Raw genomic sequence first — 57671 nt, 5'->3', positions numbered from 1 at the left:
GACAATCTGACATTTGATAGAAAATTTAGCAATATCTCGAGATATTTATGAAGGAAAAGATAAAAATTGTGGTTGTAGGGAACTGCCAAGCAAGACCTCTTGCGAAAATTCTTGAATCCCTGAATCCGAGAATAGATGTCACAACGACTGCAATTGTTCATTTGCTAAAAAACGAAAATTTCGAAGAGTATCAGCCAGCCTTTGACGAAGCTGACCTGATTGTTTCTCAGTTGGTTTTCGACTCATATCCGTGTGAATTCGTGCGTACGAGTGTCCTGAAAGAGCGTTATGGTAAAAAAGTTCTTTCCATCGTAAACTTGTATTTCACTGGTTATACGCCCGACTGGTTTTATATCCGAATACCAGGTAAAGGGCCATTAAAAGGCCCTATGGGGGATTATCACAATCGTACTATTTTTGATGCGTGGCAATCTGGTAAATCGATATCGGAAGCGAGCTCAAGGATTTTGAGTGAAGAGTACAATCAAAAATATGTTTCCGAACCGAGTCACTCTCTAGATTTACTTCGTGAACGTGAGGAAATAGTGGACGTTAAAATTACCGACGTTATTGATAAGTACCAAACGAAGAAGCGTTTGTTCTTTACATTTAACCACCCTTCAATGTTTCTTATAAGGCGTTACGCCAAAAGAATATTAGCTGCCGCCAATATTAGTGAGAAATGGAAATTCTTTCCGGCGAGGGATCGTGAAGCACTAGACCAATTTGTACCACTGGCGAATCCCGCTACAGGACTGCCCGACGGAGACTTTACAACCTTTAAGGGAGTGGAATATTTCTTTAAAGATGATTTCGTGGCTATTAGAAATAAAAGAAAAGAATACAATGCCTCCGAGCTGGTATCCTGCTTTTACGACATATACGAAACACTCGATTCCACGCTCAACCTAAGTGGTAAAGGTAATTAGGCTTGCTAAGTTCGCTTCAAACCCTATGAATTTTTTTGGAAATAGAAGATGCGTCCAGTTTGTCAGAAGCTGTGTCGTCGATAGTGAATAAGTTGTCGACCTCTTCGAAAGTCCAACCCAACTCCTTCATTAGTTTTTTCTTATAGGATCTTTCGAATTTTGGAATGAAGCTTGTGTCTTCGATGAAACTTTCGTTTAATTTTTCAATAGATTTACCAAAGACAGTCTCCACTCTTCGCGTAGCCTCGGAAAAATCCGTATTGATATCTCGTGAGTTTACCAGTCGGAAAATTTCAGCTTCGGCGGGACCGATTCCCTTATTATAACGTTCTCTGAGAGTTCCGTTCAGCTTTATTCCTATCCTGTTCACGAAGTCAACAGTTACGTCGTTAAGCGAGTCAACGTTTAAAAAGCTAACATTGTTTTTCAAAACTGAGTTTAGGCTAGAAGCTACTCTATAGTAGTTGAACAAGCCCATTTTGTAGGCGTCATAGAATGATCTAAAATCTTTTTCATTTCCGCGCCGTAGGCAAAACTCTCGATAATAACTTCGAATAAATTTATAATAATTTTTTAAATAAATAACTCCCGCCACTTTAATGTCGTTGGACCGTAAAGCTGCGACAAGGAAATCAAGTTTAGGTTTTGTTGTTGGGCGGGACCAAGCTTCCTCAGAAAGGACATATGTAGTGAATTCAGTATTACGAATATACTGAGCCAGAGAAAGACAATTTTTCTGCCATTGCTCTCCGTATACTAACTTATGATGTCTGATTCCCACGTCTGGCTCTGTCAGAAGCAAGCCTTCAAGTGGGAATTCGATACTCTTTGAATGAAGTTGTTGCCTATTATTGTATAGCCAATTCTGGATGCTGCTTGTTCCAGTTTTGTAAGAGCCTAGGTGAATGACAACCGTCTTTTTCATTTTTAGAGCTTCCTGACCACTTTGTCCAGCCTTTGAACTAGATTTAAAGCTTCTTTAAGCCTCTCTTGATTCGTAATCCCAATCAGTTGCTTGATATCGGTAGAGGATATGTCTGGGGTCCTCGGCAGATAGATGACTTGAACAACCTCGGAAAGGTCGTCGAAATAACCTGCCCAGTCGTCTCCCATGGCAAAAATATCTGCGCCCTCTCTCAAGATATCCTCACGTTTTTGCTCCCAGGTGTTCTCAGGAAAGACCTTGTCTACATATCGGCATGCCTCAAGAATCTCTTTACGCTGCTCATAAGGGTACACCGTGCGCTTGTCTTTGATTCTGTTGAATGAATCTGTTGAACAACCAACAATCAGCCTGTCGCCCAGATCGCGTAAGCGGTTCAAAAGCTTAACGTGCCCTGAATGGAAAAGGTCAAATGTGCCATACGTGATAACTGTTTTCATTTCTTAAGCTCGTTTCACTCGTTTTGCCTAAAGAAGATATCGGGCGTTTTCCAAGTCTTCCCATACCGGTATTCTAGAAAAGCTTCGATATCGTTCGGTACGTTAAGTGATCTGTCTTGGTAGGTCCATCGGAGAATCGGAAGAATCGCGTCTTTAGGCACGGCCTCGTATTTGACGTTCTGCATAGGCAAGTCGACGTTTTGACCGTCGTTGTAGCCGAGAAAAAGATCGACATGGACTGCATGGTCCTTATCGAAAATCTGGAGGAACGGGTAATAATTTTGCTCATTTACCCCTGCGATTTTCACGCGAAAACCTTTTTCTTGGATGGCCCTGACCAAGGTCTTCAAATGAGTTTCCAGGAGATGGTCTTTGTTTTGACAGATCTCATTTTTAAAAATAAATAAAAGATCAATGTCGTCATCGTGCTCAATGAAATCGCCATCTCTGTAGAGTCCAAGGAGTGTACCATAGCAAACAATTGTTTCTCCAAGTCCTGTTTGAGCAGTACTAGATACGAGTCTTTCAATGGTATCGAGTAATAATCGTTTGGGCCACGATCTCAATGATCGGGAGACCATGTGAGGTCCGATAACTAGAGGGTAACCGAAATGGATGTTACCAAATTTTTTCAGCTTGGTTTTTGCAATATTCCGATCACTTTCGCTGCTAGCTTGAATTACTTTAAAGGCAGCCCGGCTTGCCTCTTTGGAGCGAGGGTCTATCGCGGCTATATAGAGGTTAAGTATCGCGAAGTTCAGAGTGTTATGTTCTGATGAAAAATAACAGAAAGCAGATAGCTCCCTAAATAAATAAAGTAAGAGGGTAATATTGAATTCTGTTTTGAATGACAACTTATCAACGACATAGGTAATGTACTTATTAATTTCCCTGGCTGAGGGGTTGCAGAAGAATTCATCACCAAAATCACCTAAGAAAAGCTTTTTCTGTTCGTTGGTGACTTCTAAGGATTCGCCGAGTGCGACATCTCGTATGTTTTTAAGCAAATGATTGCGGGCTTTATCTTTAATCTCGGTATCCGAAAAATCCAACGAAAAGCGCGTTTCATCTGTTTTACTAGAGAACTCGATCGCAAGATTTTGTGCTCTTTCCCAGAGTCCATCGCGGCGATTTTCAACTTTAATTCCATCGATTTTTATTGAGGTTCGAAAGCTGATTTTCAGGCGAGGGTTAGTCTCAAATTTTGTGGAGAAAAATGCAGTTCTTTTATCAAGCCAGGCATCAATGCCAAAGTTCGTTCGGTCTTGATTCGTGGAGCTCAAGAAAGCCTCCTTAATCGGTAAATCAGATACATTTACCCATTCTCCCCCCGTCTTTACTGAAATCTTGGACAGGTGAAGGTAGTTTGGCTTTGTGAGTGAAATAGCTAATTCATCGAAATTAGCATTAAGGGGCAATTCTAATCGAAAGATTCCATAGCCAAATGGCGGGTCGGCCGGCCTATGTTTCCGTGTGGAACAATTTAGAAGCCTTATGCGGTGTAGTGCCTTAAGAATTATATTCATCAATCTAGTGCGCGTAAGTGTGTTTGGAACGGATCTTTTCGTTATCCAGGCATTCGAGAATGGAGGGTATTAAATTCAAAGCGCTTCTGTATTGTTGCTGAGCGAAGTGCTTCTCCAATTGAGACACTAAGGATATTAACAATAATAGACTGTCCTCTGATGGCTTTTCACCCAACGAAGAGGCAGGCTGATTCAATTCTTCTCCAGTCTCTCCCGATTCGGCAAGGGAGAGTCCGGTCCCATAAGGTTCAATACTCCAGTCAGCCCAGTGAAAGCTGAGGATATCTCCGTCATTTGAGCAGATTAATTGTTCCTTTTTCGGCTCGCTAACAATTGACATTCTTTGTTGCGATATTAAATTTTTCAGTTTTGTTAATTGCGACGACAGTAGCTTAACTTTTAATTTCTCATGGTCTTCTGCGACCAATTCTAGTCGATCGAAAAGTTCTGAGTTCAGGCGTAAAGGAAGTAGCGGAAGTGATTTCCTGTAGCGACGCTCCAAAGTCAGAGGCGGCTTGACAGTAGCGAGCTTCTTTTTGAATTGTGCCTGCCAGTAACGAGGGTTAGTTTGCGAACCTTGATCTGTGTCCGTGATATCAAACACATGGCAATGAAATCCTCTTACCATAGTAGCGGCCAACAGTGGGACTGAGGGCAATTCACATGGCTTGTCTACTAGTAGTGTCGCCTCGTGCAGAGCTTTTCTGGCCAGTTTTTTGTTGAAGATTTTGATCAGAAATGCTTTACGGGAATCTTTAAGGTTCACTTTCATGCAGATGATATTTTTTAAACCGGACTGTATCCATTTGTAAGACCCTATCTGCACTTTGTCAGATCCGGATGAAAGGGATATAACTTCAGGTAACCAAATCGCTGAATTTTCAGGTTTTAGCAATCCCCAGAAAGGTGTTTCGTTTACATTGGGCGGAGGCGCAATCGGTTCGTGTTCAAGAAAAATTGAACTGATTTTATGCTTCTGATCATAGAGTTGGTCGATAAAGCGGAATGAGTTGATCAACTTAGCAAAGGACTGGCGAGTGATGATTAAAGAAAGCAGCGCGAACAATAGATTTGGGGGGCTAAAAAAAAGGTAATCTGAGACGATAAATGCAAACGAAATCAGAAATCCTAACCCTGGAAGTTTGTTAAGAGCATTGAGCTTTGAACGCTTTTTTTCAATGTCGTCCGCTCTTTTAAATTGGGCAGAAATAAAAAAGGCTGTGATGCCCATAGAAACGGAGAGGTTCACGAATGCGAGCTCTGGATAGATGTAAAAAACTGCCATCAAAGCAAGGGTGAAAAAACTGAGTTGCGATGCTATCTCGAGTGATTTTTGGTACGCAGTCTCCGCAATTCCGTTTTGATTCTCGAATAGGGGAACTTTGTCGATACTCGAGAGAATTTTGAGCGTAGCAGCCTTGAGCGCCGATCTGGATGTTTTTTGAGCGACGATATTCACGCCGTAAAAAGATACAGCGAGTAGGCTCAGCGCCATAATGAGATTTTGTTTATTGAATTGCGAAAAGTAGTCGGGTAAAAATCCGGGAAGACCAGCAGTGCCCATGAGCATAACGATCTTTAGGGGCAACAAAAAGGACGCAAGCAACGTGAATTGTGTCACGAGATTTAACAGGTACACGGACGTCGTAAGGATTGGCGTTTTCGCCAAGAATCTGCCGCCCAGTCGTGCGAGCCATAACTGATCTGTAGTGTTGGCAGGGGTCATGGTTAGGACTGAGAACCGTTGGTCGCCAGGAGGGGGTGAGGGAGATGTTTTCTCATAGGTTTCTGGTAGTTGAATAATTGACATTGAGCTGAAGAAAAACAAGAAATCGATAAGCTTCCGATTGATTTCCTGGAGAATGCGCTTTGCAATATTTACGGCGACGGTCCCGTAGATGCTAATCTAAAGCGTTTTACACGGCGACTGAGTCTATCACTGTTGTGGACTTTGACGAAGAGGTCTTTCGCTCAGGTTGCGGACTTTCCGTCGTTCGGCTTGGCAGTTTCACTATCTAACAGGCTCTGGAAGCGTCTGTGGGTAAGTGTCAGATACGTCGAGGGTTTGAAGGTCCAGCTTAGCGTCCTCAAACTTTTGGATTTGGTCATTCTTGGTATCTTCAGGCCGAGAACACACATTTTGAGTTGTAGCACGGTGATGCAAGAGATGCACGTCAACGCAGCGTGAACGGGTAATGGGCCTCGCAAAAAAGCGGGCCGAGCTAATGTGCCTGATGAAATAATGACTCTCTCGCTTTTAGCTAATGTAGCCAAGCGTTCGCTTTAGTTACGATGCAGTGCCCGGGGCTCAGGGAGGGGCTTGGGTGGAAAAAATCTGTCAGGGTCAGATTGCTCTCCAATTTGTGCAGTCCCAATCTAGCAAACGTTCAATCTCAGCGATTTCATTTTGAAAAATGCTGAAAAGCAGTTCTCTCTCTTCTTGAGACATTACGCTCTGATAGTCGATTCTATGAACTTCTTTTGGGTGGACGGTTGGAAGAGGGGCCAAGCCTAAGAAATCCGTTACTTTTCTGAGTGTGTGATTCGGACTGGTTTTAAGTTCCTCGTGGCGGAGGATCAACGTGTTTTCCTTTGAGAAGTAATGCCATAGTCGTTTTAACTGATAAGAATAGAAGCCTCTGTCAGTATATGAGTAAACGCGATGCTGGTTTGGCAAGACCTCTCTGGAGCGCTCATTCTCGTGGATAATTGCGGACTTGAAAGAAACACACTCTTTACCGCGTGCTGTTTCCATATTCCAATGTGAGTATGCTCTATCTATTGGATTCCGCAGGGTCAGTATGATCTTCATATCCGGGTTGTACTCCCAGATCCTTCTTGGTGCCGGCTCCCAATACATGTATATGGGCGTGGATTCTCCAATGGTGGTGTGATCTTTCGTGGGGCTGAAAGCTGCATGGTAGGTTTTATAGTTTGCTGCGCCGTTAGCGAAAGCGGCCTCATTGTCGAAAAAATGTACCTCTTTTCGGTTTGCCATGCAGATTTGCGGATGCTCCCTTAGATAGGCATCAAGAGCAGACGTTCCGCCTTTCTGTGTACCGGCCACGAGGAAATTAACTAACATGCAAACAACTCTCCCGTACTCTGAGCATTTGGGGATTCTTTTCTGATATATTGCTGCCCGAACTAATCTTATGCATTTTCAAGGGACTTCGTTTTGAGCAACAACATCGTCTGGCACAACCACAAAGTAACCCGCGCCGAGCGATCAGACCCCAAAAATCAACGGCCATGCCTTCTTTGGTTCACAGGGCTGAGCGGTTCGGGGAAGTCTACCATCGCCAATGCACTTGATGTAGCGCTCTATCGGCGGGGGTATCATACCTTCCTGCTGGATGGTGACAATGTTCGTCATGGCCTGAATCGGGATCTGGGGTTCTCCGATGCGGATCGCGTCGAGAATATTCGTCGGATCGGTGAGGTGAGCAAGCTATTTGCCGATGCGGGCCTGATTGTTTTGAGTGCGTTTATTTCTCCGTTCACAAGCGATCGGCGATTGGTCAGAAATCTTTTTCCGGCCGGTGAGTTCGTTGAGGTATTCATGGATACCCCGATCGAGACCTGCGAAGAGCGGGACCCGAAAGGGCTTTACCGGAAAGCGCGCGCAGGGGAGATTCGGCACTTCACGGGGATCGACTCGCCCTACGAGGCCCCCCAAAGCCCTGAGGTTGTCCTCGATACCTCGTCACAAAGCGTGGATGAGTGCGTGGAACAACTTATCCAGTACCTTCAGGATCGAAATCTGATTCTCGAACGTCCAAGGTAAGGAGCTCCAGGTGGAGTGGGATGCTATTTTCACCCTCGGCACTTTGGGGGCAGTGCTTTGCACCCTGGTATTTACGCGTGTATCTGCGGATTTGACCTTGATGGCCGCACTCGCCGTGCTGGTGATCTCCGGGGTTCTGTCGCCCGGCTCGGCACTGTCGGGCTTTGGAAACCCGGGCGTCATTACCATTGCCACGTTGTACATCGTTGCTGCCGGTCTGAAAGAAACCGGTGCCGTACAATGGATTGCTCGCAAATTATTGGGTCACCCGGCCTCCGTGAGAGGCGCTCAGTTACGCATGGTAGCGCCCACCGGAGTGCTGAGTGCGTTCATGAACAACACCGCTGTCGTAGCGATGTTTATCCCAGCCATTCAGGACTGGGCCCGACGGTTACAGATTCCTGCCTCGAAGCTTCTCCTTCCTTTAAGTTATGCGGCAATCCTTGGCGGTACCTGCACATTGATTGGCACCAGTACCAACTTGGTAGTGGATGGCATGCTGCAGAGCCGCCTCGGTATCAGTCTTGGATTGTTTGAACTGGCATGGGTCGGCGTGCCTTTATTGTTGACCGGTGGCCTTTTCCTCGTGCTGTTTGGGGCCAGGTTACTGCCAGATAGAGGCGGGCTCAAAGAAGAGTTGGAAGCAGTCCGCGAATATGGCGTTGAAGTTGAGGTAGTAAGCCCCGGTCCGCTCGTTGGTAAAACCATTGCTGAGGCGGGCCTGAGGGCTCTCACCTACGGCTATCTGACCGAAATCGACAGGAAGGGGCGGTTAATCACTGCCGTGGAACCGGACCGTACTTTGCAGCCAGGCGACAAACTCTACTTTGTGGGTGCTCCGGAGTGCGCCAGTGAGCTCCGCCGCATTCATGGTTTGCGGCCGGCCAATGCCAGTGTCCATAAGCTGGATATTGCTAATCACCAGCGCTGTCTGGTGGAAGTGGTATTGGGGCCAGAGTTCCCGGCACTTGGGAAGACGGTGCGGGATAGTCGTTTCCGTTCCCGTTTCAGTGCCGTGATTCTTTCGGTGTCCCGTGAGGGCCGACGGGTGGCTGGCAAGCTTGGTGATATCCAGTTCAAGATGGGCGATACGCTCCTGCTGGAGGCAAGTCATGAGTTTGCGGAACAGTACAGGTTCCGTCGGGATTTTTTGCTGGTCAGTGCGCTGAATGACTCCACGCCTCCCGATTTTCACAAGGCACCATTGGCGCTTTGCATACTGCTGGGTATGGTGCTGGTTAGTGCCAGCGGATTGCTGAGCATTATGGAAGCTGCTTTCATTGCCGCCGGCGCGATGATTGTTTTCCGGTGTATCACTGCCAGTCGTGCCAGGCGAAGTGTTGATTTGCCAGTGCTTGTTGTGATCGGAGCGTCGTTTGCGCTGGGTAATGCCATGTCAGAGACCGGCGCTGCATCAGTAATAGCGGGTGCGCTTCTGGGTGATGGCGACGGTTACTCTCCCTGGATGGCGCTGGTCGTCGTGTATGTACTGACAGCGGTGTTTACCGAGGTAATCACCAACAATGCTGCTGCAGTCTTGATGTTCCCGATAGCGCTGGCCTTGTCCGAGCATCTGGGGGTCAGCTTCTTGCCCTTCGCGGTGGCAGTCATGTTTGCTGCCTCTGCAAGTTTTATTACACCGCTTGGCTATCAGACAAACTTGATGGTCTATGGCCCAGGGCGCTACCGCTTCTCGGATTACATGCGAGTCGGTTTACCGCTTAGTCTTCTCGTCGGCCTGATCGCCGTATTCCTTATTCCGGTTTTCTGGCCACTTTGAATATTTCCGGTTCTTGAGCGAGCGGGGCGGCTCGGGAAGATCTCGCCCCTTTTTTCTTTTATCATCGGCCAGAGGTAATGCTTCTACGCGGGTGCCTGATCCAAAACAACTGAACTGAGGCGATTCATTATCCATGTTTAACAACAGCTCTATCCTTGTCACTGGCGGCACTGGCTCGTTCGGCCACACCTTTGTGCCCATGCTCCTTGAGAAATTCAATCCGAGGCGCGTTATCATTTTTTCCAGGGACGAGATGAAGCAGTGGGAGATGGCAAAGAAATTCACCGGCGATCATCGCGTTCGTTTTTTTATTGGCGACGTTCGCGACAAGGACCGGCTATACCGCGCTCTCGATGGCGTTGATTATGTGGTGCACGCCGCCGCGACAAAGATTGTCCCGACGGCAGAATACAACCCGTTCGAGTGCATCAAGACCAACATCAATGGTGCGATGAACCTCATTGATGCCTGTATCGATAAGGGCGTTAAGCGCGTTGTGGCACTCTCCACCGACAAGGCAAGCAGCCCCATCAATCTATACGGTGCGACCAAACTCGCCTCGGATAAGCTGTTTGTTTCCGGTAATTCTTACGCGGGCAGCCATGAGACCCGCTTTTCCGTGGTGCGGTACGGGAATGTGATGGGCTCCCGGGGTTCGGTCATTCCTTTCTTCATGTCGCTCAGGGATAAAGGTGTTCTGCCTGTTACCGATGAGCGAATGACGCGCTTCATGATTTCGCTCGAAGACGGCGTTGAGCTGGTCTGGCATGCGTTTGAGGACATGGAAGGCGGCGAGATCTACGTGAAGAAAATCCCCTCGATGAAAGTAACGGACCTGGCCCGGGTGGTCGCACCCGATGCGGAGCAGGAGATTGTTGGCATCCGCCCCGGCGAAAAACTCCACGAACAGATGATTGGTGCCGAAGACGCCTACTATACCTACGAGTATCCGGAACATTTCAAGATCTTACCGGCGATCCACGATTGGAGTTCGGATGCGAACCGGATCAAGGACGGCAAAAGAGTCCCGGAAGGGTTTATCTACTCCAGTGACAATAATTCTGAGTGGATGTCCGAAGGGGAGTTGCAGGCCTGGATCGATTCGAACCGAGAAAAGATCGGGAGCCTGTGATCCATGATTCCCTACGGTCGGCAGGAGATTACCCAGCAGGATGTCGATGCCGTTGTTGAGGTGTTGCAATCTGACTTCCTGACTCAGGGGCCGAAAGTCCCGGCCTTTGAGAAGAAAGTAGCGGAACACGTCGGCGCCCGCTTCGGTGTGGCGGTGAACAGCGCTACGTCCGCACTGCATATCGCGTGTGCTGCGCTGGGGTTGTCGGAAGGGGACTGGCTTTGGACGTCGCCCGTGACGTTTGTGGCATCCGCCAATTGCGGTCTTTACTGCGGAGCCAGGGTGGATTTTGTCGATATTGACCCCGCAACATACAACCTCTGCCCCCAGGCACTGGAGAAAAAGCTCAAGCGCGCGGAGGCGGAAGGTAAATTACCGAAGATAGTTGTAGCAGTTCATCTCTGTGGACAGCCGTGTGACATGGCGGCGATCAAGACGCTGGCCGATCGCTACGGTTTTAGAGTGATTGAAGACGCGTCCCACGCCATTGGCGGGAAATATAGGGGCGAGTTCGTCGGGAACGGTCGCTACAGCGATATCACAGTTTTCAGCTTCCATCCGGTCAAGATAGTGACAACCGCAGAAGGCGGCATGGCCGTGACCAACGACCCGGAGCTTGCCGCTGATATGGAGCTGTTGCGAAGCCATGGGATCACCCGGGATCCGAGCCGAATGACGCACGAACCGGATGGGCCGTGGTACTACCAGCAGGTCGATCTGGGGTTCAATTACCGGATGACCGAGCTCCAGGCAGCGCTTGGAGTGAGCCAGATGGATCGGCTCGACAGTTTTGTTGCGCAACGTCACGAGTTGGCAAAACGCTATGACAACCTTCTTGCCGATCTTCCGCTGACGGTACCTTTTCAGCATCCAGACAGCTATTCGGGGCTCCACCTGTACGTTGTGCGCCTGCATCTCACTGGCGCCGGTCCTTCTCATCGGCAAGTCTTTGAATCCATGAGAGAGCAGGGGATCGGTGTCAATTTGCACTACATTCCAGTGCATACGCAGCCCTATTATGCAGCCATGGGATTTTCGCCGGAGGACTTTCCAGAAGCCATGCGTTACTACCGGGAAGCAATCAGTCTTCCCATGTTCCACGGCCTGACGTTTGAACAGCAGGACACCGTGGTTGCTGCATTAACGAAGGCGATCACTGCATGAAGGTCGCGATAATACCAGCGCGCGGAGGTAGTAAGCGCATACCTCGAAAGAACATCCGCCAGTTTTGCGGAAAGCCCATGATTGCCTGGTCCATTGACGCCGCAAGGCGAAGTGGTTGTTTCGATCGGATCATCGTTTCAACAGACGACGATGAAATCGCAGACGTCGCACGAGAGTATGGTGCGGAAGTTCCGTTTCAGAGGCCGGAGCGACTGTCTGACGATCATGCCGGCACGATTCCCGTGATTCGACACGCAGTTTCCTGGTTGCTGGACAGCGGTTTCCCCGTGGATTATGCGTGCTGCATCTATGCCACCGCGCCGTTCCTGGCATCGGAAGACCTTCAGCAGGGTGAACGGAGATTACGTGAATCCCGGTGCAGCTTTGCCTTTTCGGTGACAAGTTATGCCTTCCCCATCCAGCGGGCGTTGCGATTGAAGCAAGGCGGCCGGGTGGAAATGTTCTACCCCGAGCAGTTTGCAACGCGCTCCCAGGATCTGGAGGAGGCGTGGCACGATGCTGGTCAGTTCTACTGGGGAACGGCGGATGCGTGGATTGAGGAACGCGTTATCTTCAATGCGGACTCCGTAGCCGTGCCGGTTCCTCGATATCGGGTTCAGGATGTGGATACCCCGGAGGATTGGGCGTCCGCGGAGTATATGTTTGAAGCGTTGAAAGCCCGAAATAACCATGGTTGATAACTTGCGGGTCGTTTTCAGAGTTGATGCTTCCCTGGAAATCGGTTCCGGCCATGTGATGAGGTGTCTGACGTTGGCCGCCGCTCTTGCTGAGAAGGGCGCTCAATGTACCTTTGTGATGCGCGAGTTGCCCGGCAGTCTGGCAGTCATGGTGGGTGGCAGAGGTCACGAGGTAAGGATGCTGCCGGAACGCGAAGCCCCGAATAGCGAATCGCTTCCCGGCCATGCAGGCTGGCTTCGGACGGACTGGGAAACCGATGCTGCCGACACCATCGCCGAAATCCGGGATGCTCGGCCCGACTGGTTGGTCGTCGACCACTACGCCCTTGATGCCAGGTGGGAGCAGGCTCTTGCCGACAGTGCAGAGTCGTTGTTGGTGATTGATGATCTCGCCGATCGACCCCACGTGTGCGATGTTTTACTGGATCAGAATCTCGGGCGAAGTCAGAGCGATTACGACGGTTTGCTGCCCACGGACGCGGGGCAACTGATAGGGCCCAGATACGCCTTGTTGCGACCTGAATTTGCCCAGAAGCGCGCCCGCAGTCTTGCGCGACGGCGGTCCGGGGACGTTAAAACTATCCTGGTGAGCATGGGCGGCGTAGATAGCGAGAATGTAACCGGCGATGTACTGCGGGCACTGGATTCAGTTGAGGAGCTGGCATCCTGTCACGTTACCGTGGTGATGGGTGGCGGCTCTCCCCATGCTGAGGAAATTTCGGGGCTGGTACAGAGGATGCGCCTGCGCGCCCGGGTGATGGTAAATGTGGGCGATATGGCATCACTGATGTCTGACGCGGATCTGGCCATTGGTGCCGCCGGGGGGACCGCCTGGGAGCGATGCTGCCTTGGTTTGCCGTCCCTGTTGATCGTGATGGCGGCCAACCAGAAACCCGGAACTGACGCGCTGGATAGAGCGGGAGCAGCCCTTGCTATTGGGGAACGGCGGCATGTATCGAAAACCTTGGCCGGTGCTGTAGGGTCGTTGCTTGATCCGGTTGAGTTACGGGCCATGAGCGATCGAGCCGCCTCTCTGTGTGACGGTGAGGGCGTCAGGCGGGTTGTTGCGCAAATGCTTGGAGAGTCCTAGTGAAGACAGGTGAATTGAGGCCGATGGTTTCCGGGGATCTCGATCGCGTTCTTGCCTGGCGTAATCATCCGGATGTGCGAAGGTATATGTACAGCAGTCATGAGATTGCCCCGGACGAGCACAAGCGCTGGTTTGAGGGCGTTCAGAAGGAGCAAGGAGTCTCGCTGCTGATATACGAGCTCGACGGCATTCCGTGTGGCTTCGTCAATATTTCCGAAACGCGATGGCCGGCAATCGCCGACTGGGGCTTTTATCTGGCACCGGATGCAAGGAGTGGGACAGGGCGCGGACTGGGTCAGGCTGCGCTTGGGCATGCTTTCGGAACCATGAAGTTACACAAGCTCTGTGGCCAGGCCATTGGATTTAACGAGCGCTCGATCAGGTTCCACCGCGCGCTGGGGTTTACACTTGAAGGCACGCTCCGGGACCAGTTCTTCGACGGTGAGCAATACCATGACATTGTCTGTTTCGGGATTCTTGCTTCAGAGTGGCAGAATTCGAATTCGTAACCAGTAGGCATATTTATGACTGAGGCGATGATTACTATCGATGGGCGGGAGATCTCCCGAAATCAGCCCCCGTATATTATTGCGGAACTGTCGGCCAATCATAACGGCAAGCTTGAAACGGCAATGAGGATCATCGAGGAAGCGGTTAAAGCGGGAGCGGACGCCGTTAAGCTGCAAACCTATCGCCCGGACACGATTACACTCGATTCCCAGGCAGAGGGGTTCTGTATCAAAGGTGGCTTATGGGATGGCCGCACGCTTTATGAATTGTATGAAGAAGCGCATATGCCGTGGGAATGGCACAAGCCACTTTTTGATCACGCCCGTAAGCTGGGTATTACTATTTTCAGCTCACCGTTTGATACCACTGCGGTCGATTTACTCGAAGAGCTCGGTGCCCCGGCCTATAAGATTGCTTCATTCGAGGCGGTAGATTTGCCCCTTATTGAATACGTTGCCCGCACCGGGAAGCCGATGATTATTTCCACCGGGATGGCCGATGAGGAGGAAATTCGGGAAGCGGTCGATGCCGCCCGAAATGCTGGCTGCACCCAACTCGCTATCCTTCACTGTGTGAGTGGTTACCCGGCTCCGGCTGAGGACTATAATTTGCGTACCATTGTCGATATGCAGGATCGTTTTGGGTCGGTTACCGGGTTGTCCGACCACACCCTGGATAACACCACAGCTATTGCCAGTGTCGTCCTCGGCGCATCGATTGTAGAAAAGCATTTTACGCTCGACCGGCAGGGAGGGGGCCCGGACGACAGCTTTTCATTGGAGCCTGAAGATCTCGCCGCGTTATGCCGGGATAGTAAAACCGCGTGGAAAGCGTTGGGCCAGATAGATTACGGAAGGAAGTCCAGTGAGCAGGGTAACGCCCAGTTCCGCCGTTCGCTGTATTTTGTTCAGGATATCAAGGCGGGCCAGGTGATCCAGGAGAGTGACATTCGTAGTGTCCGCCCTGGGTATGGTTTAGCCCCCAAGTATCTAAAAGAGGTTGTCGGTAAGGTAGCAACACGAGATATTGAACGAAACTCACCAGTCGCGGAAACGGATTACCAGTAGGAATTGTAATGGCTCCGGTTCTTAGGGTAAGGACGGAAAGCATTGTTCAGGTGTAATCATGGCAAAGGGACTTAAAATGAAGAATATTGCTGTTATTGGTCTGGGTTATGTCGGCCTGCCGCTTGCCGCAGCATTTGGGGAGCAGCGCCCGGTTAAAGGGTTCGACATTAACCGCAAGCGGATTGCTGAGCTCAAGGATGGGGTGGATTTAACTCGCGAAGTTTCACCGGAAGAGCTGCGAGGCGCCTCCAAACTCTCCTTCACCGACTCTCTTGAAGAAATTCGTGAATGCGAGATTTTTATCGTTACGGTTCCTACCCCGATTGATGAATACAAATCCCCGGACTTGAATCCGTTGATTCAGGCAAGTGAGAGCGTCGGCAAAGTTCTCAAGAAAGGCGACATCGTTATTTATGAATCCACGGTATTTCCGGGGGCAACCGAGGAAGTATGTGTACCGATTCTGGAGCGTGAATCCGGACTGATCTTCAATCAGGATTTCTTTGCCGGTTACAGTCCCGAACGTATCAATCCGGGTGATCGGGAACATCGTGTCACAACCATCAAGAAGGTGACGTCCGGCTCCACTCCAGAAATCGCCGAGGAAGTGGATGCACTCTATGCCGGCATTATCACCGCCGGCACCCACAAAGCCAGTTCCATCAAAGTTGCCGAAGCCGCCAAGGTAATTGAAAACACCCAGCGTGATCTGAACATAGCGCTTATGAACGAACTATCGATGATCTTCTCTCGGTTGAAAATCGACACGCACGAGGTGCTTGCCGCTGCGGGAACCAAATGGAATTTTCTGCCTTTCAAGCCGGGGCTTGTCGGCGGGCATTGTATCGGTGTAGATCCCTATTACCTGACCCATAAAGCCCAGGCGATCGGATATCACCCGGAGATAATCCTGGCAGGCCGTCGGGTGAACGATAATATGGGGCCTTACGCTGCCGCCGAGTTAGTTAAGGCAATGATCAAGAAGGGGCATACGGTTGCCAATTCTCGTGTGCTGATCATAGGGTTTGCATTTAAAGAAAACTGTCCTGACTTGCGCAACACCCGGGTTATTGACGTAGTGAAGGAGTTGCAGGATTTCGGTTGTTCTGTGGACATAATGGATTGCTGGGCAGACGCCGGCGAAGCTTTCAACGAATACGGGGTTTCGCTTGTGGATTCTCCGCCCTTCGGCGGTTACGACGCACTGTTACTGGCCGTTCCTCATCGAGAGTATGCTGACAAGACCTCAAGTGACTTGCGTGCTTATTTAAAGAAAACGGGCGTTCTTTTCGATTTGAAGGGCGTGCTACCACTTGGGGAGGCAGATCTGAGGCTCTGACCTTGCCAGGACAAGTCCCAGGTGAAGTTTGGAACCCGGGACTTGTCGAAAGCAGTGTCAGGCTTGGCTAAAGTTCAACCTCCTCAAACAATTCCGGCACTTCAACATCCCACCCAAACCGCTCACAAATCCGTTTCCGCATCACATCACTCGCCAACATCTCCCCATGCGTAACAAATACCTTCTCCGGCTTTAGTTCCCCCTGGCCCAGCCATTCAAGAATCTCGTTGTAATCCCCATGGGCGGAAAGCGAATCCAGATTGAAAACATCCGCTCTAACCGGCCAATACTCACCATGAATCTTCACCGACTCCGCGCCGTTCACCAGTGCGTCCCCGCGCGTACCCGGTGCCTGGAACCCGGCGAACACAATGCTGTTACGCTCGTTGGGCAATAGCGTCTTCAGGTGGTGCAGCACACGTCCTCCACTGGCCATGCCGCTGGCGGAAATAATCACGCAGGGGTAGCGCACCGCATCCAGTGCAATGGATTCCTCGACCGTCCGAACAAACTTGGTGCTGTTATCAATCAGTTCGCACTGCGCCGTGCTGAGCTTGTGCTCTTTGTTGTGTTTGCAGAAAATCTCGGTGGCCTTGATTGCCATCGGGCTATTTAGGAAAACCGGCAACTTTGGAATCTGGCCTTCACCCATAATCTTGTGAATCACGTAGAGCAACATCTGCGCCCGGCCAACCGCAAATGCCGGTATCAGCACGATGCCACCCCGGCCCGCGGTTCGGGTGATAATCTCTGCCAATTCTTTCTCGGGATCGGTCTCTGCGTGCCGACGGTCGCCATAGGTCGACTCGCAGATCAGTACGTCTGCCTCTTTCAGAGGTTCCGGAGCCCGCATGATGACGTCGTTCTGACGGCCTACATCGCCGCTGAATACCACCGTGCGATCACTCTCCTTGTGATGCACATGCACACAGGACGAGCCGAGAATGTGCCCGGCCGGGGTAAAGGTCACCTCCATACCCTTCACTGGCTCAAATGGTTCGTGGTAATGCAGGGATTCGAAATGTTTAAGCGCCTCCCACGCATCCTTTTCCGTAAAGAGAGGCTCTGGTTTCTCGTGTTTCGAAAACTTTTTCCGATAGGCATACTTGGCGTCCTCTTCCTGGAGAAAGCCAGCATCAGGCAGTAACACCTTGCACAAGTCGTGGGTTGCCTTGGTGCAGTAAATTTTTCCTTTAAACCCGTTCTTGACCAGCGCGGGCAGGTAGCCTGAGTGATCGATGTGCGCGTGGGTGAGCACCACGGCATTGATTGTTGAAGGCTTTACCGGAAACTCAGCCCAGTTACGCCGCCGGAGGGTCTTAACGCCCTGGTACATGCCGCAGTCCACGAGTAGGCGGTGTTTCTCGTCGGAAAGCAGGTAGCGGGAGCCGGTGACGGTTCCTGTGGCGCCAAGGAAGCGAAGTTTCATGGTGGCATCCTTCTGATTCAGCATTGAGGGAATGTTACTATCGCTCAGAATAGTTCATATCATTTTGATCTGAAGCAGGAAGCGAAAAGCATGCATTACAGCTCGATCCTTGAGGATGTTATACAAGTGGCTGACAAGGCCAGTGAGCGTGTTCTTCATATTTACCAGTCGGATTTCAAGGTGAACTATAAGAGGGATGACTCGCCCATCACCGCGGCCGACATTGCCAGCCACGATGAGATTGTAAAAGGCCTGCGTGGAATCAGCCGGGACATCCCCATACTCTCGGAAGAGGGCGTCGACATTCCGTGGGAAGAACGCAAGCATTGGCGTCGGTTCTGGTTGATTGATCCGGTTGATGGCACCAAGGAATTCACTCAGCGCACGGGCGAGTTCACGGTAAACATTGCGTTGATTGAGGATGGGGAGCCAGTGCTTGGGGTTGTGACCGTCCCGGCGCTTAAGCAAGCCTATTGGGGCGTGAAAGGGCAGGGCGCCCACCGCCGAGATCGGACGGGCCGTATCCAAGAGATTCGCGTCGTGAAACCCAAGTCGGCCAGGCGTGTCGTTGCCAGCAAAAATCACCTGAATTCAGAAACTCGCTCGTTCATTGACCGCCTGGGTGACCATGAGCTCGTGCAGGCTGGCAGTTCCCTGAAGTTTTGTCTTATCGCGGAAGGTCGTGCTGACCTTTACCCCCGGCTGGGCCCGACCAGCGAGTGGGATACCGCAGCGGCTCATGCAGTGCTGACCGCTGCTGGCGGCAGGATCCACACGCTGGATGGCAAGCCGCTTCACTATGGCAAAGAGAATCTACTGAATCCCCATTTCGTTGCAGAGGGTGGCTGATGCATATGAGTTGGTACGCGCTTCAGCACAAACCAGCCCAGGGTGACCGAGCCCTGACGCACCTGGAGAACCAGGGCATTACCTGCTTTTACCCTAAGGTCAGTGTCGAAAAGATTCGGGCAGGTAAACGCGCGAAGAGCCGTGAGCCGCTGTTCCCGGGTTATCTGTTTGTCTCGCTTGAGCAGACGGATCCCATGTGGGCTAAGCTTCGGTCAACCCGTGGCGTTATCCGGGTAGTAGGCTTCGGCAACAGGCCGGCCGCCATTGAGGATGAGATCCTCGAGCACATCAAAACCGGTCTGGATACCGTTGAGGAAAAAGGAGGGATTCGCCCAGGAGAGTCCGTAGAACTGCAGGACGGGCCCTTTGAGGGGCTGAATGCAATTTTCCAGGCCTACGACGGCGAAGAACGGGCCATTGTTCTTATCAGCTTCATGCAACAACGGCAGCGCATCAAGGTTCCGGTCTCTGCCTTAAAGCGCTAAACCGTTAGCTTTGCGATCTTGTTAGTTGTAATCCTGAGCCTTTTACAAATGTTTACGTTCCTAACTATCTGAAACTGCGTCGGGCCGCTATTTGGCTCTTGTGTGGTCCAAGGGAAGCCGTAGAATCCCTCCCTGTCTAGAACAGCATATTCAGGGATCGACTGGAACCAGCAAGGAGGGTGGTGCTGCCCTCCCGTGCCCCTCCGGTTATCCGTCTGTAAAAGCCACAATGAATTATATGACCTCAAAACACTGGACCCTGGTCGGTGGGGCGGTAGCGTGCCTGAAGGCCTTTTTCATCGCCGGTTTGCTCGGCGGCGTCACCCTCAGCTGCCGGGTATCGGCGGGCGAGCTGGCCTTTCCGGGATACAGCGGCTACCTGAACGTTCCCTCCGCCACCGTGCTTGATCACGGCGGGGCGGCGGTGCAGTACTCCGACCAGGCGTGGGAAACACGAAATTCTGGCCAGCAAAATCCTTACGGTTACTACAACAACGTCGCCGGTCTTTTTGGGATTTTCCCTAATGTCGAAGTAGGCGGGCGGCTTACGTGGGATAAAACGCAGTGTAATGGATATACGGAGAAGAACTGTGGCATCCGCGATCTCTCCGCCAATGTGAAAATCCAGGCACCGTTTATCCCGGAAGAGTGGTTCACGCTGGCGGCTGGTGTTCAGGATCTCGGGGGCGAAACCGACGACTTTGAGGCCGTGTACGTGGTGGCCGGTCGGCAGTTTGGCCCAGTCGAAATCTCTGCGGGTTACGGGGACCCGACGATCGAGAACCGTTATCTGGATGGGCCCTTTGGTGGTGTTTCCTACCGCCCGGCGCCCTGGCTAAACCTAATGGCTGAGTACGACAGCCAGGACGTTCGCCTGGGGCTGGGAGCCAGCACACCAGAAGGCCTGCTGCCGCTGGGCATGCAGGTGAATGGCAAAGTGTTGGCTTACGATGAAGGCAACACGGAGAATGACCGCACTTTCTTTTCGGTCGGCCTGTCCATCCCCTTCGGCAATCAGCCTTCAAAGAAGAGGCTTGAGTTGCCCAACAAAACAACTCGCACAAACGCCAGCCCCGTATCAGTGAGCGCCGCCCCAGGTACCAGCCAAGGTGACGATCGGAGTCAGCCCTCGTTAACTAGCGGCAAGTCAAATGAAGGCAAAACCACAGCGCGCCGTATCGGTCAGCAGCTTGTTGAAGAAGGCTATGACCGGGTCAGGGTGGCCAGTGAAGGGGATGTCCTCCACCTTCAGTGGGAAAACAACCTCTACACCCGCGACGAACGGGACTCCATCCTGGATGTGGCTAAGAAGGTTCAGGCGGCCGACGAGCACCACCGTATCGCGACGCTCACGCTCCTCAACCAGAATATTCCGGTTAGCGAGCGAACGATTGAGCTGAAGCAGGCCACTACCGAGCAACCCTACGCGATTGCCGTCAGGTTTGCGCCAGGTAGCCTGCTCAATGCTCAAGAGCCGGAGTGGGACTTCCAGGGCAGCTATGGCCCAACCTGGAAACCACGCATCACGTTAAGCCCAACCATCAGTTCGGGCGTGGCCACCGAATACGGGGTGTGGGATGCCTCTGTCGGCATCAGTGCCGAGATGTCGGTTTCCCTGTGGACCGGTGCCCTGGCCTCCGCCACCTACAATGCCGAGGTCTACGCCACCGAGGATTTCGAAAAGGGCGGGGTGTTCTACGACGACCGACAGCGCACGGACCTGACCGAAGTGGAGGTTCAGCAGACCTTCAAGCTGCATTCCCAGCTCTATACAAGCCTCCACGCCGGCCGCTACGTCTCGGACTGGAATGGGTTGCTGAATGAAACACTGTTGCTCAGCTCCAACGGCCGCCACAGCCTGGCCTATCTGGGCGGTGCCTTCGAGCATGCAGAGTTTGATCAGGCTGAACGCAACCAGATACTGGCCCGGTACAGCTACTACCACCCCGGGTTGAATACCCAGTTTGATGTGTATGGCGGGCAATTCTTCGAGGAAGATACCGGCGTTCGCATTGACAGCCGCTTCTGGTTCGGCGATTACGCCCTGACGCTGTCCTATAAGAACACCGACGCCGAGTTCGTGAGCCTTGGCTGGGTGATCCCCCTGACGCCAGAGAAAACGGGCCAATTCAAGTACGCCCAGATCCGCGGCGATGCCGACTGGAATTACAAGGTGCAAACCCGAATTAATGAAGACGCCAATTTCATCTCGTTTGGTGGCGCCCGAGTCATTCGCTCATCTAACCCGATTCGATCTGTTTATCTGAATCGGGGGCGTCTCCCCAATCGGTGATGTTGGCGTAAATCACAAGGTTCTGAATTTAAACAGAGAACATTGCGTTTTAATACTTGTTCTCTATAGTGAGGCTACGTAGCTTCCTATTAGCCAGCACCGACGAATAATCAAGAAGCAATAACCAAAACCAAGAAAACGTGCAAAAGCTCACTCAGCAGATGTAGAGGCTAGTTATGACTCAGTTGAAAAATGGAAATTTCCAGCGCAACCTCTTTGCTTCAGCCATCCTGGCACCCATGATGATTTTGGCAGGTTGCTCAGGTAGCGATTACCCGACGCAGGAATCGCCAGCCGGCACCGGCGCTGTGAGCGGTTTTGCCTACGATGGTTACTTAAGAGGTGCCAAGGTATGTGTGGACGAAAACCTGAACAAGCAGTGCGACGATGGCGAGCCCAGTTCCGAGACTGTTAATGGTGGCCAGTTCAGCATCGAAGGCCTGACCGACGCCCAGCTGCTCACACCGATGGTTGTGGAAGCGGACGCCAACACCATTGATGAAGATTCCGGGCAACTGGTCGATGTGAATCTGAAACTGCTTGCCCCTGCAGGCACAAAAGCGATCAGTGGCTTTAGTACCATCGTTCAGATGCAAACCGAAAATGCTCTGGCGGCGGGCTCAGTAGCTTCTATCAGCGAAATAATCGCCGAACAGGAAGCTCAGTTGCGCGCTGCAATGGGACTCGCGGACAACATCGACCTCTTGTCCTACGATCCGGTGGCGCTGAAAAATGATGATGCCGCCAACGACAGCGCTCGCCGCGCCGCGGCTACAGCACACTTGGTTAATCAGGTAATATCCCAGAACATTGCTACCCTGCTCCCGCAGGCTGAAGCAAATGCAAATGGCGAAAACGCTGCCGCTTTTGGTGCTTTGGTCAACAATATCGATGCGGTGGCAATCAATGCAGCGGTTCAAAACGATGTCTCTGGCCTCGCGTTGCCTGAGCTGGTAAACGCTGACCGCAGCTACGTACCTGAAGCGATCGCGGTCGAGGTGAAAGTTCCTACCACTCAAGAAATTGGTGCACAGGCCCTTCAGGATGAGATCGCAAATGCCGCAATCCAGTTGTCTATCGAGAATGAAGAAACTCCGACAGGCGGAACCGGCGGCACTGGCTCTTAACCGCTAACCCCGCGTAAGAAAAAGGGGCTGGCTTATCCAGCCCCTTTTGTATTCCTCAGAACCTGCAGTAAACCACGGAAACCCAAGATCGGATGAAAGCCTTACTATCCCTGTTCGCTATCCTCTCCCTTGCCGGCTGTTCAGTCATTCCCGGTGCCCATATACCCTATGATCAGGAAGAGGGCGAAAGTGTTGACCTGGAAAAGATGGTCGATATCTATGCGATCACACCGAAGTTGCTCGAGGAAAGGATGGTAAAGCCGGATCGGAATCCGGTGCTGAACGAACAGCTTGAGGCCGAAATCAAGGATTACGACTATGTCGTTAACCGTGGCGATATCCTGAGCATCACCGTTTGGGACCACCCCGAACTAACCATTCCGGCCGGTTCCGACCGTAGCCCTTCCGAGGCCGGTAACTGGGTGCACAGCGATGGCACCATCTTTTATCCGTACGTGGGTGAGGTTGAAGTCGCCGGGCTCAAGGTAACGGAAATTCGGGATATCCTCCGTAAAAGGCTCGCCAAATATATTGAATCACCCCAGGTAGACGTAACCGTGGCATCGTTCCGTTCCAAGCGCGTCTATCTGACGGGCGAGGTAAAACAGCCCGGCACCCAGCCGATCACCAATGTGCCCCTGACCTTGCTGCAAGCCGTCAGCAACGCCGGTGGCCTGACTGAAGTCGCGGACTGGACGGACGTGACGCTGACCCGGAATGCAGAAACAACCCGTTATTCATTGCGGGATCTTTACCGGCAGGGCGATACTCGCGAAAACGTGCTTCTGCGCCCGAACGACATCATCCACGTGTCCCGCAATGACGCGGCGAAAATCTTCGTGCTGGGTGAGGTTATCAAGCCCACGAGCCTGAACGTGGGGCGTTCAGATATCACTCTTGCCGAGGCACTGACCGAGTCCGGCGGTTTTGACCAAAGTATCGCAAATGCCAATGGCGTGTTTGTTATCCGCAAAGCACCTGAAGAGACCGGTAAGATCGCCGAGGTTTTCCAGCTTTACGCCCGAAACGCCACGGCACTGATTTTGGCGGACCAGTTTCAGCTGCAACCGCGGGATATTGTCTACGTGACAGCGGCACCAATCGCTCGCTGGAACCGTCTGATTACGCAGATCCTGCCGACCGCACAGGCTGTTTATTTTTTCTCTATCGCTGAAGAGGAAGTTTCGAACAACTTCTAACTCCATGTTTAAAAGAATTCTGATTATCTGTGTTGGTAATATCTGTCGCAGCCCAATGGCCGAGTATCTGCTACGCGCCAAACTGACCCATCGTTCGGATAAATCGGTCACGTCCGCGGGCATTGGCGCGTTGGTTGGCAAGCCAGCGGACGAAACGGCTCTGGCAATCCTCAAGGGGCAGGGTATAGATGCTACCGGGCACCGGGCCCGACAGGTAACGGCGGAAATGCTTACCCAGTCAGACCTGATCCTGGCGATGGAGGAGGGCCACCTCAAAAAGCTACACGAACTGGCGCCACAGATCCGGGGCCGGGCCTTTCTGCTGGGCAAGTGGCAGGACAACCAACCTGTGCCCGATCCCTACCGCCAGCAACGTCCGGCCTTTGAACACGCTTATGAACTGATCGATGAAGCCACAAATAGCTGGCTCAAATACCTGGATAAATAACCGCAATGACCGACAGTACGATTAGCTCCGCAAGACCGTCCGACATGAACGGGATCAGGGATGATGATGAAATTGATCTTCTAGCACTCTTCGGAACCTTGTGGGACGGCCGATGGCTGATCATCGCCGTCACTCTGGCGTTCACGGCGGTTGGCGTCGCGTATGCGCTGCTACAGCCCCCAATATACCAGGCGAATAGTCTGATCCAGGTGGAGGACAAACAGGGCGGCCTTCCCGGCATGGAGAACCTGTCGGGCCTGCTGGAATCCCCCTCCAACGCGGAAACTGAAATCCAGCTCATCAAAAGTCGGCGGGTATTGGGCAAGGTGGTGGAGAATCTCAATCTGGACATTGTGGTCGCTCCAAACTATTTCCCGATAGTCGGTGAGGCCATTGCGCGGCGCTTTGACGGCGGGCCCGGCGAGGTGGCAAAACCGCTATGGGGCGCCCGGTACGCCTGGGGCGGCGAGAAGCTGAAAATCACTCGAATGGAAGTTCCGGGACAAACTGGGAATTTTATTCTGAGAGCGACTGACCATGGCTGGGAGTTGCTGGATGAAGAACGTCAGCTACTTATGACCGGTAACACCAATGAACTGGCCAGCGAGGGTCGGTATTCCGTGATGGTGACGGAGCTCGTTGCCCGGCCTGGTACACTCTTCAATGTTACCAAGCAATCTGACTACAGTGCTGCCGTCGAATTACAACGCGATATCGGGGCCAGCGAAAAGGGCAAAGGCTCAGGCATTATTGCCTTGACGTACGAGCATCCGAATCCGGAGATGGCAGAAACCATCCTGGATGAAGTAGGCAAGAACTACGTTCGCCAGAATGTCCAGCGAAGCAGCGCGGAAGCAGCACAGTCGCTGGAGTTTTTGCGTAGCCAGTTGCCGCAAGTGAGGAAGGACCTGGAGGCGGCCGAGAAGCGCCTGAACGAATATCAAGTAACGGCGGAAACCATTGATATCACTGCCGAAGGCAGCTCGCTGCTTGAACAGATAGTGGAGCTGGAAACCCGTATTTCCGAGTTGGAAATTCAACGGGCGGAGATTGAGCAGCGCTTCCAGCCCACACATCCCCGTTATAAGGCCTGGGCATCCCAGATGGCGGAGCTTAAACAGCGCCGGGCCGAATTGGATCGCAGAATCGGTACCTTACCGGAGACTCAGCAAGAGCTGGTGAGACTCCGCCGGGACGTTGAAGTCGGTAACGAGATCTATCTACAGATGCTCTCCAATATCCAGCAATTAGACATAGCCCGAGCAGGTACCGTCGGCAATGTACGGGTAGTGGATGAGGCCGCAGTGAATACGGCCGAGCCGGTAAAACCAAAACGTTCTTTGATCGTAGTGTTGGGGTTTTTGTTGGGCGGCATGGTCGGAGTCGGCATCGTACTGCTCAGATCTGCTCTGAACCGAGGCGTGGAAAACCCGGAAGACATCGAAAAAATAGGCTTGCCGGTCTACGCGAGCATTCCACTCTCGGAAACACAGTCTGAGTTACAGAAACCGAAAAGCAGAGCTAAGCTTCGAGGCGGAGAGCGAGCTTCTGGCCTGCTCGCTGTGGTTAACCCGGCGGATCTTGCGGTCGAGTCGCTGCGAAGCCTGCGAACCAGTCTCCACTTTGGCATGATGGACGCGAAAAACAATATTCTGATGATATCTGGCCCCAGCCCGGGGGTAGGTAAAAGTTTTGTCTCCGTCAATCTTTCCGCGGTCATGGCTATGGGCGACCAGAAAGTGCTGCTTATTGACGGCGATCTGCGTCGAGGCTTTTCCCATGATGTGCTAAGAATTCGGAACGAAAAAGGTCTTTCGGACCTTCTTGGCGGCAAGGCCACTTCGGAAGAGGTTATTCTGCCTTCTGGCCTTGAGGGCCTGGATTTCGTTTGCCGGGGAACGACCCCTCCTAACCCCTCTGAATTACTGATGAGCAAACGCTTCGATGAGTTTCTGGATGGAATTTCCGCGAAATATGACCTCGTAATTATAGACACTCCACCCATCTTGGCGGTAACCGATCCAGCCATCGTCGGTAAGCACGCTGGCACCACCATGCTGGTGGCACGGTTTGGCACGAACCAGGTGAAAGAGATAGAGCTTACCAAGCGTCGGTTCGAGCAAAATGGAGTTGAGGTGAAGGGGGTTGTCTTTAATGCCGTTGTCAAGAAAGCTTCTGCGTATGGTGGCTACGGCTATTACAATTACGAATACAAAGTTGATAAGGCTTGATTAAAATTGCGTCCTGGTGCGGGCCGCAGCGGCTCTAAGCAACCTTAAGGTGCTGATCTGCCAAGGACTTTCACTGAAGGGCCCAATGTCTGATCCCAAACGGGGGCTGACCCACTCACCACTGTCAACAATGACAATCTGGCTGGCTGCAATGTCTCTATTGTCCAGGTACCAATCCCGAACGACGAGCATAAACGGCCCGATTTAGCCCCGCTGATAAAAGCCACTGAAACCATTGCTAGGACGCTGAAGAATGGCGATATTGTGGTGTATAGATCCGCGGTATACTCGGGAGCCACCGAAGTGGATTGCGCACTGGTGCTGGACCGAGTCTCCGCTCCGACATTAACAAAGACTTGTTTGCCTGGAGCGCAATAACCCCCGGCGATAAAGAGCACCGGGCGACGACCACTAAAAAGGTGACGCCCGATATTGCCACGCTGGTTGACGCCTTGTATCTCAGCCTCACCATTGCGGGCACTAAAAAGGCAGAATCTATTCAAAAAGCAGAAGCCGCCGAAGTTCTCGAAAATACCCAGCGCGACCTGAATATCGTGCTGATCAATGAGTTAGCTATCCCTGATCGAAAGTCCCAAGCAAATTCTACAGGACTAAATATTTTTAAGTTATGTGAGTTTAAATGAGTCGCGAGCTTTCACGAAGCCTATTAGTAAATACGCTGTGGTCTTTTGTAGGACGGTTCGGCTATCTTGCTGTTGGTTTAATAACTAATATAATTTTGGTGCGATTGCTTAGCCCAAAAGAATTTGGGCAGGTAGGAATTATAATGTTCTTTATTGTCGTAGCCTCAGTCTTAACCGAGTCAGGTCTGTCAGGCGCATTGGTTCGCAAGCAAAATGCAACAGAAGTTGATTACTCCACAATTTTTATATTTAACCTAGTGGTTTCACTAACGCTGATGACATTATTTGTTGCATCATCAGGATTTATTGCTGATTTTTATGAAGACTCAAACCTAAAAGAAATATTAATAGTATCTTCGTTTGTTTTGTTGATTAATGCGTTAAGAGTCACGCAAGCAACCAAGCTAATAAAAAATTTACAATTTAAAAAAAAGGCCGGTTATGAGTTTCTAGCGATTTTATTGGCATCAATTATCGCTGTTGTATTAGCATTCAATGGAGCAGGAGTTTGGGCTTTGGTTGCTCTGCAATTGTCAAGCGCAGCGATCTTAACTGTTCTGCTTTGGTTGTTTGTTGGCCCCTTAAGAACTTACCAATTCAGTGTTAAGGCATTCACACAGTTTTATAAGTTTGGGATTAACACCACACTTTCTTCTTTGTTAAACACTGCATTTGATAACGTTTATCAACTGATACTGGGTAAATATTTTTCTATTACACAAGCAGGCTATTTTTACCAAGCAAAAAAGTTACAAGAAATGCCTACAGGAGTGTTGCAAGGCGCTATGTTAGGAGTGGTTTATTCCACACTGGCGAAATTACAAAACCGGCCTATGGAGTTTAACGCGCTTTACCAAAGTGTGGTAAGAGTTTTTACTATAATTGTCGCACTTATTTGTATGTTGATTTTCTATTACTCGGAATTAATCATTACGGTGTTGTATGGAGACAAGTGGGTGTCAGCAGTCTTTTATTTGCAGATGCTCATTATTGCATCGTTTTTCTACTTGCAAGAAATGTTTAACAGAATTGTTTTTAAAGTATTTGATAAAACCGAAAATATATTAAAGCTCGAGATTTTTAAAAAAATACTTCAAACCTTCACTATAGTTTATGGCATTTGGACAATGAGTATTGAAAACCTGCTTTATGGTTTCGTTGCAACAAGCGTAATTAGTTTCTTTATCAACTATCATTTTGCTCGAAAAGTGCAAAACCACTATTCTTGGGGTGACTTCTTTGTAGTAGTTAAAGTAATGGCCACCGCCATAGGTATTACTTTTTCATGTGACATTATGGCGAACTACTTTCACTTGAAAGGATTTTATACATTAGCGGTGCTACCCGTTTTTTTATTATTGTATTTTTCATGTTTGCGCTTACTCCAAGTATGTGATTTATATTACGATCTTAAAGCCTTTAAAGAAATTATAACCGGTAGTAAAAGCAATGCTTAAAAAATTCCTCAACCTATACAAAAGGCTTATATGGTCGCCTGAGAAACTTGCTCGACAGCAAGGAGTTAAAATCGGATTGAAATGCGATATCCATAGAGTCTCATTTGGCTCTGAACCATATTTAGTTACGATTGGTAACCATGTTCAGCTTACCGCTGGTACTAAAATATTTACTCATGGAGCTGGCTGGGTACTACGTGAAAGTTACCCAGACCTAGACTTTTTTGGGAAAGTTATCATTAAAGATAACGTATATATAGGAAATAACTGCTTAATAATGCCAGGCGTGACGATCGGTTCAAACGTTGTGATTGCGGCAGGATCAGTTGTAACAAAATCAGTTCCTGATGATGTAGTAGTTGGAGGCAACCCTGCAAAAGTCATTGATAGTATCTATAATTTCGAGAAAAAGATGGTCGGGAAAAACGTTAGATCTAAATTCATGAATCCGAAAGAGAAGAGAGAATATCTATTGTCCTTACCTGATGAATCATTTATACAAAAGTAATTTAACTTTGGTGTTCTTTGAAAGCGATTAACTTTAAAAACAGCCTGCTCTTCTTAAGCTTTTTTAGCCTAATACTTATCAATCATACAATCTATGCTTGGTCTTTAGGCTTAGGGCTATTGTTAATATTTATTATTATTTACAGAGTTCCAATAAGCAAAAAGGCTTCTGTTCAAGGTTTTATATTTTTTACCTTAATATTAGTTTCCGCACTTAGGTTTCAAGTTTTTTTAATCGACGATGCGCTGCCCATTTTCTCCGACGCTTTTTTGGGTAAAGTTTCTGGATTAGTTTTGTGCGTTTTAATTTTTGTGGCACTAAGGTCTTTACTGGCCAGTAAAGAAAGACGAAGCGTTTTTCGCCTATTGAAACCGCTTTTGACTTTTCATGTTAGCGTTTTTTATTTACAGTTTTTCACCTATTTTTTGTCAGGATACTACATTGATTTTTTGACGCCTTTTACTGGCGACACAAGCCGTTATCTAAGTTTTGACTCTTCCCTTGGTGGGGTCGGCTCCTTTAGGCCAACAGGCTTTTTTGCAGAGCCCTCGAATTATTTTATGTGTGTATTAGCTTTGTTGTCTTTGATCCTAGTACACGAAGGCTTTGAAAAAAATAAAAAACTTTTTACTGTTTCATTGCTTAGTATGTATCTGTCCTTTTCAACGGCAGCAGTGATTATCGCGACATTATTTTTAGGATATTACCTGTATGTCCAAAGGTTGAAGATAAGAACCTATATTGGCATTGCTTTTGTTTCAATGATCATATTTATTTTTAATGCGAGCACAATAGAAACATTATACCAAAGCCAAGTCGACAAAGCGGACAGATCATCTGCTTCACGTTTTAAATTAATTGAGCTAGTCTTGGAGCGAGAAAATCCAATTAATATTATTTTTGGCGGGGGAATATTCTTAGTCGACTCGAAAATTTATGACAGCGCAACAAGTAAAGATTTTGGTAGTAAAGCTGCTGCCATAAATGATTCCGGATTGATCGTATTTATGTGGATCCAATTCGGTTACATGGGTTTTTTTATATTTTTATATTTTTGTATGAAAGAAAGGGAGGCAGGCAGGCATCGACTGTCGCTATTTTTACTATTATCTTTAACAAAAATTAGCTTATTTTATCCTTTGTTTATTTTCTATATGGTAGTCAGTTTAGAAGAATTTAATGATAACAATTAGGTGTTGGAAATAGCTAAGATATGAAAATTCTCTGTGTAATTGATAGTCTCGGTTCTGGTGGAGCTCAGCGCCAGCTAGTGAACTTAGCTATAGCGTTTAAGGGGAAGGGCCATGATGTTTCCTTTTTAGTCTACCACTCAATTCCTTTCTATTACGAGATCCTCGAAGAGCAGGAGATTTCTGTAATTGAAGTTTTAGAGAGTAGTTATGCTAAGCGTTTTTGGAAAATGCGAAAAGTTATCAGGTCTGGAGACTATGATTCTGTTTTAGCATTTTTGCAGGCTGCTAGCTTTATTTGTGAAATATCGAGTTTTCCGTCTAGAAAATGGCGCTTAGTGGTAGGTGAGAGAAGTGCAAATCCTGCTATTTTAAAGTCGTTTAAATTAAAGTTTTTTCGTTGCTTTCATGTATTTGCTGATGCTGTCGTGGCTAACTCGCACGAGAATATTAAGCTAGTTAAAAAGGTGAATCCGTTATTACCTAATGAAAAGCTGCACGTAATATACAATTTGATCGATTTTGAAAAATGGCAACCAAAGCCTGGAAATTATGTATTTAAAAAAGACGGTAAGTTTAATTTAATAGTTGTAGCGAGCCACCAATACCTAAAAAATCTTAATGGTCTTGTTGAGGCAGTAAATCTTTTGAATAGTGAAGAAAAAGATCAACTTGTTGTTAACTGGTACGGCGGAGAACGACTTGATAATTCTAAACATGAAGCTTTGGAGAAAATTGAAAAATACAAACTAACCAAGGTTTTTAACTTTCATGACCCAACGATAGATATTGCTGCTAAAGTTAATGAGGCTGATGCTTTAGGGTTATTTAGTTTTTATGAGGGACTGCCTAACGTAATTTGTGAGGCGATGGTTAACTCTAAGCCGGTAATATCCTCAGATGTTTCCGACGTAAACCTATTGATCGATGATGTTTTGACATTTTGCCCTGATGATACAAAGCGCTTAAGTCGTATAGTTAAGCATTTATTAGAGTCTAGTGAATCTGATTTGGAGTCATATGGAAATGAAAACAGAGCTCGGGCAGTCGAGCTTTTCGAATCAAAGAGTATTATTGAAAAATACTTAGAAATTTTTAATAAAGCTAAGGGAGCCTAATTCCTTAAGGGTGGTTAAATTATATGTCTTCGCTGTCAAACCCAATTAATTAAAAGACAAATTTATCTGTGAATAAAGTAACCAATATTGAGCCCGTTTTTCTTTTGGGTACAGCTCGATCGGGCACCACTATGCTGGGCGAAACTTTGCTAAGTTGCCATGCTGAAATTGCTTATCTAGGCGAGATTAACTACCTATGGAAGTATGGCCATGATTTCAGTTTTTATGACGATATTGATGAATGTCGCTATACCGATAACGCAATTTCGGTTATAAGAAACCAAATAGTTAGGCAGGCTATAGGAAGGAATCCGAGAGCAAAAATTTTCATTGATAAAACGCCAGCGAATTGTTTAAGAGTAGAGGTTTTGTTAAGAGCATTCCCGAATGCAAAGTTTATCCACCTAACAAGAAATGGAGAGGCGGTTGCTAGGTCAGCCGTTAACGAATGGCTTGGGCAAGCTGGTAGTGCCTTAGATAGTGCTGAAGTTCGAAAAAAGCCACTGCTAAGCAGACTGTATTTAACTATTAAACGGAAATCTAATTTACGGAATCGGGTGTTTGATTTTCGTTCTTTTGTATCATTAATGGCTTATTTTCCTGACCTTTTTAGACTGCTTGCTCGTATGCTGGGTTTTAATGCGAAGTCCTACTGGGGGCCGAAGTTTAAGGGGATTAAGGAACTTGTAAAGAGTCAAAGCCTTAATAGTGTTTGTTATAAGCAATGGGAACACTGTCATGACCAAGCTATCGAATCGCTAGAGTACGTCGAAAGAAATAAAATATTGAACGTGCAATATGAGCTGATTTGTCGTCATCCAAGACGCGAGCTAGAAAATATTTTTTCATTTTTAGAGTTGCCTGTTAAAAATGAAGTTATTGAGCAGATGGTCGCTAAGGTGATCAATAGATGAAGCCGTATTTGATAATGGTAATCGAATAGCTATGTTTGTTCTTATTGGGAAAATACCCCCACCTTTGGGCGGAGTGTCAATTTACTGCAAAAGGAGGTTGGAACAGTTAAAAAAAACCGAGAAAAGAGTAAGATTTCTTGATGTACGTAGAATAACTACTCCTGTTATTTTGTTGTGGATGTTTCTGAAAGCAAGGATTGAGGGTGAGGATTTTATTATTGAATTAAATACGTCGCATTTTTTAATATATTTGTTTTTCGTTTGCTTTGGTCTATCAAAGTACACTGTTTTTTTTGATCATAATTCAACTAGAAGAATTAATCTCAAAAGTTTTGAAATGTTCTTTTTTAGAGAATTCATTAAGCGGTCTTTGGCTGTCCATTTGGTGAGCGAGGACTTAAAACGTTTTTATATTCAGCAAAATATATTTTTTAAAGAAAAGTCACATGTCGTTTGCCCGTTCTTACCCCCTAATAAAAATGAAATTGAACTTGCAAAGCGTACAGTTCCGGAAAGTTTGAAGGGTTTGTTGAAAAAGCAAGGAAAACGTATAGTGCTTGCCAGTGCGCACTCGCCGAAAAACTCTTCAAAGGAGCCAGACCTTTATGGGATTTTTGATACTTTAAAAATATATAAGAAACTTTTGCCTAAGTATAAGGATTTGGATTTTTTAATGTTGATAGGGAGATTGGATGATAGTTCATTCTCCCAAGAAATATTAGATATTTCCCAAGAGTTATCGGTCGCAAACTCTAACTTTTATTTTGAGTATGGAGGTGTCGAACAATCAGCTTTTTTATCTAATTTAATATTGCTTGTTAGGTTAACTAAAACTGATGGCGATTCTTTAAGTGTGCGTGAAGCATTACTGTCAGGAGCCCATGTCGTTGCCAGCGATGTGTGCTTTAGGCCTGAAGGCGTTAATACGGTGCCATTAGGTGATGTTGATAAAACAGTAAAGCTTATTTCTAAACTGCTCTCTGATAAAAAAGTTCTATGAATACCCTATATTCTCAAAGCAGATACATCTAAAAACCTCTTCGAACGCGTCTTGGTAAATTGTCGCTATTGATAAAGTGATACTATGAAACAAATTTTACAAAATCTTTCAACTGGCGAGACCACTTTGGCCGATGTGCCTTGCCCAAAAAACAAACCTGGGCACTTGTTAATTGCCAGTCAGCAAACCTTAGTTAGTGCTGGCACAGAAAGAATGCTGGTGGATTTTGGCAAGGCCAATTTAATAGATAAAGCCCGCCAACAGCCTGACAAAGTGAGGATGGTGTTGGAGAAGGTTAAAACGGATGGCCTGCAGCCGACCCTAGATGCTGTACGATCGAAATTAGATCAGCCTTTGCCTTTGGGTTATTGCAATGTCGGTGTGGTGCTTGAAAGTGGTGTTTCCGGATTTGAAGTGGGTGATCGGGTGGTCTCTAATGGTAGTCATGCCGAAGTTGTGCGCATCCCCAAAAATCTCTGTGCCAAGATACCCGACAATGTTGATGATGAATCTGCAGCGTTTACTGTTCTCGGAGCTATTGCTCTGCAGGGCATACGTTTGGCGCAACCGACGCTGGGTGAGTGTGTTGTAGTTACTGGGTTGGGTTTAATTGGCTTGGTTGCGGTGCAACTTCTCAAAGCCCAGGGTTGCCGCGTGCTGGGTGTCGATTTTGACAGTAATAAATGTGCGTTGGCACGAGAGTTTGGGGCGGAAACGGTCGACCTTTCCAAAGGTGAAAACGCTTTGAGATGTGCGGAGTCTTTTTCGCGAGGGCGTGGTGTCGATGCCGTTATCATTACGGCTTCTACTAAAAGTAATGAGCCTGTGTCGCAAGCGGCCAATATGTGTCGACAGCGTGGGCGAATCGTTTTAGTGGGTGTTGTTGGGTTAGAGCTGTCCCGTGCGGATTTCTACGAAAAGGAATTGAGCTTTCAGGTGTCTTGCTCTTATGGCCCTGGCCGCTATGACGTCGAATATGAAGAAAAGGGCAATGATTACCCCGTTGGCTATGTGCGTTGGACGGAACAACGTAATTTTGAGGCAGTGTTAGATATGATGGCTAGTGGTGTGCTGAATATGCAGCCATTAATTAGTCATCGATTTAGAATCAATGATGCCGTTGACGGCTATAAAACCTTGGCTGATAAATCGGCTTTGGGGATCTTATTACAGTATCCAGAGCATAAGGCTGACAATGCGAACTTAGTAAACCGTCAAGTAAGTCTTCAATCCGTGACTTCTTATGAAAATGGCGAAGCAGTTTGTGCATTTCTGGGCGCCGGCAATTATGCGTCTCGCGTTTTAATTCCGGCGTTCAAGGAAGGTGGGGCTAAGTTGCACACTCTTGCCAGTAGCGGTGGGATTTCGGGTGTGCACCATGGGAAAAAACATGGTTTTGTACACACAGCTACTGATAGCGATGCTGTGTTGAAAGATAATTCGGTAAACACTGTAGTGATCGCGACACAGCACAACTTGCATGCTCAGCAGACTGTGGATGCTTTGAAAAGTGGGAAGCATGTGTTTGTGGAAAAGCCTTTGACGCTCACCCTGCCTGAACTTGATTCCGTTGAAGCTGCTTTTGAAGAAACAGGCAATAAACAACATTTGATGGTTGGCTTTAACAGAAGATTTTCGCCATTAACCCAAACCGTTAAGCGATTATTAATGCCGGTTAAGCAGCCTAAGGCTTTTATTTTTACCATGAACGCCGGCGAAATCCCTGCTGACCATTGGACGCAAGACGCGGAGGTGGGCGGTGGCCGGATTATTGGCGAGGCGTGCCATTATATTGATCTGATGAGGTTTTTAGCCGGCAGCGAGATTACGGGGTTTACTGCTACCCAGATGGGCGATGCTCCGGGAATTGGCGTACGAGACGACAAAGCTAGCATCACGCTTACCTTCGCTGACGGTTCTTTCGGCACAATTTTGTATTTGGCAAATGGCGGAAAGGCCTTCCCTAAAGAGCGGCTGGAGATTTTCTGTAATAATGCTGTGCTTCAGCTGGACAACTTTAAGGCTTTACGAGGCTTTGCGTGGCCGGGATTTAAGCGGCAACGCTTGTTTAGCCAAGATAAAGGTCAAAAGGCGTGTGCGAAGGCGTTTATTGAGTCTATCAAGCAGGGCAGACCCAGCCCGATCCCGGTATCGGAGATTTTTGAGGTCTCACGTGTCGCTGTGCAAGTAGCAGAGCAACTGCGCGGCTGATCCCTTTCCTAAGTGGTCGGCCCCCCGGCCACTGGCTTTTCTGATTTCACTTGGATGTGTCTTCTTATGCTGATCGACATCATTGCGGGCGCCCGCCCGAATTTCATGAAAATTGCGCCAATAATCAAGGCCCTGGAAGTCAGGGCCTCCGAAGGTGGCCCGCTGCGCTATCGGCTGGTGCACACGGGCCAGCATTACGATGCACGTATGTCCGGCGCGTTTTTTGAGCAGCTCGGTATCCCTCAGCCGAATGTAAACCTGGAGGCCGGTGGCGGCACCCAGGGCGAGCAAACCGCAGGCATCATGGTGAGCTATGAAAAGCTACTGATGGAAAGCCCCTGTGCCCTATGCCTGGTGGTAGGTGACGTGACCTCCACGATGGCCTGTGCCATTGCGGCGCAAAAACTGAATATTCCCGTGGCCCACGTCGAGGCTGGTATCCGCTCCGGGGACTGGACCATGCCGGAGGAGATCAACCGGATGGTGACGGACAGCATCACCAACTGGTTTTTCACCACCAGCGAATGGGCAGGAGGAAACCTGCGGAACGCGGGCGTTGACGATACGCGGATTTTCTTTGTGGGCAATACCATGATTGATACGTTGCGGGCCAATATGCCTCGTTTCAGTGCTCCGGATTTCTGGGACGAGAGGGGCTTGCACGCGGGGGAGTATTTCGTGGTGACGTTGCATCGCCCAGCCAATGTTGATGCTTCCGGTTCGTTTGCAGCAATGTTGAAGGCCATTGGAGCCGGTACTCGCGGTTTACCCGTAATCTTTCCGGTGCATCCTCGCACCGCTAAGACACTCAGTGATGTGATTGACCTGCCCGAAAATCTGGTGTTTGCAGATCCTCAGCCTTACCTTCAGTTCAACTATCTGGTGAAGCACGCCAAAGCGGTGATTACGGATTCCGGCGGTATTACCGAAGAGACGACGGTGATGGGGGTGCCCTGCCTGACGCTGCGTGATAACACAGAACGCCCGGAAACCGTTGAACTAGGCACCAATGAACTGGTGGGTACCAACCCTGAAGCACTGGGCCCGGCCTTGGATAAGCTGTTTGCCGGAAACTGGAAGCAGGGTGGTATTCCGCCGTTGTGGGACGGCAAAACCAGTGAGCGGATCGTTGCGGCGCTGGAGCAGTTGCTTTGCCGCTAAACAAGATCTTTCGTTATTGGCACACGTTGCGTTACCTGCGCCCGGTTCAATTCTACGGGCGCTTATGGTTTCGGTTTCACAAGCCCAAGCCCTCTTTGGATCCGGCGCCTTCTATCCGAAAGTGTGGTTTGGGGTGGCAGGAGCCTGCAGCCCGGGCGCAGAGCCTTGTGGGCCCCGACAGGTTCCTCTTTCTGAATGAAGAAGGCGCTCTGGCCAGTCTTGGCTGGGATTGTGAACAACGGTCTAAGCTTTGGCGGTATAACCAGCACTATTTCGATGATCTGAATGCGGAACAGGCTGACTCCCGGGTGGATTGGCATCGTTCGCTGATGCAGCGCTGGGTTGCTGAGAACCCGCCGGGGCAGGGGAGTGGCTGGGAGCCCTATCCGACCTCTCTGCGCATTGTGAACTGGGTAAAGTGGGCGATGGCTGGTCGCACGCTGCCGGAGGATTGTCTCGAAAGTCTGGCAGTCCAGGCCCGCTGGCTGGCGCGGCGACTGGAAATTCACCTGCTCGGAAACCATTTGTTCGCGAATGCCAAGGCTCTGGTGTTTGCAGGCAGTTACTTCTCCGGTCCGGAAGCGGAGAAATGGCTCAAAACAGGCTTTGGGATTCTCGAGCGTGAGGTGCCTGAGCAAATCCTGCCGGACGGCGGCCACTTCGAGCGCAGCACCATGTACCATGCGTTGGCCCTGGAGGACATGCTGGATCTGCTGAATATCCTGCGCTGCCTGGAGCGTGCGGATCGGCCCACAGTGTTCTGTGAGCGGCGATTGGCCAGTCAGTTTCTTGCGGCATGGCCTGAGCTCATAAACAAGATGGTGGGTTGGTTGAACGCTATGCGGCATCCAGATGGCGAACTCTCCTTCTTTAATGACGCTGCCCTTGGTATTGCCCCGCCCTGTGAATCACTCCTGGCTTATGCCCGAAGGCTGAATATCGAGATATCGCAGGCTGGTCTCAACTCCCTGCACCTTGCAGAGAGTGGATACGTTCGCCTGGCAAAGCCTGAGGCGTGCCTGGTATTCGATGCCGCCCCTGTCGGGCCGGATTATCTGCCCGGTCATGCCCACGCCGATACCTTGAGTCTTGAGTTGAGCCTGTTCGGTCAGCGAGTGTTTGTTAACTCGGGGACTTCCGAATACGGTGTCGGTACAGAGCGGCTCCGGCAGCGTGGTACGGCAGCCCACAATACCGTTGAGGTAAATGGAACGAATTCCTCAGAGGTATGGAGCGGTTTTCGTGTTGCCCGAAGGGCGTATCCCGGCAAGGTCAAAGTCTATGGATCCGGGGGCTCTTTGAAGTCAGAGGCCTGTCACGATGGCTATCAACGCCTCGCCACGCCGGTGTCTGTTTGCCGAACCATTGAACTGAATGAAAATCGGTTGGAAATCGAGGACGCTGTGGAGGGTCAGTTTGAAACGTCGGTGGGCCGTTTTTATTCCCATCCGTCGGTACAGATCGAAAAGGTCGACCAGAGTCAATTGGTTCTGAAGTTACCCGGCCATCAGCGGGTCAGAGTGCATTTCGAGGGGGCGGCGAAGATTGAGGTTAACAATTCTACCTGGCATCCCCGGTTTGGGGTTGCTGAGCCGAACCAATGTATTGCGGTGAGTTTTATGGGTAGCCGTGTTTTAACCACGCTTGAATGGAGTCAACGTTGAGAATTCTCTGCCTGTGTTTTTATTTCGAGCCGGACCTTTCCGCTGGCTCCTTCAAGAATAGTGCGCTAGTTGAAGAGTTGGCGAAGCAATTGCCGGAAGGCAGTCAGGTGGACGTTATCACCACCTTGCCGAACCGGTATGCTTCCTTCGCCGCAAGTGCGCCTGAGGACGAACGGCAGGGCAACATTCGTATCCGGCGGGTGCCGCTGCCTGCGCATCAGAGTGGCATGGTGGATCAGTCACGTTCCTTTGTCAGTTATGCGCGTAGAGTCATGAAGATGACTGCGAGCGAAAACTACGACCTGGTGTACGCCAGTTCTTCCCGCTTAATGATGTCTGTGCTCGGAGGCTGGGTCTCCTGGCGCAAAGACATTCCATTTTATCTGGATATCCGCGATCTTTTCGTCGACACCATAAAAGATGTCTTGTCTACCAAGATTACTGTGTTCGCGATGCCTGTGTTGTCGCAAATGGAGAAATGGGCGGTGCGCAGGGCAAGTCGGGTCAATGTCGTTTCCGGCGGCTTCATCCCGTATTTCCAGAGGCACTTCCCCGACATTGAGCTATCCGGTTTTACCAATGGCATTGACCAGGAATTTCTGGACTCGGCGCCATCTGAACAAGTCGCACTGAGCAACGCCGTTCCGGAGGTGTTGTATGCGGGGAATATGGGGGAAGGGCAGGGTCTCCATCATATTATTCCGCCCCTGGCCAAGCATTTTGAAGGGCGACTGACGTTCCGGTTAATTGGTGGTGGAGGCAGGTTGCAGCAATTGAAAGAGAGCCTGAACGCGCATGGCTGTAACAACGTCGTCCTGGATGCCCCGGTACCAAGGCACGAATTGGTGAAGGTGTACGCCGACGCCGATATTCTTTTTCTGCACTTAAATGATTTTGACGCCTTCAAGAAAGTTTTGCCTTCAAAAATCTTTGAATACGGCGCACTTGGTAAACCCGTGTGGGCAGGCGTGGGTGGCTTTGCCGCTGACTTCGTCCGGGAAAACCTTGGTAACGCGGCGGTGTTTCCGCCTTGCGATTTCGAGGCCGCGGTGGAGTCATTTGAAGAACTTGAAATGGCAGTTGAACCACGGAATGAGTTTACAGATCGGTTCGCCCGTAACCGGATTATAGAGCGAATGGCGGCGGAAATTATTCAGACCGCCGGGTAGGTTTTACTGACGGTGCGTCCGATCGGGCTGTATGCGGCAGTTACCGACGCACTGCAGTAACGCCACAAGCTAGCTCGGCAGGAGTCTGAGTATCTGGTTGGTGCAGGGATTGAAAAGGTTGTGTCTGGGTACCTTGGCCACTGATTCGTATGAAGAACACGAAAACTTTATGGAAAAGGTTTGTATGAAGAAAATTGCAGTAGTTGGGCTGGGCTATGTCGGGCTCCCGTTGGCCGTGGCGTTTGGCGAGAAGCGCCCGGTTGTGGGTTTCGATATTAACAGCAAGCGCATCGCCGAACTGAAAGACGGCGTGGACTTTACCCGTGAGGTATCTTCCGAGGAGTTGGGGGCGGCGACGCAGCTGTCGTTCTCGTGTTCTCTGGAGGACATCGCCGACTGTTCAATATTTATCGTGACCGTGCCCACACCAATTGACGAATTCAAGAAGCCCGATCTGACACCGCTGGTTAAGGCAAGTGAGAGTTTGGGCAAGGTTCTCAAGCGCGGGGACATCGTGATCTACGAATCCACCGTTTACCCTGGCGCCACCGAGGAAGTCTGTGTGCCAGTGCTTGAGGGGATGTCTGGCCTTACGTTCAACTCTGATTTCTTCGCAGGCTATAGTCCGGAGCGGGTTAACCCTGGGGACAAGGAGCATCGGGTAACCACCATCATGAAGGTTACGTCTGGCTCCACGCCAGCCGTTGCTGAGGAAGTAGACGCCCTGTATGCGGATATCATTACCGCGGGTACCCACAAGGCCAGTTCCATCAAGGTGGCGGAAGCGGCCAAGGTGATCGAGAACACCCAGCGGGACCTCAATATTGCCCTGATGAATGAGCTGGCGAAAATTTTCGCCAGGTTGGGTATTGATACCCACGAGGTGCTGGCTGCCGCCGATACCAAGTGGAACTTCCTGCCGTTTAAGCCCGGTCTGGTGGGCGGGCACTGTATCGGTGTGGATCCCTATTATCTAACCCACAAGGCCCAGGCCATTGGCTACCATCCCGAAATCATACTCGCCGGCCGCCGGGTGAATGATGGTATGGGGCCCTACGTGGCGGCTGAGCTGGTCAAAGCCATGATTAAGGCTGGGCACACGGTCGCCAACGCCCGGGTGCTGATAATGGGCTTTACCTTCAAGGAAAACTGCCCGGACCTGCGCAACACTCGTGTGATTGATGTGGTCGAGGAGTTGCGGGAGTTTGGTTGCGAAGTGGATGTAACGGACTGCTGGGCGGATAACGCCGAGGCAGAGCATGAGTACGGCATAACCCTCGTGGAGGAGCCGCCACAGAGGACTTACGATGCGGTGATCCTCGCGGTTCCGCACGAGGCATATGTAGCAATGGGTACCGCCGGCCACAGGAGTTACCTGACGGGCACCGGTATTCTTTATGATCTCAAGGGCATACTGCCGCTGGGTGATGCAGAGTTGCGGCTTTAATCCAAGCCCTTAGATCTAACACTCCTTTGACAGGGCAGGGCTCCCCCACCTCAGAGGCCCTGCCTGTCAAACATTGTTAAATGGCATCCGCTTTACATAATTTTTTGAATAGCACCTGTATATTAAGGTAACTATCTGAAACGCTGTCGTCCTTATGGTTCCGACCAGACTTCCGGCTTTTTCAGTTTCATTTTCATTCTCCCTCCCAAAAGGTATGCCCATGGAAGCGGCGAGTTTTACCGGTCTTCTCTCTGGTTTTATTGCCTTTGTGTTCCTGTTTTTCCTGAAACCGCTCGCGGTCCGCATCGATTTGCTGGACCGCCCGGATCACCGAAAACGTCACAGTGGCGCTGTGCCATTGGTTGGCGGCCTGAGCGCCTTTTTCGGGCTCTGCATCGCCTGGCTGCTGGCAATGCCTTTGTCTGATGGCTATGGCCTCTTCCTGGTGTGTGCTTCTTTACTGGTCCTGATGGGGGCGGTGGACGATGCCTGTCACTTGCCTCCGAGTTTCCGCTTAGGTACGCAGGTAGTGCTGGGGGCAGCGTTGACCTTCGGGTCTGGAATTTCGCTCGAGTCATTTGGCAATCTGTTTGGCTTTGGTGGCATCGAGCTTGGTGCACTTGGGCCTTTTGTCACTATAGCGGCAATCATTGGGGCCACGAATGCGTTTAATATGGTCGACGGGATCGATGGCCTTTCGGGTAGCATGTCGCTCATTGCTCTGCTTTCGCTGTGCTTTCTATTCTCAGGCTCTGGCAACTTCCCTTTGGAACTGGTATTCAGTCTCGCACTCGCGGTTGCGCTCCTCCCTTATCTTATGGCGAATCTGCTGATACCTCCCTTTAAACGGAAAATCTTTATGGGGGATGCAGGGGCTATGTTTATCGGCTTTGCAGTGGTCTGGTTGTTGGTCCATGGTACCCACATGGAAGGAAGGGCGTTTCGGCCGGTTACCGCGTTGTGGCTGATCGCGATTCCGTTAATGGATATGGTTGCGATTATGGTTCGGCGGGCCCGAAAAGGGCAGTCTGTTATGAAGCCCGATCGTAACCATCTGCACCACATCTTTATGCGTGCCGGATTCTCGGATCGTGAAGCATTGCTAATGATCACGGGGATTTCATTTTTATTTGCTGCAATCGGGCTTTTGGGCGAAATCCTTCTGATTCCTGAATGGATAATGTTTGCGGCCTTTATCGGATTGTTCGCGCTTTATGACTGGGCATTGAGCCATATCTGGCGTTTGTTGGTGTTGTTTCGACGGTTGTTCGGAGCATCTCACCGTTGAGGTGTGAGAAAATCTCCAGAGGTTATAAGCTTATTTGAATTTGTGTTTTCGCAAGCCGGCCTAATCGCCGGCCTTTCTGTTTTTACTGTGTGGTTAATTGCCGAGTTCTCTGGCAACTCTTATCATTGCGATGTCGAGCCAGGAAATAAATGCATCATTAGCTATTTTTTGTATTAAAGATATTTTATTTCGACTAATGCTTTTGGTGCATGAAATGAAAGTTCGTTGTCAATTGAAGATGTTTGAATTATTCTAGTGCTCGGATTCCAAAGATTTTTGAACCTCTTTTGAATAAGGTTTTATTTCCATGGCAAAGATTAACGATTACTACCAGAAAAAACAGCTTATGGAAAAGCTTGCCGCAGAGCTGGAAAAGCTTGAAGAAGATCAGGCTCTGAAAGGTGAACTGGAGTTTGAAAACAAAGTTCGCGGTTTGATGAAGGAATATGACAAATCACCGAAAGACGTTCTGCAGATTTTGTCGGCGATTGATCCTTCGGTTGGAGGTGCAAAGGCAAAGGCTGAGTCCACAGGCGGCACCCGCGCGAAGCGTCCTATGAAGACTTATAAAAACCCGCACACCGGTGAGATTGTTAAGACCCGGGGCGGCAATCACAAGACTCTGAACGAGTGGCGTGAAAAGTACGGTAAGGAAGCAGTACAAAGCTGGCAGCAAAACTAATTTTAGCTAGCTTATTTAGCATTCAGACGAGCCCGGTTAATCCGGGCTTTTCTTTGATTCTACCTCCCAAAAATCTTCACCCGATTTCTTCCGCCTGCTTTCGCTGCGTAAAGGGCCTTGTCGGCTTGTTGCATCCATTGCATGTAGTTTTCGGGTTTATCACTTAATTCAGCGATACCCATGCTAATCGTGTATTGAATAGACGCGACGCTGGTTTCTACAACACTTTTCTCCATAGCTTCCCGTATTCGCTCGCAAATAACCTGTGCACCCTCAGCATCGGTTTCAGGGAGGATGATTCCGAACTCTTCGCCGCCGTATCGACCGGAGGTATCCGATTGGCGCAGATTGTTTTTGGTTAAATCCGCTGTATGTTTAATTACTTCATCGCCCGCCAGGTGGCCATAGCTGTCATTTACCTTTTTGAAGTGATCAATATCGAACATGACCAATGATGTGGCATGACCATAACGCCGATAGCGCTCATACTCTGCATCCACCAGATTTTCCCAGGTACCCCGGTTGAGCAGGCCGGTCAGCCGATCCGTCGTGCTGAGTTTGGCGAGTTGGGCGTTGGCACGCTCCAGGGCGCGTTTGCTGCTGGCGATATTGGTAACGTCGTACACCATCAGGCATACCTTCTCCACTTCACCAGACGGCCCGGACAGCGGGCTGATGGTGAGGTTCTGGAACATGTACTCCTCAGTGCCCGTGATGGGCCGGGTATTACGGAATTTGAACAGGTAAGGGCGCTGCTCCCACGAGGTAAATGCCCGGGTGTTCAGCAGTGCTACCGCATCCACCTTCCGGGACAGCCAGGCCTTGGGAATGTTGGGAAAGACATCGAACAGCACTTTTTCGCGGATTCTGCTGGCGGTAATGCCGCTGTGGTTTTCCATGAAACCGTTCCAGGCCTGAACCCGGAAATCCAGATCCAGAACCACAAGCCCGACTTCGACGGACTCGAGCATATCCACTAGCCAGTGAAACGAATCGGCTTCGACTTGCTTAAAGGCCATATGTCAGTCCACCAGATATTCAAGACGTTGTTCGAGGAAGGGAACGGAATCCTCGGTGAGGAGGATGAGGACATCGCACTGTATATCGCGATCTTCCAGAACGTAACTGACTTCAATGCACAGCAACCGCTCCTCCCGGGAACTGTGATGTTCCAGAAGTTCCGTGATCTGGCGGTGCTGTCCGAGGACGGTAGGGTGTCCGAGCCCGAGATTCAGATTCAGTTGGTCACCGATCCCCTTGAGGAAGGCGCCAAACAGAATGCTGGACATGTCCATCAGCACCTCCACGTTGACTGCCTCGCCCTCGAGGTCTTCGTAATGCAGCATCTCCGCCATCTCTGTAAAGCTGGCATCCGCAAACAGCAGTAAGGCCTCACCGGCGATTCCTGCTCCGGTAAAACCCTGGCAGACAGCGGAATAGGTGTGGTCGTTCTGGGCAGCGGAAATGGCCATGTGCAATTCAGAGTTGGCGATGAACGCCACCTTGGGAATGGATTGCTTCACGAAAACCCGGAGCAGGCGTGCGAGCAGATCTGAAGATCGGCCCATGGCCACGTTGGAAACCTCCTGGAGGTAATCGTTCAGGGAAACCGAGAGTGCGGGGTCTCCAGCAGAGGTGCCGGCGTCGGCTGTTAGCGCGCTGTCATTGAGCGCAGTGGTTTCAACCTCGCCCGGGTTGTAGAAGCCATAGTCCTTGAGCAGAGTCAGCACGATGCCCGGCTCGGTAGGCTTTCGGATGAAATCGATGGCGCCGAGTTTTCGGACGCGTTCCCGGGCCTCGGGCTGAATGTCTCCCGATACAACAATCGTGAGCACGGGGAGATCTTCTTTTCGGATGACCTCCAGAACCTGGTAGCCATCCATCTCTGGCATGTTGAGGTCGAGAAACATCAGGTCGGCTTGGTGGCCCCGCAACCTCTCCAGCGCTTCCTTCCCGTCCTTCGCGTATGTGACATCTGCGTTCAGCGCACGGGGCAGGGCCCTGGCCATTTGTTTCCTGGCCAATGCGGAATCGTCGCAGATTAAGATCCGGGTGGTCATGTGGTTCGCCAGAGACAAAAGGAATATCCGTCGGAGTATAACAGGACGCTGTTTTATGTATACAAAGACTACGGTTCGGTGTTTTTTTGTGAAGCCGTTCATGCTTGAAGTTCGGTGACGGATTCCGTCGGTGTTGATTGTGACAGGGCTCACTCTATTGGCCGATCCGCCTCAGCTATAGTGCTTTTGCGGCAAATGGATAGAAGAACATGAAGTTCTCAGGACAGCCGCCTGTCAGCCTGATAATCAAAAAAACAGGGCGGCAGCAGAGTCGGGCGTCGAAACTGACTCAAAAACACTAATCAGAGACACAAGCTATGAAACACCAGGCGTATGGATGCGCTGCCCTTGCCATGCTCTGTTTGGGTATGACGCCCGTTGCCCAGGCTGAGCTTAAGCCCATTTCTGATGAGACCATGGGTGAGGTGACCGGGCAGGCTTTTATGCAGGTCGAAAACATTTCGGTTCCGACCGACTCGGAGCATCAGTTCACCCGGATGACCTTGGGTATTGATGTTGAGACCCGGGTTAACATAGACGATGCGAAAGTGGGTCAGATTGACGGCGGTGTGGATTTTGCCGCCTCGCACGTTGCCCTCGGACACATTGCCCGCCAGGATGGTGAACAATACAACGGCAAAGTCTACAGCGCAGGCGAAACGGTTCCGTTTGAGGCGGTGCAGCCCTATATTGAGCTGGCCGAAGACGCGGACGGTCTTGCCGGTTTCCGCATGGGCTTCCAGCAGGCCCGGGGTTCCGTTTCATCCCTCTCATCAAGCTTCAGTGGCGACATCGGTCTGAAAATAACCGACAGCGCAGGTACTGTTCACGACGCAGCCCTGTTTGACGACACCGGCCTGGCGACCAATTATCGGGCTACGCAGATTGGCATCGCTGACAGTGCGGACCCTACGATGTGCGGCGAGTGCGCCTCCATTAGTAAAGTCCAGTCGCTGTTTGTGGGGACCGAAAATACCGACGGTACCACTGGCTTTACCGATGATTTCTTCATCGGCTTCCAGCGTGAAAACGTTGAATGGCAGAGTCCCGATGGTGCCAATGTAATCAACGCCGGCAAGGGGGTGTTCATCAACCTGCCGACCAGCATGACGGTTGATATGAGCCAGCTCTCTGGATCGTCTGGCCTGCCGCGCCTGCAGACGCACCAGACTGATATGGGGACGCAGTTGTTTTAAATGTTAAACTCCTGTCCCATTGAAACCCGACAGGCAGGAGTTTTCCCTTGATTCGCTCGTTTTACTGGCACGACTACGAAACTTTCGGCGTAGACCCGGTCCACGACCGCCCTTCCCAGTTTGCCGGCGTAAGAACGGACGAAAATCTCAATATCATCGAAGATCCGCTGGTGATTTACTGCAAGCCGGCGGACGATTACCTGCCGTCCCCGGAAGCTTGCCTGATCACCGGTATCACGCCCCAGAAAGCCCTCGAAGATGGGTTCCCCGAGGCGGAATTCATTGCCCAGATCAACGAGGCATTCAGTCAGCCCGGAACCTGTGTGGTGGGCTACAACAGCCTGCGGTTTGATGACGAGGTTACCCGCCACACTCTATATCGCAATTTGAGGGATCCCTACGCCCGGGAATGGCAGAACGGCAACTCCCGCTGGGACATCATCGACATGGTCCGGCTTACCTACGCGCTTCGCCCCGAAGGTATCAACTGGCCACGGAAAGAGGATGGGAGCCCGAGTTTTCGTCTGGAAGAGCTGACAGTGGCCAATGGCATTAGCCATGAGAGTGCACACGATGCCATGTCCGATGTTCAGGCGACGATCGCGGTTGCCCGGCTGATCAAGGAAAAACAGCCCAAACTCTTCGACTTCGTGTTGCAGAACAAGGACAAACATTCCGCCAGGGCAATGCTGGATACCGGCTCCATGAAGCCGGTATTCCATATCTCGGCCAAGTATCCGGCGGCCCGCGGCTGCTGCGCGATGGTGGCGCCTGTGGCTGAACACCCGACCAACAAGAACCTGGTGATTGTTTACGATCTACGGGAAGACCCTACTGACTTGATTGCGGCCACACCCGAGCAGATTCGTGAGCGGGTATTTACTTCCCAGGCCGAACTCGGAGAGGGCGTCAGCCGCTTCCCGCTCAAGGGCGTGCAGCTCAATAAGTGCCCGGTGCTGGCGCCCGCCAACATGTTAACCACCCTGTCAGCAGAGCGGTTGGCGGAACTGGAGCTCGATGGCGAAGCATTGCGTGCAAATCTCGCGCTCTTGCGTAAGGCTCCAGACCTGGCGGGCAGAATTGCACAGGCATTTGACCAGCCTCACGAGGGGGACCTCACGGATCCGGACGAGCAGCTCTATGCAGGCGGCTTCATCAGTAAGACGGACCGCGAGAAACTGAACTGGCTGTTGCAGCAACCTGTGGAAAGTCTGGGTGAGCAGGAAATCGAATTTGAGGATGATCGGTTACGGGAACTGGTGTTCCGCTACCGCGCCCGTAACTATCCGGGCTCCCTTTTGGGGGAGGAGATGGAGCGCTGGGAGGAATTCCGCTCCCAGCGATTAATGCATCCGAAAAAAGGCTGGCGCTCACTGGAGGCCTACGCTGGTGAGTTGCAGAGGCTGGCCGCCGATCCGGCATTGACGCCGGAAAAGCGGCACATTCTTGAAGATCTGCACCTGTACGGGGAATCCTTGATTCCCTACGTGTGAAGGCTAGCGGCGCTTGCAGAAATAGACGCTCAGGCCCTGGCCAACCAGGCTCTGGACTTCACTCCCAAGGGCTTCGGCCTGAATCTGTTGTTGTACCGGTTGGGTGGCCAGGCTGTGGCCATCCGCATCCCGTGCCTTGACCAGTTTCCATTCCACCTCGTTGCTCACCATGCCCATCAGCTGTTTGAGCTGGGACGTGTCCTGTGGGCAAAACCAGCGATCGCGACAGCCGCCAAGATTGAAAAAGTCCTCATCGTTCGCCAGTTCCTGCCAGTGGGTATCCTGATGGTTGGCGAGTACCAGCTGGCGTAATTGCCGGATGGTTGCGCGGTTGGGTTTAAGGTTGTGCTCCGCTATCAGCGAGCGAATGTGCTGATCGCCGGGGGTCTGCTCAGCCACCGTGGTATGCATGTGCACGACCGCACCTGACAACGTGGCATCGTTCACCAATGCCGCGAGCGAAAGGTCCGTCATGGCCGAGGAGGGTAGCCGTCCAATTTCGATCCAGTGAACCCGGTGGCCATCGGCCACGAACCGCTGGGCGATGGACCAGGGCCAGAAGACGATATTCTCCAGGTTCAGTTCGCCGGCCATGCGTGTGCCTTTCGCAATGTTGGCCAGTGACTCGTCCACGGCAATGACTTCCACATCGCTCAGGTATCGCGCCAGTTCCATCGCGCGTTGGCCTGACTGGGCGCCGCAGACCATGATGCGGAGGGTATCCGGGAGATGGTCGGTAGGCAGTTTCAATTCCGTTGTCATCAGACTCTTCAGGCTGCCCTCAGCGCCGAAGGCGAGTTGTGACCAGGCCGGCCAGGCCTGCGGCGTGTCCGTTTTCTCGAGGCCAAGCTCGTCGGCTTTCTCGTCGAAGTTCTGTTTGATGGCCTCTTCACTGGCGCGCTGATAATAGCTGGCGGCCAGGACCGGCTGCAGCCCCAGTGGCCAATCGGTCAAGTTCCACTGGCCAAGCTGAACGGCGAAGCTCTGATGGAACAGGGCTCCATACATAGCGCTCAGGATTAGCGAGCCAATCATGCCATCCTGGGATTCCCCCATGACGAGCTGAGCCTGGATGCTGTCGTTGATTGCCGCCACCAGGCGCTCTTCGTCTTCTTCGGCAACCAGTGCATACCCGGAGCGATCGACATACTGGCCAATAGCGAGGGCCAGCTGCTGCAGTTCGTCGCGCAATTCCACCGTCTGTGCCACTTCCGCAACGATCGCCCGACGCAAATGCGTAACCAGGTTTTCGATTGCTGCACTGGGCATCAGGGTTTTCTGCAGGGCCAGAATCAGAAGTTCATCTTCGCTGGCGGCATCAAGAATGATTTCCGCACTGGCGTTGCCTAGATCGTATTGCTGGTGAATGATCGCACCGACAAATCGCCCAAGCTCCTGGTGGGGCAGGCCCTCGTGACGAAGCAGGGCGATGGCATCCTGGGCGAGATCCCCGTCCGCCCTTTCCACATTGAGGTGGAGCGCGCAGTTGAGCATGCCGCTGTAGACAGAGTCCCACTCGGCACCCGCCTCACGGAGTTTGCGGTAATGCAGGTAGGCAACGTCGAACTGGCCCTGCAGGCGCTTTGCATGGGCAACGCCGCAAAAGGCCGCTGCGGATTGGCGATCGTACTCCAGGGCTTGCAGGAAATACTGCTCGGCCAGGGCCGGGCGTTCACTTTTCAGTGCCCAGTAGCCCAGGTTGGCGTACTGTTGCGGTTGTTCAGGGTCGGCATTGAGGCTGGCGTTGAAGAGGAGTTGCGCCTTTTCCAGTTGACCATCGTCCAGTTCCACGCGTCCGAGCAAGCCCAACGCTCCAGCGCCCTCGGGCTCAACTGCCAGTGCTTGTTCCAAAAAGCTCCTACATTCCTGGCGCGCATTCAGCCGTTGAGCGTGGCTTGACGCGCTGCTGTTGGAATCGGCATAGGCCATGTTGGCCTGCAGGAGCAGGCGGGCAGCTTCTGCATCCCGGGCCTGGAGTTCGTTACTGTGATGCTGTGCTTGCATGGGAACACCTCAATCCTTCAAGTCGGAATCTTAACCCTGGAGCAGCTGCAGCACCTGCTGGGGACGAGCATTTGCCTGGGCAAGAACCGAGAGACCTGCCTGCTGCAATACCTGGGTGCGGGCAAGCTCGGCCGACTCGGCGGCGAAGTCTGCATCCCGGATCCGGCTGTTTGAAGCCGCGAGGTTTTCCGATGTGGTGCTCAGGTTCGCGATGGTGGACTCGAACCGGTTCTGAACCGCACCCAGCTCCGCGCGAATACCGTTGATGGTATCGATGGCATAGTCGACCGAGATCATGGCCAGGTCAGCGCCATCCTGGGTGGAAATGTCGGTATCGTTGGCCGAAACGGTATTGGCTGCAGCCGTTGCCGCAACGGTCTGAGTGCCACCACCGGCGGGTGTGATGTCAACGGAAAAGTCTTCGCCGAACTGGGATGAGAAAATCAGCTCATCGTTGCTCCGGTTCATGTTGACTGCGACACCGGTTGTCGGTGATTGAGCGTTGATCTGACCCAGGACATCCTGCAGGGAGCCGGCGCCGGTCACGGTAACTGGAGTCACAATGCCGTCAATGCCGGTGATGTTAAAAGTGATATCGACGGTGCGTCCCTCGTTGAAGATGGTTTCAAGGGTGTCTGTACCGTCTGTCAGGGTTGTCAGTAGATCTGTGCTCTGGTTGATGGTCGAACCGAGCTGAGAGCCACGGGCATCAAATCCTGAAACGCTGATGGTCTCGCCCGCGTTGGCACCAACCTGGAAGGTCTGGGTAAGCAGGCTGCCATCCAGGATCTTCAGGCCGTTGAAGGAGGTCTGGCCTGCGATCCGGTTGATCTCCTGAATCCGCTCCTGTACTTCGGCGTTCAGCGCCTGACGGTCTGACGGGCTGTTGGAGGCGTTGGCGGATTGAACGGCCAGTTCGCGAATCCGCTGCAGGTTCGCGGTAATTTCGTCCAGAGCACCCTCGGTGGTTTGGGCCAGTGAGATGCCGTCGTTGGCATTTCTCTGGGCCATATTCAGACCGGTGATCTGGGACTGAAAGCGTTCAGAGATGGCCAGGCCGGCCGCGTCGTCTTTAGCAGAGTTGATGCGAAGCCCCGAGGAGAGACGCTGCAAGGCGACGTTGGCGTCGCTCTGAGTTGCGTTCAGATTCCGCTGGGCATTGAGTGACGCAATATTGGTGTTGATGATCTGTGGCATTTTATTTCTCCCTGCTCTGAGGTGCCGGTAACCCCGTGCCCGATCATTCTGGGACGCATTGCCGGCTGTATTCATGGATTTGCCGTTTGGGAGAGGAATAGCGAAAGGTGTGCCACTTTGTTAGGAGGGACTGTAAGGCATTGAAAATAAATATTAAAAAATTCCTGGGCTGGTTTTCGGTTATTTTCTGGAGCTTGTGGTGCGGGACGGGTGAGGAAAGCGATTGCCGCTTTCCTGGTCTTTTTACAATCCTTAACAAAAAAAACCGTTATTTATCTAAAGGAAGTTGGGGCAGCGCCGTTAAGCGGAATAACAGGGCGGCGCTTCAGACCGAAAAAATAGGCGCCACACCTTTTCCATGAAATGACGACATAAGTCGAAGGAGAAGCAATATGGCTCTCGGTATCAATACTAACGTTGCCTCATTGAATGCACAGAACCAGTTGGGTAAATCACAAAGCTTGTCTGATCAGGCGCTTGAGCGTTTGTCTTCCGGTTTGCGGATTAACTCTGCCAAGGATGATGCTGCTGGTCTTTCAATCTCTACCCGTTTCGACGCACAGATTCGTGGCCTGACCGTTGCTCAGCGGAATGCCAACGACGGCATCTCCATGATGCAGACGGCGGAAGGTGGTCTGGATGAGACAATCAACAACCTGCAACGTATGCGCGAGCTGGCCGTTCAGTCTGCCAACGGTTCTAATAATGCCGCTGACCGAACTGCCCTGAACAATGAATTTACCGCACGTATTGCTGAAATCGACCGTATTGCCAACCAGACTACGTTCAATGGCACAAACGTGCTTAATGCTGCGTCCACGGTCTCCATTCAGGTGGGTGCAAATGCCGGTGAGACCATTGATGTAGCCTTCGCTGACATGCAGGCAGCAGCTCTGGGTGTGGGCGCGTCGACAATTGATGGCGCCGACGCAACGAACGCTAACGCAGCGATCACTGCCATTGATACGGCTCTTGATGCTGTGAACTCTCAGCGTAGTCTCTTTGGTGCGTCTCAGAACCGTTTTGAGAGCACAATTGCGAACCTGGGAACGTCTATTGAAAACCTGAGTGCCTCTAACAGCCGTATCGTTGATGCTGATTTCGCCGCTGAATCTGCGAAGCTGGCCAAGGCGAACGTGTTGCAGCAGGCCGGTATCTCGGTACTTGCACAGGCGAACGCTCGTCCTAACCAGGTACTGTCCCTCCTGCAGTAATCAGGGGCAGCCGGAGCCGGCCGGTCCTTCTTCGGGAAGGGCCGGTTAACTCCATAGAAGGACGGCGAGGTGGATCATGAGTCACGTAAACCTGAACAGCCCGGATTTGAAGCTGGTTCACGCCAGTGAACAAGCTCCGGCTCGGGCGTCCGTGTCACCTCGGGCAGATGGCAGAAATGTCTCCGCTCAAGAAGCCTTGTTTATGGAAAAGACGCCCGCAGGTGTTGCGCCATCCTCCTCATCTCAAGTTGCCCGGGCTCAGGTTGAAGAGAGTCGTCGGGTGATTGCCAGTGAAGACGTGGGGCGTGCGGTTTCGCAGCTGAATGACTTTGTCCAGAACGTTCAGAGAGATCTGCAGTTCGAAGTGGATCAGGAGCTTGGTAAAACGATACTGAGAGTCGTTGACCAGGAGACCCAGAAAGTTATTCGGCAGATTCCGGATGAGGTTGCATTGAGGTTGGCAGAAAACTTGCAGCAGGATGAGCCGCTAACGTTGTTTGACTTGAAAGTCTGAGCCGCGGGCCCTTCACTGAATGCTGTGGAACTGCGTTAGCGCCGCCACCCATATGGGCTGGCGGCGTTTTCGTCTGTGCAGAGCCCGCAGTCGGATTACAAAATATTACTGAAAGGTTTTGGGAATTAGGCAAAGTTTTGCCGTCCCATGCCGTTACACGTTAAAAGAACAGGCAAGCCTTGTAGGAGGCTCGATATGGCAGGAATTTCATCGCTAGGTGCTGGCTCGGGAATCTTCAGTGCCGATCTGGTTGATAAACTGGTCAACGCAGAGCGCCAGCCCACTGAACTCCGCCTGAATCGAAGAGAAAATGAGGCCGAAAGCAAAATCTCTGCTTTTGGCGCCCTGAGAAGTGCTTTGGAGGCGTTGAGGACGCCGCTGGAAACCCTCGCATCTTCTGATGGGCTGAAAGCTTTGACGGCAACCTCGACTAATGAATCGGTAGCGGCCGTCAATGTTGATCCAGCGACAGCGAGCCGTGGCTCATACAGTATCAATGTCACGCAGCTTGCCCAGGCGCAGTCGCTGGCCTCAGCAACTTTTGCCGACACTGACACGACGACCGTTGGTACAGGTACTCTGACGTTCACGGTAAATGGAGTGAGTACCGACGTAACGGTTGATGGTAGTAACAATACGCTCCAGGGACTTGCCGACTCCATCAACGACTCGGGTGCCGGCTTATCGGCGGGCATTGTTGACACCGGTAGCGGATTTCGTCTGGTCCTGTCTTCCGACGAGAGTGGGCTTCAAAATGCCATTCAGGTCTCGGTGGCCGATAGTGACGGTAACAGCACCGATGGGTCCGGGCTTTCACAGTTTGCGTTTGATGGGACCGCGTCGAATTTGACCGAGACGGTGGCAGCGCAAGACGCGTTGCTTGAAGTCAATGGTATTGCAGTAAGTCGATCCTCCAACAACGTAGAAAACGTAGTTGAGGGTATTACATTCGATATCAGGTCCCTCGGGGCCTCCACGATCAAGGTCGAGCGAGATCCTGATGAAGTGGCGGGCCGGGTTCAGGAATTCATCGATAAATACAATGCCCTGAAAGACGTTATTAACAAAGCTTCCGGATACAGTGCCGGCAGCGGTAGCAGTGGGATATTGTCGGGTGATTCCACCATTCGAAATATTGAGCGTGATCTGCGGTCTGCGTTTACTGCTATTCCCGCTGGTATGGAAAACAGTTCTGTCAGGACCCTCGCCGATCTTGGTATCAAGACGGATCCAGGCACCGGCAGGCTGGAGTTCGACGATTCTGTATTCAAGGAAAAACTTGAATCCGACCCTCAGGCAGTTACCGCTTTATTGTCAGAGCAAAATGGCACCAATGGAATTGCCGGACAGATCGAAGCAAGTATCGAAAATTATCTGGCCAGCGATGGTGCGATTTCCAGTCGAACAGAGGGGCTCAATAGAACCCTGGATGATATTCAGGAACAGAGAGATCGACTTGACCTCCGGATGCAGACTTATCGCGAGCGGTTGGTTGCACAGTTTTCAGCAGCCGACTCTTTGATCTCTCAATTGAACAGCACGGGCAATTACGTCAGCCAGCAGTTGGCAGCAATTGCACCTCAGCAATCCAGCGGCAAGCAATAGTAAACAGCGCTGAACTCCAAGAGGTTACCTATGAACGGCCTTCAGCAATACCAGCGAATCAACACCCAGACCAGCATTACCGATGCCGATCCGCACAAACTCATCCAGCTCCTGTACCAGGGGGCCCTCGAGCGCATCAATATGGCCAAGGCGAAGATTCAGGCCCGGGACTACGAGGCCAAGGGCAAGCTGATCCTGAAGGCGATGGACATCGTTGGAGCGCTCCGCGGATTTCTGGATAAGGAGCAGGGCGGCGAACTGTCCGAGCGCCTTGACGCACTCTACGAGTACATGGAGCGCGCACTCTGGGAAGCGAACGCCCGTAACGACATCAACCGTCTGGATGAGGTGGCGCAATTGCTGCGCTCTGTAAAGGAAGGCTGGGACGGTATTCGTGAAGAGGTTGTTGCTCAGCAGCAGGCGGGCTGACCCGAACAGAGTAGCGCTCCTGTAATGACCCGAACGGGCCGTCTATGGTCCGTTCGGGTTTTGTTGTTGTCATGCCTTGGCCCAATAGCCATTCCCCCCGCTCTCCCGTACAATATGCGCCTTATTTTCGATACATCCATTCTGTTCAGTCTGGAGCAAGGGCATGTCTGATATTAAAAAGGTGGTGCTGGCCTATTCCGGTGGCCTGGATACTTCCGTGATCGTGCGGTGGTTGCAGGATACCTACAACTGTGAGGTGGTGACCTTCACCGCTGATATCGGCCAGGGCGAGGAAGTGGAACCGGCGCGGGCGAAAGCCGAGGCGCTGGGGGTAAAGGAAATCTACATCGAGGACCTGCGCGAGGAGTTTGTGCGCGATTACGTGTTCCCGATGTTCCGCGCGAACACCATCTACGAGGGTGAGTACCTGCTGGGTACCTCCATTGCCCGCCCGCTGATCTCCCGCCGACTGATCGAGATCGCCAACGAGACCGGCGCCGATGCCATCTCCCATGGCGCGACCGGCAAGGGCAACGACCAGGTTCGTTTCGAGCTGGGTGCCTATGCGCTCAAGCCGGGTGTAAAGGTAATTGCGCCCTGGCGCGAGTGGGATCTGAACTCCCGCGAGAAGCTGCTGGCGTACTGCGACGAGCGCAACATTCCGGTGGAGAAGAAGAAGGGCAAGAGCCCTTATTCCATGGATGCGAACCTGCTGCACATTTCCTACGAAGGCATCAACCTGGAAGATCCCTGGGCGGAAGCCGAAGAAGACATGTGGCGCTGGAGTGTTTCCCCGGAAGCGGCCCCGGACAAGCCGACCTATGTCGAGCTGACCTACAGGAAGGGTGACATCGTCGCCGTTGATGGCCAGGAGATGAAGCCGCACGTGGTGCTGGAGACCCTGAATAAGCTGGCCGGCGATAACGGCATTGGCCGTCTGGATATCGTCGAGAACCGTTATGTTGGTATGAAGTCCCGCGGATGTTACGAGACCCCGGGCGGCACCATCATGCTGCGGGCTCATCGTGCCATCGAGTCCATCACCCTGGACCGAGAAGTGGCGCACCTGAAAGACAGCATCATGCCGCGCTACGCCGAGGTTATCTACAACGGTTACTGGTGGTCCCCGGAGCGTGAAGCGCTGCAGGCGCTGATCGACCAGACCCAGGAGTACGTGAACGGTACCGTTCGCCTGAAGCTCTACAAGGGCAATGTCGATGTGGCCGGCCGTAAGTCTGACGACTCCCTGTTCGACGAGAAGATCGCAACCTTCGAGGAGGATCAGGGCGCCTACGACCAGAAGGATGCGGAAGGCTTCATCAAGCTGAACGCCCTGCGCCTGCGCATTGCTGCTGGCAAGGGCCGCGCGCTCTGATATCAGTCTCTGGACGCCCGGAACTCTCCGGGCGTCTTGCCTTTTACTGCCTTGAATTTGCGGTGGAACGACGTGGTTTCACTGTACCCCAGCCGTAATGCAATGTCCGGAATTGCCAACTCGCTGTTGAGCAGATAATCCTCCGCCATTTTCAGTCGAACCTCATCCAGCAGTTTCTGATACGACACCCCATCCTGGCTCAGTTTGCGCTGCAGGGTGCGACTGGTCATCCGCAGATCTTCCGCCACCATGTCCTGCCGCGTGATCCCATGCATGAGTTGCTGCTGGATGCTGTGCTTTACCCGGGAAATCAGATCGCTGTCGGTATCCAGGGCGGCAAGCTGTGTAAGCGCGTGGGCCTCGAGGGTTTTCCGCAGCAGTGGGTCCGGTTGTCGCAGGCGCGTTTCCAGCAGATCTTTTTTCAGGGTAACGCTGTCTTCGTCGGCACCGAACAGGACAGGGCAACGCCAGCGTTCCTGGTAGGCCTGCTCCAGCGCGTGGCCCGGGGATGGCCGCCGCAGGCAGACACGGGAGGGTGAGGCGGTGCGGTTGTCGGCCAGCCACCGGGCGTAATTCACCCAGGACGAAAATACGTTGTCGACCAGGTGAGGGCGTACGACGGGATCGGTGAAGTGACAGGTCCAGGTGAGGGTGATCTCATCGCCATTGATGGCAAGGCTGGTGGTGCCCATGTCACCAACGAGTTTTTCGAACGGGGCGATCCGGGCCACTGCTTCCCCCAGCGTGGCGCAGCTCATGGTGATATAACCGAGAACGCTGTAGGAGCCGGGTTGTACGAAATCGCCGGTTTCCAGCCCGAGAACCGGGTTGCCGGTCTGTTCGCACAGGAGATGAATGAACTTCTGGAGTTGCTCGCCCGGGATGCGGCCGTCGTCCGTCGCCAGGATTTCCGGGTTCAGTCCAGCCAGTTTGAACAGGGCATCGGTGTCTTCGCCGGCGGATTCGGCGGCGCGAACATATTGCCGCAAGGCGGCGACAGAGGCGGTTCCAAGGGATGTCATGGCTACAGCACGGGTTATTTGAATCGTTATGTGCCGAGTATACCGGAATTTGGAAACACAAAATAAAAAGGCCAGCTAGATCAGCTGGCCCAAAATAAGGAAAGAACGAAAGTGCCTGAAAAATTCGTTAATCCGGTGGATCGTTTCCCCATTTGGCGGCGGAGGTACTACTCGGCTCCTCCGCCATGGGGGATACTGCTTAAATCCACAATTGCAGAATAGGGCTTTCGCTCGGCTGTGTCTGTTTGTGATGTGTGTCGCACTGTTACAGATTGTTCGAAAAGTGGTCAGCCGGGTATCACGCCCCCTCGGTGACCTCCGGAGCGGTTTCGGTGAATCGCCGGGTTTCATAGGCGTCCACCAGCCCCTCGACGGCGGTGCGTTCCACCTCCTGCACCGAGGGTGTGCCCTGCTGGGCATCGGCCCGGCAGAGCACCATGCCCGCTTCCACGGAGATATAGCCTGCGGTGGTTTTAAGTGCCTTGTGATTGATGCCGTCGAATACCCGTCGGAACGCGGTGGTTGTGCAGTGGTCGCTGTTGGGAAAGTAGGCAATGATGGCGAACTGGTTGTCACCCACCCGGCACAGCACGTCAATCGGTCGAATCAGGGTGCTGAGGCGCCGGGCGATGCCAACGGCCAA

The 57671-nt window shown here is 51.4% G+C and carries 52 protein-coding genes (2 of these 52 only partly in view); 40 read left to right on the top strand and 12 right to left on the bottom strand.

The window, feature by feature from the left end:
* Together K0B93_RS05740 and K0B93_RS05735 are read left to right on the top strand one after the other, a co-directional pair.
* Positions 1-10 carry the 3' portion of a sulfotransferase family 2 domain-containing protein gene (locus K0B93_RS05740; protein WP_219866297.1) on the top strand. The gene continues 743 nt to the left of window position 1, outside the view, so 10 of the gene's 753 nt are visible here — the last part of the coding sequence; the start codon falls outside the window, past its left edge; it ends in the stop codon at positions 8-10.
* A 37-nt stretch (positions 11-47) separates the two neighbouring features.
* Positions 48-929, top strand: coding sequence for a WcbI family polysaccharide biosynthesis putative acetyltransferase (locus K0B93_RS05735; RefSeq protein WP_219866296.1), 882 nt, complete (start codon positions 48-50; stop codon positions 927-929).
* Positions 930-945: 16 nt separating this feature from the next.
* Here K0B93_RS05735 and K0B93_RS05730 read toward each other — a convergent pair whose 3' ends face one another.
* The 5 genes from K0B93_RS05730 to K0B93_RS05710 form a co-directional block, all read right to left on the bottom strand.
* A complete protein-coding gene (locus K0B93_RS05730) occupies positions 946-1854 on the bottom strand; it encodes a hypothetical protein (RefSeq protein ID WP_219866295.1) in 909 nt (302 codons plus the stop codon).
* 2 nt (positions 1855-1856) lie between these two features.
* Positions 1857-2312, bottom strand: coding sequence for an adenylyltransferase/cytidyltransferase family protein (locus K0B93_RS05725; RefSeq protein WP_219866294.1), 456 nt, complete (start codon positions 2310-2312; stop codon positions 1857-1859).
* 14 nt (positions 2313-2326) lie between these two features.
* Complete coding sequence (locus K0B93_RS05720) at positions 2327-3595, bottom strand: LicD family protein (RefSeq protein WP_219866293.1); 1269 nt, start codon at positions 3593-3595, stop codon at positions 2327-2329.
* Between the two features lie 247 nt (positions 3596-3842).
* Positions 3843-5402, bottom strand: coding sequence for a hypothetical protein (locus K0B93_RS05715; protein WP_219866292.1), 1560 nt, complete (start codon positions 5400-5402; stop codon positions 3843-3845).
* Between the two features lie 780 nt (positions 5403-6182).
* Positions 6183-6923, bottom strand: coding sequence for a sulfotransferase family protein (locus K0B93_RS05710; RefSeq protein ID WP_219866291.1), 741 nt, complete (start codon positions 6921-6923; stop codon positions 6183-6185).
* Positions 6924-7016: 93 nt separating this feature from the next.
* Between K0B93_RS05710 and cysC the strand changes: the two genes are divergently transcribed.
* The 9 genes from cysC (at position 7017) to tviB (K0B93_RS05665) (ending at position 16405) form a co-directional block, all read left to right on the top strand.
* Positions 7017-7625 (top strand): adenylyl-sulfate kinase, encoded by a 609-nt coding sequence (gene cysC, locus K0B93_RS05705; RefSeq protein WP_219866290.1) that lies wholly within the window; start codon positions 7017-7019, stop codon positions 7623-7625.
* A 10-nt stretch (positions 7626-7635) separates the two neighbouring features.
* The gene (locus K0B93_RS05700) at positions 7636-9405 is read left to right on the top strand and encodes an SLC13 family permease (RefSeq protein ID WP_219866289.1); all 1770 of its coding nucleotides are present in this window, start codon (positions 7636-7638) and stop codon (positions 9403-9405) included.
* Between the two features lie 133 nt (positions 9406-9538).
* Positions 9539-10537 (top strand): UDP-N-acetylglucosamine 4,6-dehydratase (inverting), encoded by a 999-nt coding sequence (pseB, locus tag K0B93_RS05695; RefSeq protein ID WP_219866288.1) that lies wholly within the window; start codon positions 9539-9541, stop codon positions 10535-10537.
* A 3-nt stretch (positions 10538-10540) separates the two neighbouring features.
* Positions 10541-11701, top strand: coding sequence for a UDP-4-amino-4,6-dideoxy-N-acetyl-beta-L-altrosamine transaminase (pseC, locus tag K0B93_RS05690; RefSeq protein WP_219866287.1), 1161 nt, complete (start codon positions 10541-10543; stop codon positions 11699-11701).
* Positions 11698-12399 (top strand): pseudaminic acid cytidylyltransferase, encoded by a 702-nt coding sequence (gene pseF, locus K0B93_RS05685; RefSeq protein WP_219866286.1) that lies wholly within the window; start codon positions 11698-11700, stop codon positions 12397-12399. The genes pseC and pseF overlap by 4 nt, the downstream gene beginning before the upstream one ends.
* Positions 12392-13489, top strand: a complete 1098-nt coding sequence (gene pseG, locus K0B93_RS05680) for a UDP-2,4-diacetamido-2,4,6-trideoxy-beta-L-altropyranose hydrolase (protein ID WP_219866285.1) — start codon at positions 12392-12394, stop codon at positions 13487-13489. Before pseF ends, pseG begins: the two co-directional genes overlap by 8 nt.
* A complete protein-coding gene (pseH, locus tag K0B93_RS05675) occupies positions 13489-13998 on the top strand; it encodes a UDP-4-amino-4,6-dideoxy-N-acetyl-beta-L-altrosamine N-acetyltransferase (protein ID WP_324124070.1) in 510 nt (169 codons plus the stop codon). The genes pseG and pseH overlap by 1 nt, the downstream gene beginning before the upstream one ends.
* Positions 13999-14013: 15 nt before the next feature.
* Positions 14014-15066 (top strand): pseudaminic acid synthase, encoded by a 1053-nt coding sequence (pseI, locus tag K0B93_RS05670; RefSeq protein WP_219866284.1) that lies wholly within the window; start codon positions 14014-14016, stop codon positions 15064-15066.
* A gap of 76 nt (positions 15067-15142) precedes the next feature.
* Positions 15143-16405, top strand: a complete 1263-nt coding sequence (gene tviB, locus K0B93_RS05665; protein WP_219868036.1) for a Vi polysaccharide biosynthesis UDP-N-acetylglucosamine C-6 dehydrogenase TviB — start codon at positions 15143-15145, stop codon at positions 16403-16405.
* Between the two features lie 67 nt (positions 16406-16472).
* Here tviB (K0B93_RS05665) and K0B93_RS05660 read toward each other — a convergent pair whose 3' ends face one another.
* Positions 16473-17834: an MBL fold metallo-hydrolase gene (locus K0B93_RS05660; RefSeq protein WP_219866283.1), complete on the bottom strand. Its 1362-nt coding sequence runs from the start codon at positions 17832-17834 to the stop codon at positions 16473-16475.
* Positions 17835-17924: 90 nt separating this feature from the next.
* Here K0B93_RS05660 and cysQ point away from each other — a divergent pair, with 90 nt between their 5' ends.
* From cysQ to K0B93_RS05555, 22 genes are all read left to right on the top strand, one after another.
* A complete protein-coding gene (cysQ, locus tag K0B93_RS05655; protein WP_219866282.1) occupies positions 17925-18683 on the top strand; it encodes a 3'(2'),5'-bisphosphate nucleotidase CysQ in 759 nt (252 codons plus the stop codon).
* 5 nt (positions 18684-18688) lie between these two features.
* Positions 18689-19168, top strand: coding sequence for a transcription/translation regulatory transformer protein RfaH (gene rfaH, locus K0B93_RS05650; protein WP_219868035.1), 480 nt, complete (start codon positions 18689-18691; stop codon positions 19166-19168).
* 238 nt (positions 19169-19406) lie between these two features.
* Positions 19407-21461 (top strand): YjbH domain-containing protein, encoded by a 2055-nt coding sequence (locus K0B93_RS05645; protein ID WP_219866281.1) that lies wholly within the window; start codon positions 19407-19409, stop codon positions 21459-21461.
* Between the two features lie 176 nt (positions 21462-21637).
* Positions 21638-22588, top strand: a complete 951-nt coding sequence (locus K0B93_RS05640; protein ID WP_219866280.1) for a hypothetical protein — start codon at positions 21638-21640, stop codon at positions 22586-22588.
* Between the two features lie 92 nt (positions 22589-22680).
* On the top strand, positions 22681-23787 hold the full coding sequence (locus K0B93_RS05635; RefSeq protein ID WP_219866279.1) for a polysaccharide export protein: 1107 nt from the start codon (positions 22681-22683) through the stop codon (positions 23785-23787).
* A 4-nt stretch (positions 23788-23791) separates the two neighbouring features.
* Positions 23792-24235 (top strand): low molecular weight protein-tyrosine-phosphatase, encoded by a 444-nt coding sequence (locus tag K0B93_RS05630; RefSeq protein WP_219866278.1) that lies wholly within the window; start codon positions 23792-23794, stop codon positions 24233-24235.
* A 5-nt stretch (positions 24236-24240) separates the two neighbouring features.
* Positions 24241-26466: a polysaccharide biosynthesis tyrosine autokinase gene (locus tag K0B93_RS05625; protein ID WP_228743313.1), complete on the top strand. Its 2226-nt coding sequence runs from the start codon at positions 24241-24243 to the stop codon at positions 26464-26466.
* Positions 26467-26604: 138 nt separating this feature from the next.
* The gene (locus K0B93_RS19395; protein ID WP_324125380.1) at positions 26605-26844 is read left to right on the top strand and encodes a hypothetical protein; all 240 of its coding nucleotides are present in this window, start codon (positions 26605-26607) and stop codon (positions 26842-26844) included.
* Complete coding sequence (locus tag K0B93_RS19390) at positions 26775-27110, top strand: hypothetical protein (RefSeq protein ID WP_324124062.1); 336 nt, start codon at positions 26775-26777, stop codon at positions 27108-27110. Before K0B93_RS19395 ends, K0B93_RS19390 begins: the two co-directional genes overlap by 70 nt.
* Positions 27107-28567: a lipopolysaccharide biosynthesis protein gene (locus K0B93_RS05615; RefSeq protein ID WP_219866277.1), complete on the top strand. Its 1461-nt coding sequence runs from the start codon at positions 27107-27109 to the stop codon at positions 28565-28567. Before K0B93_RS19390 ends, K0B93_RS05615 begins: the two co-directional genes overlap by 4 nt.
* On the top strand, positions 28560-29075 hold the full coding sequence (locus tag K0B93_RS19385) for an acyltransferase (RefSeq protein WP_219866276.1): 516 nt from the start codon (positions 28560-28562) through the stop codon (positions 29073-29075). Before K0B93_RS05615 ends, K0B93_RS19385 begins: the two co-directional genes overlap by 8 nt.
* A gap of 17 nt (positions 29076-29092) precedes the next feature.
* Positions 29093-30268, top strand: a complete 1176-nt coding sequence (locus K0B93_RS05605; protein ID WP_219866275.1) for a hypothetical protein — start codon at positions 29093-29095, stop codon at positions 30266-30268.
* Between the two features lie 20 nt (positions 30269-30288).
* A complete protein-coding gene (locus tag K0B93_RS05600) occupies positions 30289-31383 on the top strand; it encodes a glycosyltransferase (RefSeq protein ID WP_219866274.1) in 1095 nt (364 codons plus the stop codon).
* A 68-nt stretch (positions 31384-31451) separates the two neighbouring features.
* Positions 31452-32297, top strand: a complete 846-nt coding sequence (locus K0B93_RS05595; RefSeq protein ID WP_219866273.1) for a sulfotransferase family protein — start codon at positions 31452-31454, stop codon at positions 32295-32297.
* 31 nt (positions 32298-32328) lie between these two features.
* Positions 32329-33297, top strand: a complete 969-nt coding sequence (locus K0B93_RS05590; protein ID WP_219866272.1) for a hypothetical protein — start codon at positions 32329-32331, stop codon at positions 33295-33297.
* 84 nt (positions 33298-33381) lie between these two features.
* Positions 33382-35508 carry a bi-domain-containing oxidoreductase gene (locus K0B93_RS05585; protein ID WP_219866271.1) on the top strand — a complete coding sequence of 709 codons (2127 nt, stop codon included), beginning with the start codon at positions 33382-33384 and terminating at the stop codon, positions 35506-35508.
* A 66-nt stretch (positions 35509-35574) separates the two neighbouring features.
* Complete coding sequence (gene wecB / locus K0B93_RS05580) at positions 35575-36669, top strand: non-hydrolyzing UDP-N-acetylglucosamine 2-epimerase (RefSeq protein WP_219866270.1); 1095 nt, start codon at positions 35575-35577, stop codon at positions 36667-36669.
* Between the two features lie 167 nt (positions 36670-36836).
* Positions 36837-38333, top strand: a complete 1497-nt coding sequence (locus K0B93_RS05575) for a heparinase II/III family protein (protein ID WP_219866269.1) — start codon at positions 36837-36839, stop codon at positions 38331-38333.
* Entirely contained in the window at positions 38330-39502 is a 1173-nt protein-coding gene (locus K0B93_RS05570) for a glycosyltransferase family 4 protein (RefSeq protein WP_219866268.1), read from the top strand. Before K0B93_RS05575 ends, K0B93_RS05570 begins: the two co-directional genes overlap by 4 nt.
* A 184-nt stretch (positions 39503-39686) precedes the next feature.
* Positions 39687-40949: a Vi polysaccharide biosynthesis UDP-N-acetylglucosamine C-6 dehydrogenase TviB gene (gene tviB, locus K0B93_RS05565; RefSeq protein WP_219866267.1), complete on the top strand. Its 1263-nt coding sequence runs from the start codon at positions 39687-39689 to the stop codon at positions 40947-40949.
* Positions 40950-41169: 220 nt separating this feature from the next.
* Complete coding sequence (gene wecA / locus K0B93_RS05560) at positions 41170-42237, top strand: UDP-N-acetylglucosamine--undecaprenyl-phosphate N-acetylglucosaminephosphotransferase (RefSeq protein ID WP_219866266.1); 1068 nt, start codon at positions 41170-41172, stop codon at positions 42235-42237.
* A 307-nt stretch (positions 42238-42544) separates the two neighbouring features.
* The gene (locus K0B93_RS05555) at positions 42545-42919 is read left to right on the top strand and encodes a histone-like nucleoid-structuring protein, MvaT/MvaU family (RefSeq protein ID WP_219866265.1); all 375 of its coding nucleotides are present in this window, start codon (positions 42545-42547) and stop codon (positions 42917-42919) included.
* A 59-nt stretch (positions 42920-42978) separates the two neighbouring features.
* On the opposite strand, the gene K0B93_RS05550 is transcribed toward K0B93_RS05555, so the two are convergent.
* Both K0B93_RS05550 and K0B93_RS05545 read right to left on the bottom strand, forming a co-directional pair.
* Entirely contained in the window at positions 42979-43938 is a 960-nt protein-coding gene (locus K0B93_RS05550) for a sensor domain-containing diguanylate cyclase (protein WP_219866264.1), read from the bottom strand.
* 3 nt (positions 43939-43941) lie between these two features.
* Positions 43942-44979, bottom strand: coding sequence for a response regulator (locus K0B93_RS05545; protein WP_219866263.1), 1038 nt, complete (start codon positions 44977-44979; stop codon positions 43942-43944).
* Between the two features lie 317 nt (positions 44980-45296).
* Here K0B93_RS05545 and K0B93_RS05540 point away from each other — a divergent pair, with 317 nt between their 5' ends.
* Positions 45297-46175: a hypothetical protein gene (locus tag K0B93_RS05540; protein ID WP_219866262.1), complete on the top strand. Its 879-nt coding sequence runs from the start codon at positions 45297-45299 to the stop codon at positions 46173-46175.
* Positions 46176-46222: 47 nt separating this feature from the next.
* Positions 46223-47668: an exodeoxyribonuclease I gene (gene sbcB / locus K0B93_RS05535; protein WP_219866261.1), complete on the top strand. Its 1446-nt coding sequence runs from the start codon at positions 46223-46225 to the stop codon at positions 47666-47668.
* Positions 47669-47671: 3 nt separating this feature from the next.
* Here sbcB and K0B93_RS05530 read toward each other — a convergent pair whose 3' ends face one another.
* Entirely contained in the window at positions 47672-49672 is a 2001-nt protein-coding gene (locus K0B93_RS05530; RefSeq protein ID WP_219866260.1) for a tetratricopeptide repeat protein, read from the bottom strand.
* Between the two features lie 30 nt (positions 49673-49702).
* Positions 49703-50869 (bottom strand): flagellin, encoded by a 1167-nt coding sequence (locus K0B93_RS05525; RefSeq protein ID WP_219866259.1) that lies wholly within the window; start codon positions 50867-50869, stop codon positions 49703-49705.
* A 392-nt stretch (positions 50870-51261) separates the two neighbouring features.
* On the opposite strand from K0B93_RS05525, the gene K0B93_RS05520 reads away from it, so the two are divergent.
* The 5 genes from K0B93_RS05520 (at position 51262) to K0B93_RS05500 (ending at position 56006) form a co-directional block, all read left to right on the top strand.
* Positions 51262-52083, top strand: coding sequence for a flagellin domain-containing protein (locus K0B93_RS05520; RefSeq protein WP_219866258.1), 822 nt, complete (start codon positions 51262-51264; stop codon positions 52081-52083).
* Between the two features lie 76 nt (positions 52084-52159).
* Positions 52160-52597: a flagellar protein FlaG gene (locus K0B93_RS05515; RefSeq protein ID WP_219866257.1), complete on the top strand. Its 438-nt coding sequence runs from the start codon at positions 52160-52162 to the stop codon at positions 52595-52597.
* A gap of 195 nt (positions 52598-52792) precedes the next feature.
* The gene (fliD, locus tag K0B93_RS05510; RefSeq protein WP_219866256.1) at positions 52793-54202 is read left to right on the top strand and encodes a flagellar filament capping protein FliD; all 1410 of its coding nucleotides are present in this window, start codon (positions 52793-52795) and stop codon (positions 54200-54202) included.
* Positions 54203-54232: 30 nt separating this feature from the next.
* Positions 54233-54631, top strand: a complete 399-nt coding sequence (gene fliS / locus K0B93_RS05505; protein ID WP_219866255.1) for a flagellar export chaperone FliS — start codon at positions 54233-54235, stop codon at positions 54629-54631.
* A gap of 163 nt (positions 54632-54794) precedes the next feature.
* Positions 54795-56006, top strand: a complete 1212-nt coding sequence (locus tag K0B93_RS05500) for an argininosuccinate synthase (RefSeq protein WP_219866254.1) — start codon at positions 54795-54797, stop codon at positions 56004-56006.
* A gap of 2 nt (positions 56007-56008) precedes the next feature.
* Here K0B93_RS05500 and K0B93_RS05495 read toward each other — a convergent pair whose 3' ends face one another.
* The gene (locus K0B93_RS05495; protein WP_219866253.1) at positions 56009-57028 is read right to left on the bottom strand and encodes an AraC family transcriptional regulator; all 1020 of its coding nucleotides are present in this window, start codon (positions 57026-57028) and stop codon (positions 56009-56011) included.
* Between the two features lie 298 nt (positions 57029-57326).
* Positions 57327-57671, bottom strand: partial view of a response regulator gene (locus tag K0B93_RS05490; protein WP_219866252.1) — the final stretch only. The gene runs 627 nt beyond the window's last position; 345 of the gene's 972 nt are visible here — the last part of the coding sequence; its start codon lies beyond the right edge, outside the window; it ends in the stop codon at positions 57327-57329.

The organism is Marinobacter sp. F4218, from assembly GCF_019443085.1.
Taxonomy (GTDB): Bacteria; Pseudomonadota; Gammaproteobacteria; order Pseudomonadales; family Oleiphilaceae; genus Marinobacter; species Marinobacter albus.
The sequence above is the reverse complement of the archived record's forward strand: the minus strand, read 5'-3'. Positions and strand labels throughout refer to the sequence as shown.

What these genes read in the sequence shown, in the direction of transcription:
- K0B93_RS05735 (WP_219866296.1), top strand. Translation starts at nt 48, where the DNA reads ATGAAGGAAAAGATAAAAATTGTGGTTGTAGGGAACTGCCAAGCAAGA.
- K0B93_RS05730 (WP_219866295.1), bottom strand. Translation starts at nt 1,854, where the DNA reads ATGAAAAAGACGGTTGTCATTCACCTAGGCTCTTACAAAACTGGAACA.
- K0B93_RS05725 (WP_219866294.1), bottom strand. Translation starts at nt 2,312, where the DNA reads ATGAAAACAGTTATCACGTATGGCACATTTGACCTTTTCCATTCAGGG.
- K0B93_RS05715 (WP_219866292.1), bottom strand. Translation starts at nt 5,402, where the DNA reads ATGGGCACTGCTGGTCTTCCCGGATTTTTACCCGACTACTTTTCGCAA.
- K0B93_RS05710 (WP_219866291.1), bottom strand. Translation starts at nt 6,923, where the DNA reads ATGTTAGTTAATTTCCTCGTGGCCGGTACACAGAAAGGCGGAACGTCT.
- pseB (WP_219866288.1), top strand. Translation starts at nt 9,539, where the DNA reads ATGTTTAACAACAGCTCTATCCTTGTCACTGGCGGCACTGGCTCGTTC.
- pseC (WP_219866287.1), top strand. Translation starts at nt 10,541, where the DNA reads ATGATTCCCTACGGTCGGCAGGAGATTACCCAGCAGGATGTCGATGCC.
- pseF (WP_219866286.1), top strand. Translation starts at nt 11,698, where the DNA reads ATGAAGGTCGCGATAATACCAGCGCGCGGAGGTAGTAAGCGCATACCT.
- pseG (WP_219866285.1), top strand. Translation starts at nt 12,392, where the DNA reads ATGGTTGATAACTTGCGGGTCGTTTTCAGAGTTGATGCTTCCCTGGAA.
- pseI (WP_219866284.1), top strand. Translation starts at nt 14,014, where the DNA reads ATGACTGAGGCGATGATTACTATCGATGGGCGGGAGATCTCCCGAAAT.
- tviB (WP_219868036.1), top strand. Translation starts at nt 15,143, where the DNA reads ATGAAGAATATTGCTGTTATTGGTCTGGGTTATGTCGGCCTGCCGCTT.
- K0B93_RS05660 (WP_219866283.1), bottom strand. Translation starts at nt 17,834, where the DNA reads ATGAAACTTCGCTTCCTTGGCGCCACAGGAACCGTCACCGGCTCCCGC.
- cysQ (WP_219866282.1), top strand. Translation starts at nt 17,925, where the DNA reads ATGCATTACAGCTCGATCCTTGAGGATGTTATACAAGTGGCTGACAAG.
- rfaH (WP_219868035.1), top strand. Translation starts at nt 18,689, where the DNA reads ATGAGTTGGTACGCGCTTCAGCACAAACCAGCCCAGGGTGACCGAGCC.
- K0B93_RS05645 (WP_219866281.1), top strand. Translation starts at nt 19,407, where the DNA reads ATGACCTCAAAACACTGGACCCTGGTCGGTGGGGCGGTAGCGTGCCTG.
- K0B93_RS05640 (WP_219866280.1), top strand. Translation starts at nt 21,638, where the DNA reads ATGACTCAGTTGAAAAATGGAAATTTCCAGCGCAACCTCTTTGCTTCA.
- K0B93_RS05635 (WP_219866279.1), top strand. Translation starts at nt 22,681, where the DNA reads ATGAAAGCCTTACTATCCCTGTTCGCTATCCTCTCCCTTGCCGGCTGT.
- K0B93_RS05630 (WP_219866278.1), top strand. Translation starts at nt 23,792, where the DNA reads ATGTTTAAAAGAATTCTGATTATCTGTGTTGGTAATATCTGTCGCAGC.
- K0B93_RS05625 (WP_228743313.1), top strand. Translation starts at nt 24,241, where the DNA reads ATGACCGACAGTACGATTAGCTCCGCAAGACCGTCCGACATGAACGGG.
- K0B93_RS05615 (WP_219866277.1), top strand. Translation starts at nt 27,107, where the DNA reads ATGAGTCGCGAGCTTTCACGAAGCCTATTAGTAAATACGCTGTGGTCT.
- K0B93_RS19385 (WP_219866276.1), top strand. Translation starts at nt 28,560, where the DNA reads ATGCTTAAAAAATTCCTCAACCTATACAAAAGGCTTATATGGTCGCCT.
- K0B93_RS05600 (WP_219866274.1), top strand. Translation starts at nt 30,289, where the DNA reads ATGAAAATTCTCTGTGTAATTGATAGTCTCGGTTCTGGTGGAGCTCAG.
- K0B93_RS05590 (WP_219866272.1), top strand. Translation starts at nt 32,329, where the DNA reads ATGTTTGTTCTTATTGGGAAAATACCCCCACCTTTGGGCGGAGTGTCA.
- K0B93_RS05585 (WP_219866271.1), top strand. Translation starts at nt 33,382, where the DNA reads ATGAAACAAATTTTACAAAATCTTTCAACTGGCGAGACCACTTTGGCC.
- wecB (WP_219866270.1), top strand. Translation starts at nt 35,575, where the DNA reads ATGCTGATCGACATCATTGCGGGCGCCCGCCCGAATTTCATGAAAATT.
- tviB (WP_219866267.1), top strand. Translation starts at nt 39,687, where the DNA reads ATGAAGAAAATTGCAGTAGTTGGGCTGGGCTATGTCGGGCTCCCGTTG.
- wecA (WP_219866266.1), top strand. Translation starts at nt 41,170, where the DNA reads ATGGAAGCGGCGAGTTTTACCGGTCTTCTCTCTGGTTTTATTGCCTTT.
- K0B93_RS05555 (WP_219866265.1), top strand. Translation starts at nt 42,545, where the DNA reads ATGGCAAAGATTAACGATTACTACCAGAAAAAACAGCTTATGGAAAAG.
- K0B93_RS05550 (WP_219866264.1), bottom strand. Translation starts at nt 43,938, where the DNA reads ATGGCCTTTAAGCAAGTCGAAGCCGATTCGTTTCACTGGCTAGTGGAT.
- K0B93_RS05545 (WP_219866263.1), bottom strand. Translation starts at nt 44,979, where the DNA reads ATGACCACCCGGATCTTAATCTGCGACGATTCCGCATTGGCCAGGAAA.
- K0B93_RS05540 (WP_219866262.1), top strand. Translation starts at nt 45,297, where the DNA reads ATGAAACACCAGGCGTATGGATGCGCTGCCCTTGCCATGCTCTGTTTG.
- K0B93_RS05530 (WP_219866260.1), bottom strand. Translation starts at nt 49,672, where the DNA reads ATGCAAGCACAGCATCACAGTAACGAACTCCAGGCCCGGGATGCAGAA.
- K0B93_RS05525 (WP_219866259.1), bottom strand. Translation starts at nt 50,869, where the DNA reads ATGCCACAGATCATCAACACCAATATTGCGTCACTCAATGCCCAGCGG.
- K0B93_RS05520 (WP_219866258.1), top strand. Translation starts at nt 51,262, where the DNA reads ATGGCTCTCGGTATCAATACTAACGTTGCCTCATTGAATGCACAGAAC.
- K0B93_RS05515 (WP_219866257.1), top strand. Translation starts at nt 52,160, where the DNA reads ATGAGTCACGTAAACCTGAACAGCCCGGATTTGAAGCTGGTTCACGCC.
- fliD (WP_219866256.1), top strand. Translation starts at nt 52,793, where the DNA reads ATGGCAGGAATTTCATCGCTAGGTGCTGGCTCGGGAATCTTCAGTGCC.
- fliS (WP_219866255.1), top strand. Translation starts at nt 54,233, where the DNA reads ATGAACGGCCTTCAGCAATACCAGCGAATCAACACCCAGACCAGCATT.
- K0B93_RS05500 (WP_219866254.1), top strand. Translation starts at nt 54,795, where the DNA reads ATGTCTGATATTAAAAAGGTGGTGCTGGCCTATTCCGGTGGCCTGGAT.
- K0B93_RS05495 (WP_219866253.1), bottom strand. Translation starts at nt 57,028, where the DNA reads ATGACATCCCTTGGAACCGCCTCTGTCGCCGCCTTGCGGCAATATGTT.